Raw genomic sequence first — 57671 nt, forward strand, 5'->3', positions numbered from 1 at the left:
CTTGTGATGCTGATAATCTTGTTGACTATCAGTCTGACTCCACAAGCACCCACACGAATTGCTTGATTCAGTTGTTAAAGAGCGGTTGGTTAAGATCTTTCGTCTCAACCGAGGCGCGCATTCTACAGCAGCCTCTGTTGCTGTCAAGCAGTAAATTTCAAATTTTCTTCATGAAATTCAACTACTTGCCGCCAACTCAGTTTCAAACTCCTCGTTAGCGGGAGGCGAATAATACAGTGTTTTATTTGGTGGTCAACCACCTGTTGTAATTATTTTTACCTAATCCATGCGGCTTAGGCGCAGTACCGACTTCTGCCTCATGAGCAGTCCAGGCTTTGCTTGCATTACCCGTCGACAAACCCGCCCTCTTTACCAGCTGCGCTATGATCGCGCCCCTCTGCGCCAGGATTCTTGAACGGGATGTCCATGTCTTTGCCACTAGCTGACGCTCATCAATCATTACCACCCGTACTCGTCGGCCCGTTATTGCGGCGCCTGGAACCTGCGCGGCTGGTGCTCTGGCTGGTCGGGTCGCGTGCGCTGGCGCTGACGCTGCGCCTGCAAGGCATCGATATCCGCCTCAATGCGGATCAATGCACGATCATTCCCGTCGGCACTCATGCCTTTATTCATCTAATCGATGTACCGCTGAACACCGCCCTGCCCTGCGACACGCTAATCGAGTACGACCTGCTGATCACCGAGGCGGATGGCGCTCCGTCGGGCATCGCCGAATGGGCACCTCACCTACTATATGGCGAAGCGCGCTGCCCGAACTTTGTGTTGCGCTCACAGATCGATCAGTTGCTGCATGGCTCCTGCCGTAAACCTCACCATCCGGCGGCCGATGGCTTGCTGTGTGTCGACCGGTTGCTCGCGTCAGAGCCGGACGCAAGCAAGCGTCCGGCTCTATTAATGATGAGCGGCGATCAGGTGTATGCAGATGATGTCGCGGGGCCAATGCTGCGTGCAATTCATGCCTTGATCGAACGCCTGGGGTTGTTCGACGAACACCTCGACGGCGCAGTGGTCAGCGTCAGCACCAAACTCTACGAACATCCGGCCAGTTACTACCATCGTGCGGATTTGTTACCGGCACTTGAGAGCAACGAAACCCTGCGCGAGCGATTTTTCGGTGGGGTGAGTAAGCCGATTTTCACCAGCAGCAGCGCCGACAATCATTTGGTGACCTTCGCCGAAGTCATGGCCATGTACCTGCTGGTGTGGTCGCCAACGCCCTGGACGTTGATCGCGCCGCAACCACCGACACTGACGCCCGAACGACGCAAGCGTTATGCCCTGGAGCAGACGCGCATCGATGGGTTCAAGGCGGGGCTGGGTGGCGTCGCGCGAGCGATGGCGCATTTGCCATGCCTGATGATTTTCGATGACCACGATATTACCGATGACTGGAATCTTTCTGCGCAATGGGAGGAAACGGCCTACAACCATCCGTTCTCCAAGCGCATCATCGGCAACGCGCTGCTTGCTTATATGTTGTGTCAGGGTTGGGGCAACAACCCGGATGCGTTTGGCAACGTACTGGAAAAAACCCGCTTATTGAGCGTCACGGGGCAAGACCATCACCTCGACAGCGAGATCCAGGACGAATTGATCGATGAACTGCTGAGTTTTCAGCAGTGGCATTACGTGCTGCCCACCCGCCCGGCGCTGGTGGTGCTCGACACCCGCACCCGGCGCTGGCGTAGCGAGATGAATCTCAAGCAGCCGTCGGGCCTGCTGGACTGGGAAGCGCTCAGTGAGCTGCAACAGGAATTGCTCGATCATTCTTCGGCGATCATCGTCTCACCGGCGCCGATCTTCGGCGTCAAATTGATCGAAACCGTACAGCGCGTGTTCAGTTGGTGCGGTTACCCACTGCTGGTGGACGCCGAAAACTGGATGGCTCATCGCGGCGCGGCTCAGGTGATCCTGAACATTTTCCGACACTCCCGCACACCCGGTAACTACGTGGTGCTGTCCGGTGATGTGCATTATTCCTTCGTCTATGAAGTATTGATCCGACACCGCAAGGCCGGCCCGCGTATCTGGCAGATCACCAGCAGCGGCATCAAAAACGAATTCCCACCCGCCCTGCTCGAATGGTTCGACCGCCTCAACCGTTGGCTCTACTCGCCCCGCTCGCCCCTTAACTGGCTGACCAAACGCCGACGCATGCGCATTGTTCCGCACATCCCCGAACACGCCGAAGCAGGGGAACGGTTGTGGAACTCGGCAGGAATTGGCCAAGTGTTCTTCAATGAAAAGGGCCAGCCACAGGATATTTATCAATTCAATGCGGATGGATCGCCGAAGACGCGAATGATCGCGCCAGAAATGTCCGAAACAGCCGACTGCCTTCGCACGAATGACCATGAGTAATCATTACCCGGCCCCCCTAAACCTCACTCGAACCCTGATCATCGGCAATTCCGGCTCGGGCAAGAGCTGGCTGGCCAAACGACTGGCCGAGCATCTGCAAGTGCCTTGTACCGATCTCGACCTGATTCACTGGATATCCGATGAACACAGCATCGCCCGTCCCCGCAACGAAGCACTGGGAATGGCGCGGGTGGCGGCGAGTGAAGAGCGTTGGGTTATCGAGGGTGTTTACGGCTGGATGGTCAGCGAACTTGTGGAGCAGGCCACTGCGCTGATCTGGCTGTGTCTGGAGGACGAAGATTGCGTGAACAACATTCGCCAGCGAGAAGCGAGGCGGGACGAGAAGGAAGAGTTGCTGATTGCGTTACTCGATTGGGCCGGCAGCTACCGTACTCGCCAAGGGTCCAGTGGATTTGCCACCCATCAGCGTTTGTTTGACCGGTTTAGCGGCTCAAAACTTCAACTGATGAACCGGGCTGAAGTCTGCGCTTTCGTCAGTACGGTGCAACAAACCAATTGATAGCCCCGCAAGATAGCCCCCGCAATTTTCTTTGAGGGCTATTTCACTCAGGGAGACACCGATTTTGTCGGAGCTGCCGAAGGCTGCTCCTACAAAGGGAAGCGGTGTATACACAGAAGGTGTCAGGCCGCTTTCACCGCCCGCCCCACCCCTCTGACAATCATTTCCACTTCCCGCTCATCGATCGTCAGCGGTGGCAGCAGGCGAATGGTCTTGCCCCGTGTCACGTTGATCAGCAAACCGTGATCCCGCGCGGCAATCAAGGTCAGGTCGCGGATTGGTTGGGCGAGTTCGATACCGATCATCAAGCCCTGGCCACGGATTACCAGGACGTTCGGGTCGTCGGCCAGTTCGACGCGCAATCTGGCAAGCAGGCGTTCGCCCTGAAGTCTGGCGTTTTCCAGCAGGCCTTGTTCCTCGATGATCTCCAGCACGGTGCAACCCACCCGACACGCCAGCGGATTGCCGCCGAATGTACTGCCGTGGCTGCCAGGTGTGAATAAATCCGCAGCCCTGCCCCTAGCCAGGCAGGCACCGATGGGCACTCCGTTACCCAGGCCTTTGGCCAAGGTCATGACGTCCGGGATGATGCCTTCGTGCTGAAACGCAAACCACTGGCCGGTACGGCCGATGCCGGTCTGGATTTCGTCGAGCATCATTAACCAGGCGCGCCGGTCACAGAGCTCGCGCACCGCTTTGAGATAACCAGGCGGCGCCACTTGCACACCACTTTCGCCCTGAATCGGCTCCATCAGAATCGCCACAATGCGTGGGCCGTGGGCTTTCTGCGCCTTCTCCAGGGCAGCGAGGTCGCCGAATGGCACTTTAATGAAGTCCCCCGGCAACTTGTTATACCCCAGGCGCACCGCCGGGCCGTCACTGGCCGACAAGGTGCCGAGGGTCCGTCCGTGGAAAGCGTTCTCCATGACCACTACCAGCGGCTGCTCGATGCCTTTGTGCCAGCCGTAAAGCCGCGCAAGTTTCAGCGCGGTTTCGTTGGCTTCGGCACCGGAGTTATTGAAGAACGCCCGCTCCATGCCCGACAGCCGAACCAGTTTCTGCGCCAGCCGCTGTTGCCAGTCGATGCTGTACAGGTTGGATGTGTGCAACAGCAACCCGGCCTGTTCGCTGATGGCCGACACGATTCGCGGATGGGAATGGCCGACGTTGGTCACCGCCACGCCCGCCACCGCGTCCAGGTATTCACGACCGGCCTGATCCCACAGGCGCGTGCCCAGGCCTTTACTGAAACTCAGGGCCAAAGGTTGGTAAGTGCTCATCAGGCAGGTGGCAGTCATGACATCAAGCTCCATCAATAGTCGGTGTTTTTGCAGTATGGTTAGCCACCTGAGCTGGATAAATACCGCAACACTTCAATCATTTTAAAGCTGAGCTTGATAATGGATTTATTCCAGGCAATGACCGTTTACGTAAGAGTGGTGGAAGCCGGCAGCATGACCGCCGCCGCTTTGCAGTGCGAAATGTCCACGACCATGGTCGGTAATCATCTGCGGGCTCTGGAGCAACGCCTGGGTGTGCGCTTGCTCAACCGTACGACACGGCGTCAGCGTTTGACGGAATTCGGCACGGCGTACTATCAGCGGTGTCTCGAAGTGCTGGGGCTGGTGGCTGACTCCGAACGCCTGGCCGAACAAACCCTCGACGAGCCGAGCGGCACTCTGCGCATCACCGCACCGCTGACCTTCGGCACCGAACGGCTCGCACCGGCCCTGAGCGAATTCACCCTGCGCTGCCCGCAAGTCAAACTCGATGTCGTTTTGACCAACCAGCGCCTGGACTTGCTCGACAACGGTTTCGACGTGGCGATTCGTCTGGGCACGACCGAACTGTCCAACATGATTTCTCGCCCGCTCATCGACTACACGATGACCCTGTGCGCATCGAAGGATTATCTGGAGCGTCGAGGCACACCGCAGAAACCCGCCGACCTGCAACACCATGACTGTTTGGCCTTCGCCTACCCGGCCGGAGATGACTGGCACTCGGTAGCCAAACAATGGCGCCTGAAGGGGCCCGAAGGTGAAGTCATGGTGGCGGTCAGCGGGCCGATGTTGATCAACAGCTCGGCGGGGCTGCATCAAGCGGCGCGAACCGGCATGGGCATCGTGATGGTGCCCGATGCGCTGGTGGAGCAAGACCTTCGGGACGGAAAACTGGTGGCCTTGATGCAGGACTACCAACTGCCAAGTCGGCCGATGAACCTGGTGTATGCCCAGGACCGCTACCGTTTGCCGAAATTGCGCAGCTTCGTTGACTTTGCACTGCAGTGGTGGGGCAAGCACTAGCCGGGGCAATACGCCATGAACTAATCTCCTCGACTGACGAGTCACGTTGATATCAGGACGACAGGGAGACCGATGATGGGTGAGGCATCGAAAATCGAGCCGTTGAAGTTCGATCTGTCAGATTTTAACGAAGACATGCTGCACACCATTCTGGAACTGGTCAGCGATGGTATCTGGGACTGGAACGCCAACACCGGGTTCGTCTATCGCAACCCCGGGTGGTACGAGATGCTCGGCTATACGCCTCATTCCCTGGACAACAATGTGTTGACCTGGGAAAACGTGATCCACCCCGACGATTATTCGCGGGTCATGGCGTTGTTTGATGACTACCTGGATCAGCGCGCTCCCGGTTATCAGGCCGAGTATCGCTGCCGCATGCGCGATGGCACTTACACCTGGATCGAGGATCGCGGCTACGTGCTGGCACGTAATGCCGACGGCTCGGTGGCGCGAATGATCGGCGCGCACCGCAGCATCGAAGACAAGAAACGCCTGATCGAAGAAATGGAGCGGCGTAATCAATCCCTGGAAGCCATCGTCAAGGAACGCACTCGGGAGTTGTCCCGGGTCAATCAGCAGTTACAGATTCAACTCGAAGAAAATCGCAAATTGGCAGAAACCGATGTGCTGACCGGCATCGCCAATCGCTATCGACTGGAGAAAACCCTGCCCAAGGAATGCGACCGCGCCCAACGCTTCCGCGAACCCCTGTCGCTGATCGCCATGGACCTCGATGACTTCAAAAACATCAACGATCACTACGGTCACGCCTTGGGAGATGCAGCGTTGGTGCAAGTGATCGAGAGTGTGAAGCACTGCGTGCGCAAAGGCGATCTGTTGGCGCGCTGGGGCGGTGACGAATTCATCCTGATTTTGCCCAATACCTTGTTGGCCGACGCCAGGTCACTCGCTGAAAGAATCCGTCATGGCCTGGCGAGCCTGCTACCGGTCGGGGACTATCAAGTGACCATGAGTTTTGGCGTGGTGCAGCGCTTTGAAGAAGAACAACAGACCGGGTTGCTGGCCAGGGCCGATCAGGCGTTGTATCGGTCGAAAATCGCGGGCAAGAACCTGATTTCTGGGTGAGGCGACTCCGTCCTGTCAGCCGCCCTGCATGCCCGCTTTCACCAATACTGGTTTTTCCTGATACCGATCCGGATACAGTTGCTTCAACTGCGCCACTTTCGACAGGTCATTGATCACGATGTAGGGGTATGTCGGATGCTCGGTCAGGAAGTCCTGATGCTCCTCTTCCGCCGGGTAGAAACCGTTGTAGCTTTCCAGCTTGGTGACAATCGGTTTATTGAACGAATGGGCAGCGTCGAGCTGGGTGATGTAAGCCTGGGCGACGCGTTGCTGTTCGGTGCTTTTCGGGAATAGCGCCGACCGATACTGAGTGCCTCGGTCCGGGCCCTGGCGGTTGAGTTCGGTGGGGTTGTGGGCCACCGAGAAATAGATCTGCAGCAGGCTTCCGTAACTGACCTGAGCGGGATCGAAGGTCACTTCGACGGCCTCCGCATGGCCGGTGTCACCCTCGCTGACCCGCTCGTATTGAGCGGTATTGGCTGCGCCACCGGCATAACCGGAAACCGCATTTTTCACCCCTTTGACATGCTGGAACACGCCTTGGACGCCCCAGAAGCAACCGCCGGCAAAAACCGCCGTTTCGCTGTGCGCCTGGGTGGTTTCGTCAAGCGTCGGCGCCGGGATGATGACCGCCTCTTCGGCGCCTGCGAACGAGAATGCAGAGCACTGACCAATTACGCTGGCGGCGGCCAAACCCAGAAATGTGCGACGCCAGTTGAATGGGGTTTTCATGGGCTGTCTCCTGAATGAATGGGGGCTATCAACCAAAGGTAAACGCATACGCCGACACACCCGGATCGAGAAACTCGATGCTGAAAGTCCGGTCCTTTACGCCTGTGGTCTGGCGTACCAGTTGATACAACCGCTGCTCGGTGACGCTGCCGCGGCCATCAGGCGCGACGTCGATACCGTGGGCATCACCTGGGGGCTTGCCGTCGATCAACACTTTGAAACGCACCGGTTTACCGTCAGCACCGGGGCCCAACACCAAGTGCAAGTCGCGAGCGTGAAAGCGATAGACGATACGACTGGCCGCAGCATTTGAAACGGCCCGCTCCGGACCGACAGCCCATTGACCGTCCAGGCTCCAGTCATTGAGGGCCAGTTGTGACGGTGGCTTATAGGCAGTCGCCTTGTCCGGCACCAGACTGGTTTCAGAGGCGAAATGCTCCATCCGCCGGTAGCCGACATAGGTTTCGGGCGATTGCACTTCATTCATGTCCGGGGCGAGTTGAACACCCTGGGCGTTGGCATTGATCAGCCCCTGCGCGACTTTCGCCGCTCCCGCCTCACGCAACAGTTGCTGAATCACTTGCTCGGACTCGGCGTACTTGCCTTCACCAAAATGGTGATAACGAATGCGTCCCTGAGCATCGGCAAAGTAATGGGCCGGCCAGTATTCGTTGTTGAAAGCACGCCAGATCTTGTAGTCATTATCGATGGCCACCGGGTAGGTGATGCCCAGGTCCTTCATGGCTTTGGTGACATTGCCCACATCCCGTTCGAAGGCAAACTCGGGCGCATGGACACCGATCACCACCAAACCCTGATCGCGATACTTCTCAGCCCAGGCCTTCACATACGGCAGGGTGCGCAGGCAGTTGATGCAGGAGTAAGTCCAGAAATCCACCAGCACGACCTTGCCCTTCAACGCCTGAGCGGTGAGTGGGGGCGAGTTGAGCCATTGCACGGCGCCGTCCAGGGATGGAAGGCTGCCCTCAATCGGCAGCGCGTTCGCGGTCACTTTCATCGCATCTCCAGCGGCCATCATGCCGCCGGCGGGTTGATCGCCGGCCCGTGGAATCTGCGCCATCATCGCCCCGCTGTTGGCCGGAGTCTTACTGGCCAACCGGTTGACCAGCGCCTGTTCGAGACCGCCGGTGGACGCCGTTGAAACCCGCGCCAGAATCCCGGTGTCCAGTCCCAGGGCTATCGCCACCACACCAACCAACATCGCAGCGCCCAGGCCTCGACGCAGCCACTCGCCCGCGCCTATCGAGCGCTTCATTGCGGCGAAGACCTTACCGCCCAGCAGTAGTGCCGCGGCGAGAGAAGTGGCGGCACCGGCCGCGTAAGCCAGCAGCAACAGAGTGGTTGCGATGCTTGCCCCTTGCAGCGCCGCGCCGGTCAGCAGCAAACCCAGAATCGGCCCGGCGCAGGGTGCCCAGAGCAGGCCCGTGGCGACGCCGATCAGGAATGAAGCGCCGGGACGCGGCCGGGCATCGGCGCCCGCGGCTTGCGACAGCCGACCGCCGGCTGCCACCAGTGGACGCGTCAGGCGTTCGGCCAACCGCGGCAGCAACAGCGTCAACCCGAACAGTGCAACGAACAGCAACGCGAGCCAGCGACCGTATTGGTTGACTTGCACCACCCAACCGCCGCCCACCGCCGCCAACGAGGCGACGAGCGCGAAGGTCAGCGCCATCCCCGCCAGCAGCGGCAAGCCACTTTTCATAAATGGCTGCCCGGTGCGAGCGAAGACAAAGGGCAATACCGGCAGAATGCACGGGCTGACAATCGTCAGCACACCACCGAGATAAGCGAGGACCAGAAGCCACATAACGTCGACCTACATGAAGTGAGTGAAAGGAAGTGCCCATGGATCACGCCTGTGGCTTGAAGGTCAGCGCCAGGCCGTTCATGCAGTAGCGCAGACCGGTGGGCTTTGGCCCATCCTCGAAGACATGCCCCAGATGACCGCCGCAACGACGACAGTGCACCTCTTCGCGTAATACACCGAAGGAGCGGTCCTGTCGGGTGGCCACCGCGTTGTCCAGGGGGGCCCAGAAACTCGGCCAGCCAGTACGACTGTCGAACTTGGTGTCGGAAGAAAACAACGGCAGATCACAACCGGCGCAGGCAAAAACGCCTTTGCGGTGCTCGTTGTTCAGCGGGCTGCTGTAGGCCCGTTCGGTGCCCTCTTCGCGCAGTATTTCGTACTGCTCGGCGCTGAGCCGGGCATGCCATTCGCTGTCGCTGTGGGTCACCTCGAAAACCTCCTGCGCGCGGGCTTCATCGACCAGCGCAACGCTTGTGGAAAATTTTGGCAATACACCGATCACCAGGGCTGCAGCCCCCAGCCCGCCGCTCGCTACAAGAAACTGTCGCCGTGAAAACATGGCCTTCTCCAAAATTCCAGGTGCCTTGCATGGAACACAGCCTAGGCTTGAGTTGATCGCCAAATCCTCACGAGGAGTTAAATAATTCGTGATAACTCAACCTCAGGAAAACCCGCACAATGTGTTCATTGCGTCACAAAGGATTGAGCTCCATGGAACAGACCAAACGCGTCCTGGTGGTCGAGGACGACCTGCACATCGCCGACCTTATCTGCCTGCATCTGCGCGATGAGCAGTTCGAGGTGGTGCACTGCGCCGACGGCGACGAGGGCATGCGTCTGTTGCAGCAAGGAAGCTGGGACGCACTGATCCTCGACCTGATGCTGCCCGGCGTCGATGGCCTGGAAATCTGCCGCCGCGCACGGGCCATGGCCCGTTACACACCGATCATCATCACCAGTGCGCGCTCCAGCGAAGTGCATCGGATTCTGGGACTGGAGCTGGGCGCCGACGATTACCTGGCCAAACCCTTTTCCATGCTCGAGCTGGTGGCACGGGTCAAGGCACTGCTGCGACGGGTCGACGCCATGGCCCGCAATCTGAAAATGGATGCTGGCAGTCTGATCAGCGATGGCCTGTCCATCGACCCGATCACCCGTGAAGTCTCCCTCGACGGCCGGCGTCTTGACCTCACGCCACGGGAATTCGACCTGCTGTACTTCTTTGTCCGTCAGCCTGGCAAAGTCTTCTCGCGCATGGACCTGCTCAATGCGGTGTGGGGCTACAGCCACGAAGGCTATGAACACACGGTCAACACTCATATCAACCGCCTGCGGGCAAAGATCGAGGCCGATCCGGCGCAACCGGCGCGCATCCTCACGGTGTGGGGCCGTGGCTACAAATTCGCAGCAAGCGGAGAGCAGCCATGAGGCTGACCCTGACTCAACGCCTGTCCCTGGTGTTCGCCGTGCTGTTGCTGGTGTGCAGCGGCACCTCGGTATGGATGCAGGTGCGCTCCAACCAGATGCATGAGCTGGAAGTGGTGCAAGGCTTGTCGCGGGATCTGGCGCAACACATCGCCCACGACACCGTGCTGATGGACCGCAATGGCCCGATGCCCAATGCCGTGCATGAACTGTTCAGCCAGCTGATGCTGGTCAATCCCAGTGTCGAGGTCTATCTGTTGGACACCGGTGGCCGGATTGTCGGCAGCGCCGCGCCCGAAGGCCGAATACACAGGGAGCAGGTCGATCTGCTGCCAATCCAGCGCTTGCTCAAGGGCGAGGCATTGCCGATTCTCGGCGACGATCCGCGCAGCGTCGATGGCCGCAAGGTGTTCAGCGCCGCGCCTTTACGGGTCAACGGTCAGCCGGCCGGTTATTTGTATGTGGTGTTGCTCAGCGAAGCGCATGACCGCTTCGCCGAGCGCGGAGCCACCAGCGCCGCACTCAATACCGCGTTGTTGTCCATCGGACTGGTGGCGTTGCTGTGCCTGATTGCCGGCCTCACGGCATTCGCCCTGATCACCCGGCCATTGCGTCGCTTGACCGAGAAAGTCAGTCAGTTCGATATCAACGGCGTTCCGACCGCTTCGCCCGAACCTGAGCCGGAGCCCATGGAAAAGGCCGCCAGCCACGATGAAATAGCCGTACTCGACGCAGCCTTCCGACAGATGCAAGCGCGCCTCGGTGAACAATGGCGCTCGCTGACCCGTCAGGATCAGGAGCGTCGCGAACTGGTGGCCAACATCTCCCACGACCTGCGCACACCGCTGGCCTCGCTGCACGGTTACCTGGAAACCCTTTCGCTCAAGGACGCCACCTTGTCCCCCGCCGATCGCCGTCGCTATCTGGGAATCGCCCTGGATCAAAGCCGCAAGGTCGGCGGCCTGGCGCAATCGTTGCTGGAACTGGTGCGGCTGGAACACGGTTTCGTGCAACCGGTGCTGGAGCGTTTCTCCCTGACTGATCTGCTGCAGGACATTTTTCAGAAGTTCGAACTCAGCGCCGAAGCGCGCCAGATTGAACTCAAGGCCACCTTCGCCCCCAACGTCGCCGTGGCCTGCGCCGACCTGGGGCTGATCGAGCGGGTGCTGACCAATTTGTTCGATAACGCCCTGCGCCACACGCCCCAAGGGGGAGAAATCGAACTCAGCCTCCGCCCCCAAGGGGCTTTTATCGAAGTGACCGTCAGCGACACCGGTCCTGGCATCGCCCCCCAACTGCGTGAAGGTCTGTTCCTGCGGCCATTCAACATTGGCGGCGCACGGCGCGATGGCGGGCTGGGGCTGCGGATCGTGCACCGGATCCTGCAATTGCACGGTCGCGAGATCGAGCTGATTGATGTGCCGGGACGCGGCGCGACTTTTCGCTTCTCCTTGCCGGTGGATGAGCAAACGGCGGAGCAATGGATGACTCGTTCGATGAATATGAATTCGACGGGGAAATAGTCGATAGCCTCGGCCATGGCAGCAGCTATTATCCGGACTCTTCATTCCCGGCACGGATGCTACGTAATGCTCAATACCCTGCAAAACACCCCGCTATGGGTTTATGCGATCTTTCTGCTGCTCTGTTACTACGGCGTCAAAGCCTTATCCCCAACCCATGAAAGCAAAACGTCGTTGCTTGTCACTCCACCGCTTTTGCTCGGCTGGTCGTTGTACTCGCTGAACCTGACGCTGAACCCTCAACTATCGATTGGCTGCTGGTTGGCCGCCGTCATTCTGGGCAGCCTCACGGCACTGGTTGTATTTGCGCACAAGGGTATTGAGCTGGATGATCCGGAAACCGGGCTGATCGTGCCGGGCACGGTTAAAACACCGGTGCTCTACCTGCTGTTTTTTGCCGTGAACTATTACTTTGGCTATCAGGATGAGGTGCATCCGGAGTTCGCCGTCACGGTTGAGATGTTGCTGCTCAAGGCCACGGCGTCAGGTTTTGTCTGCGGATTGATCAGCGGGCGGGCGCTGAAACTTTATCGGGTGCTGCTGACACTCCAGGCAAAACGCCCGCAGATGTCAGTCAGCTAAAAGCGCTCTCACCAAAAATGCAGACCAGCCACCGGTTCATCCGTGACAACGCAGCGCTGGTCCAATAGATTAGGCGGCCTGAAAAAGCCCCGTGCTTTCTCGCCTCTATCCAAGTTAAAGAAGTAGTGAAATTTCAATGTCCGATTCCAATACCGCTGAATCCGTAGTCACCTTGTCGTCCAAAGCGGAATACGAAAACTCCATCAATCTTTCACAACACGTGCCTCAGGCCAAGACCATCAGCGAGATGGTTCTGGACGCTTTTCAATCCACCCGGGAAAGCGACCAGATCCGCGAACTGCGCGCCGCGATTCGCCAGGCTCACGACAGCTTCGATGACGATAAAGCCTACGAATTGATGGGCGAACTCAAGCAATTGAAAGACGCCGAAGCGGCCGACATTGCGGCCCTGGAAGACCTGAGCAGCAAATTCCCGATCAGCCGTATTCTGTCCAGCTTCAAGGACGACCCGGCGTTCCAGGAAATCGTTTATGGCCTGGCGCTGAAAGTGCTGAACCAGACTCACCAAGCCATCAGCAACCCGAGCAGCGGCAAGAGCAAAGCGGCTCGCGCCAAAAAAGAAGTCGAAGTGTTCACCATCAGCAAGGACGGCATCAGCGTCACCCTGCCCCTGCGCACCCCGCGCTCGCGCCTGAACGTTGACCGTGAAGCGCTGGAATTCCTGGGCTTCACTTTCGTCGGCGAAGGTGAAGAAGCGGAGCTGGAAAGCGAGACGTTCCTGGACAATGCCGGGGCCGAACAACCGGTCAACCGAAAAAACATCATCACCGCGCTGCAGCAGCAGACCGCGTTCGACGGTTACAGCATCGCCGCGCAGTAACGCTAAACGCTGCACACAAAAATCCCCGCCATCGAGCGGGGATTTTTATTGCCTGTACACCAATCGTGATTAAACGAAAAAGCCCCGCCCTTCTCTCGAAGGGCGGGGCTTTTCTTTACAACATCCGACGCTTAAGGCGCGTACGTCAGCAACAACTCGCTCGGCACTTTGAAGTCCAAAGACATCATCACGCTCAACGCGGTAATGGTGAAGATCGAGAACACGAACAGCTTGCGTGCCCAGACCGTGTCATCCACTGCCTTGTAGCCGGTCCAGGCCATGTACAGCCAGTACATGCCCATGGCCGCGGCGACGGCGAGGTAGCTCATGCCGGCGTAGCCGCTGAAGGTCAGCATCAAGGTCGCCACGAGGAAGGCCAGGATGTAGAGCAGGATGTGTTTCTTGGCCACTTCAATGCCGCGCTTCACTGGCAGCACCGGAATCGATGCGGCCAGGTAATCGTTGAAGCGGAAGATTGCGATGGCGTAGGAATGCGGCATCTGCCACAGGCTGAACATCACCAGCAACGTCAGTGCGGCCATGTCGAAGTTATTGCTGACTGCGACGTAACCGATCACCGGTGGCATCGCCCCCGACAGACTGCCCACCAGCGTGCCGTGAACCGACTTGCGCTTGAGGTACAGGCTGTAGAAGCCGACGTAGATGACAAAACCGATCACCGCGAACAACGCGGCCAACGGGTTGGCCACCTTGTACAACAACGCAACGCCGGCGACACCCAGGACGGTCGCATAAGCCAGGGCCAGTTTCAGGGAGATCAAGCCCTGGACCAGCACCCGGTTCTTGGTGCGTTCCATCTTCAGGTCGATGTCGCGGTCGATGCAGTTGTTGAACACGCAACCGGAAGCCACGACCAGGGACGTGCCGATCATCGCGGCCAGGAAAATGGCCAGATCGACATGCCCTTTGGAGGCCAGGAAAAATCCGCCTGCCACAGAAAGCACGTTACCGAAAATGATCCCCGGTTTGGTGATTTGGATAAAGTGCTTAAAGGACATCCGGACTTACCTCACTTCGCCATCATGTTGGTGTGGATGCTGAACATGATCCACAGCGACAGGCCAACCAGCAGGACAATCACGATCGCGGCGAAAACAAACGCAATCACGTTGTTACGCTGCGCGGCGGAACGGTCCAGGTGGAGGAAGTACACCAGGTGCACCAGCACCTGGATAACGGCGAAAGCCAGTACGATCCACAGAGTCAGTGACTTCGGCAGCGACGGGTACATCACCAGACCGAACGGGATCAGGGTCAGGATCACCGACAGGACGAAGCCAATGACGTAGGACTTGACGCTGCCGTGACCGGCGTCGTCATGAGAGTGCGCGTTAGCCATTTACATAGTCCCCATCAGATAAACAACGGTGAATACGCAGATCCACACCACGTCCAGGAAGTGCCAGAACAGGCTCAGGCAGCTCAGACGGGTCTTGTTGGTCGCCGTCAGGCCGTTTTTCTGCACCTGGTACATCATGATCGCCATCCAGATCAGACCGCTGGTCACGTGCAGACCGTGGGTGCCGACCAGGGTGAAGAACCCGGACAGGAAGCCCGAACGGTTAGGGCCGTAGCCCTCGGAGATCAGCATGTGGAACTCGTTGATCTCCATGCCGATGAAGCCGGCACCGAACAGGAAGGTCAGGGCCAGCCAGCCCAGGACCTGCTTCTTGTTGCCACGGAAGAACGCCAGCATGGCGAAGCCGTAGGTGATCGAACTGAACAGCAGCAGAGCGGTTTCGCCCAGTACGTATGGCAGTTCGAAGATGTCGTGGCCCGACGGGCCACCCGCTACGTTGTTAACCAGTACCGCGTACGCTGCGAAGATCGACGCAAACAGAATGCAGTCGGTCATCAGGTAGAGCCAGAAACCGAATACGGTCATCTCGCCCGAGTCGTGGTGATGGTCATCATGCCCATGTCCATCGACATGGGTGTGTCCAGCATTGGTCACTAAGTTCGACATGGTTTAAGCCTGTTCCAACGAGGTTTCAACACGGGTGGTGGTGGCTGGGACTTTCCCGGCTGCTACCAGACGCTTGTGCTGCTCGGCTTCGATGCGCTCGATCACGTCGACCGGCACGTAGTAGCCTTGATCATCACGGGCCGCGTGGATCGCGAAGTAGATCACGGTGCCTGCCAGGCTGGCGATTGCCAACCACCAGATGTGCCAGATCATCGCGAAACCGAATACGGTCAACAGTGCGCCCATGACCACACCGGTCGCGGTGTTGTTTGGCATGTGGATCGGCTCGTACTTGGTCGGAGCCTTGTACGCGGTGCCGTTTTCCTTGGCTTCGGTGAACGGGTCGACAACGTCGGCTTTTGGCAGCACGGCGAAGTTGTAGAACGGAGGTGGCGAGGAGGTCGACCATTCCAGGGTGTGGGCATTCCATGGGTCGCCGTGCTCGCACATGTTCTGCGGCAGCTTGCGGTCACGGATACTCACGTACAGCTGGATCAGCTGGCAGGCGATACCCGCAGCGATCATCACCGCACCGAACATGGCAACGTACAGGTACGGCACCCACTCAGGGTTGGTGGTGGCGTTCAGACGACGGGTCATACCCATGAAGCCCAGTACATAGAGCGGCATGAACGCGACGAAGAAGCCGGAGATCCAGAACCAGAATGCTGCCTTGCCCCAGCCTTCGTGCAGCTTGAAGCCGAACGCTTTCGGGAAGTAGAAGGCGAAGCCTGCGATGTAACCGAATACCGCGCCGCCGATGATCACGTTGTGGAAGTGCGCGATCACGAACAGGCTGTTGTGCAGTACGAAGTCAGCACCCGGGATGGCCAGCAGTACGCCGGTCATGCCGCCGATGGCGAAGGTCACCATGAAGCCCAGGGTCCACATCACCTGGCTGGTGAAGCGCAGACGGCCCTGGTAGATGGTGAACAGCCAGTTGAACAGCTTCACACCCGTCGGGATGGAAATCAGCATCGTCGCCAGACCGAAGAAGGCGTTGACGCTGGCACCCGAACCCATGGTGAAGAAGTGGTGCAGCCAAACCATGAAGCCCAGGATCGAGATCGCGCCCGAAGCGTAGATCATCGAATGGTGGCCGAACAGCTTCTTGCCGGTGAAGGTCGAGATGACTTCGGAGAAGATACCGAACGCCGGCAGGATCAGGATGTAAACCTCAGGGTGACCCCAAGCCCAGAACAGGTTGACGTACATCATCGGATTACCACCAAGTTCATTGGTGAAAATGTGGAAATCCATGTAACGGTCAAGCGTCAGCAAAGCCAGGGTAGCGGTCAGGATCGGGAACGAAGCCACGATCAGGACGTTGGCCCAAGTGCAGGTCCAGGTGAAGATCGGCATGTCCATCAGCTTCATGCCAGGGGTACGCATTTTCAGCACGGTGGCCAGGAAGTTGACCCCCGTCAGCGTCGTACCTAGCCCGGATAGCTGCAGCGCCCAGATGTAGTAATCCATCCCCACGCCCGGGCTGTATTGCAGACCCGACAGCGGCGGATAGGCAACCCAACCAGTCTTGGCGAATTCGCCAACGCCCAGGGACAGGTTGATCAGCACCACGCCGGAAACCAGCAGCCAGAAGCTCAGGGAGTTCAGGAACGGGAAGGCAACGTCACGCGCGCCGATCTGCAACGGCACTGCAAGGTTCATCAGGCCGGTGAAGAATGGCATCGCCATGAAAATGATCATGATCACACCGTGGGCGGTGAAGATCTGGTCATAGTGTTCAGGTGGCAGGTAGCCAGGCGAACCCTCAGTGGCCATGGCCAACTGGGTACGCATCATGATGGCGTCGGCAAAGCCACGCAGCAGCATGACCATGGCAACGACGATGTACATCACGCCGATTTTCTTGTGGTCGACCGAGGTCAACCACTCGGTCCACAAATAGGTCCACTTCTTGAAGTAGGTGATTGCAGCGAACAGTGCCAGACCACCGAGCGCGATCATGGCGATGGTCACCATTACGATCGGTTCGTGGAACGGGACCGCTTCCCAACTTAATTTACCAAACATCGTTTACTCCTCTGCCCCGGCAGCTGAATGCGAACTCATGTCCATTCCTTCCATGGCGGCCACTTCGTGCTCTTTCTTCTCGTGGTGCACTGGCTTGCCCGGTTTCATGCCTTCGTACTTGTCGACGATGATCTGGAACAGGTTCGGCGTGACCGAGGAGTAAAGCTCGACTGGGTTGTTCTGGCTTTGTTTGGACAGGGCTGCGTATTCAGCTTGTTCAAGCTGTTTAGGTGCCTTTTTGACTTCGCTTACCCAGGCGTCGAAATCTTCCTGAGAAGTGGCGATAGCTTTGAATTTCATGCCGGTGAAACCCGCGCCGCTGTAGTTGGCGGAGATACCGTCCATTTCAGCGTTCTGGTTGGCGATCAGGTGCAGTTTGGTCTGCATGCCCGCCATCGCGTAGATCTGACCGCCCAGAGCAGGGATGAAGAACGAGTTCATCACGGCGTCGGAAGTGATCTTGAAGTTGATCGGGGTGTGCGCCGGGAACACGATCTTGTTGACCGTGGCGATGCCTTGTTCCGGGTAGATGAACAGCCACTTCCAGTCCAGCGCGACCACTTCAATGGTGACCGGCTTGACGTCGGATTCCAGCGGCTTGTAAGGATCCAGTGCGTGGGTCGACTTGTAGGTGACGTAACCCAGGGCAATGATGATCAGTACCGGAATAGTCCACACCGCGATTTCGATCTTGGTGGAGTGGGACCATTTTGGCGTGTAGACGGCGTCCTGGTTGGAAGCGCGGTATTTCCAGGCGAACAGGAACGTCATGACGATGACCGGCACGACGACCAACAGCATCAGCAGCGTTGCGGTGATGATCAGGTTTCGCTCATCCAGGCCGACCTGGCCCTTGGGATCGAGCAAGGTCATGTTGCAGCCTCCCAGCAACAACGTGCCGAGCAGCGGCAATAAGCCTAGTAGTCTGGGGTACCTGTTTTTACTCATCTCACGACCTCTAAAGCAGCTTGCGCAATGCAGTTGGGTTTTGATCGCCAACACTTCACCCTGCCAAGGGTTGGCATTTTTCTTGGATTGAATAAGGGCCTGCCCGTCGCGCGTCAGACGCGGCTCGACAATTGCTGGGCCTGCGGTGTGTTCTTATTCGAATTCGTGGTCAAGGGCCTTGTTACAGACCAATTCCATTTGGTGCGGATCGTCGGAAGGCACCGACAATGGGGGGTCGCATGAAGCCATCAGGCTTCTCGACGCCCTGTTCTACTCATAAGCCTGAGTCAGGATGAGCAGTGCCGGGAATTCAGTGCGGGCGATTGTAGATATGTAGCGATTCATAAACCATGTCTCATCCCGAAATAATTTTTATCCGTTCCAGCAACAATCATTCACGGTTTTTGCAAAAGTGGGCCATGGTATCGAAATTAATTCTCAACAAAAACACCAAAAAATGTAGGTGTACCGCGCGAAGTTCAGACAGCTTCCTGGGCTCTGCGCTCGCCTCAGACCCTGCTCTACCCCCTATGTGACAAGGGCTTTGGCCATTCGCCAGCCCCTGTTAAAACTGCCTGTTTCGGCTGATTGGCACTGAAAGCGGCAGTGGCTTGCAGAGCCTGTTTTGGGTACCTTGAGGTGTCCCGATTCCATGTCTTGAAATGACTTGCGACACTCGAGCTGTGACAACATGTCGCACACATGCCGCATCCATAATTGTCGCGCATCAAGGTCTTTTCATTTGAGCTTTGAACATGCAAAACGCCCCGGCCTCTCAACGAGGACCGGGGCGTTTTTTGTTTCCTGCAACGGTGTGGCGGACGGCCTCAGTGCAGCGCTTTGCGGTTACGCCAAGTGAGCAGCGGCACCAGCACCACGACCAGCACGAACGCCGTCAGCGCCCACTGTGCCAGGGACAAACCAAGGATCGGCGGGTACGGCGTGGAGCAGAAACCGTCGACCTGGAAGCCCAGCGGGAAGATCTTCGCCAGCGGCAGGCCGTCGACGATCGGTTGCAGCACATCGATGCCACAGCTGACTTCCGGGTACAGCTGGGTATAGACGTGATGCCCGGCCACCCCAACGCCTGCGATGGCGCTGATCACCACCAACGCCTCGAACAGCGTGATGCTGCGGCGGGTGCGCATCGCTGCGCCGATAAACGCGAAGAGCGCGATCAGCAACAATGCGTAGCGCTGCAAGATGCACAGCGGGCACGGCGCCTCGCCCAGCACCACTTGCATGTACAGCGCGCCACCGATCAGCGCCAGGCAGATGATGCCCAGCAACACCAGATAGCGCCGTTCACGTCCCAACCGCATTGTTTCCTCGCTCATCGCGTTTCCCTTCTGTGTCCGTGGATCAGCTCGCCGGCGGCTGCGCTTGCAGCTGCTGCATCAGGCTGATGTTGTCTTCGATATGCCAATTGGCCGCGATGCGACCGTTGTCGATCTGATAGATATCGGTTGCCCGGAAGTCTACACGCTGGCCCTGACCTTTGAGAGCCTTGAACGGGCCGGTGAAGTGCCCGCGAAAGTGCAAATGCACCACCACCCGATCACCGGCAATGATCATTTGTTCGATCTCGCAGCTCAGGTCCGGCACCGCCGTGCGAAAGAACTTCGACGCCAGCAGTGGCCCGGTCGGCCCCTGAACCCGGCCTTCTGGCGGGGTCTTGTCGACGAACTGCTCTGACAACGCAGCCTTGGCCAACCCCTCCTCCCCGGTGTTCCAGAAGCTGCCATAACGCCGGGCGGCCAATTCCATGGAATCGCGCTGCGCCTTGGACAGGCTCTGATCGACAATCAGGCTCTTGGGCTGGAGCAAGGTCGGTTCGGCAGAGGCAAACGGACTCGCCAGCAGCGCAGCGGTCAGGCTGAAGCCGGCCAGGGTTAAACGGCGGGAGATAGTGATGTGAGTCATGGGGCGATCCTGATCATGTAAACGAACGAGCGCCTATCATCAGCATCGGGGAATAAACGATAAACCGGTTAAGAACGGATTAACCTTTAAGCGTTTTTTACGAATCGGGACCGAGGTGAAGCTTGCCCGCGAAGAAAGCGACTCGGTCCCCCGACCGAGTCGCCGCACTGCTTACTCCAACGCCGCAGCCGGCCCGAAGAACTCGTAACGGCTTTGCTTCTCCGGCACACCCAAGGCCTTGAGGTGACGCTTGATCGCCGCCATGAAGCCTTTAGGCCCCAGGAAGTAAGCATCCACATCGCGTTGCTGCGGCAACCACTCGCCGAGTTGCTCCTGGCTCAGCAGGCCAACCTTGTCCGCCGCCGGGCTGACGCCATCGTCTTCGGCGTAGCAATAGAAACGCTTGAGCTGCGGATGACGCTCGGCCAGCCCGTCGATCCAGTCGCGGAAGGCATGCACGCTGCCGTTGCGCGCACAGTGAATAAAATGCACCGGCCGCTCGGTCGCCAGCGCCGCTTCGAGCATTGCCAGCGTCGGGGTGATGCCGACACCGCCACTGATCAGCACCAACGGTTTGTCGCTGGCGGTCAGGGTGAAGTCGCCCGCTGGCGGGAACAGCATGATGCTCGCGCCGACGTGCAGTTGATCGTGCAAATGGTTGGAGGCGCGGCCACCGGTTTCGCGCTTGACGCTGATGCGGTACTGGCCCTTGTTGGCCAGCGCCGACAGCGAATAATTACGCCGGATTTCTTCGCCGTCGAGGATCAGTTTCATGCCGATGTACTGGCCGGGCTCGGCCGCGAGAATCGGCCCTTTATCCGCCGGTTCGAAGTAGAACGAAGTGATTTCCGAGCTTTCCTCGACCTTGGCCGCCACGATGAATTCCCGCGCGCCGCGCCAGCCGCCCGGTGCCTGGGCTTTCTGGTCGTAGATACTGGCTTCGGCACCGATCAGGATTTCGGCCAGTTGGTTGTAGGCCGCGCCCCAGGCGCTCATCACTTCAGGCGTGGCAATTTCGTCGCCCAGTACTTCAGAGATGGCTCGCAACAGGCAGCTGCCCACGATCGGGTAATGTTCCGGGAGGATTTGCAGGGCCACGTGCTTGTTGATGATCTTGGCCACCAGGTCGCCCAACTGATCGAGCTGGTCGATGTGCCGCGCGTACATCAATACACCGTTGGCCAAGGCGCGAGGCTGATCGCCGCTGGCCTGGTGGGCCTGGTTGAACAGCGGGCGGACTTCCGGGTATTCGGAGAGCATCATGCGGTAGAAGTGAGTGATCAATGCCTCGCCACCGCTTTCCAGCAGCGGTACGGTGGACTTGACGATGGCACGGTCTTGAACGCTAAGCATAAGAGCAACTCCTGGGCTTTATATGAATACCCTTTGCTTATCAGTTTCCATGCCAACAATTAAAACCTTATAAATCAAACAATTAAAAACAATGTAGTCATATCGACACTCATCGTTTTATAGTCATAGCGACTACACGGAGTCATTATGACTGCAAAATTACTGCTCACGACCCTGCTGCCCCTGGTCTCCGACCTGTCCCGCGAGCTGCCCGAAGGTGAGCGCTATCGGCGCCTGCTCGAAGCCATGCGCGCCCTGCTCCCTTGCGATGCCGCCGCCCTGCTGCGACTCGACGGCGAATGGCTGGTGCCGCTGGCTGTGGACGGGTTGAGCACCGACACCCTCGGCCGCCGCTTCAAGGTCAGCGAACACCCGCGCTTCGAAGCGCTGCTCAGCAGCCCCGGCCCGACCCGCTTCGCCGCCGACAGCGACTTGCCCGATCCTTATGACGGCCTGGTCGATGGCCTGCACGAGCATTTGGAAGTCCACGACTGCATAGGCTGCCCGCTGTTTATCGACGAGCGCCCGTGGGGCCTGCTGACCCTCGACGCCCTCGACCCTGAGCGCTTCGAGCCGATCGAACTGGACGCCCTGCAAGCCTTCGCCAGCCTCGCCGCCGCTACCGTAAACGCCGCCGAGCGCATCGAACGGCTGGCCAATCGCGCCGAAGACGAACATCAACGCGCCGAGGTTTACCGCCAGGCCAGCGGCCAGCAGAACCGTGAAATGATCGGCCAGAGCAAGACTTACAAGCGACTGGTGGAAGAGATCAATCTGGTGGGCGGCAGCGATCTCACTGTGTTGATCACCGGGGAAACCGGGGTCGGTAAAGAGCTGGTGGCCCAAGCCATCCACGCCGCGTCGCCCCGGGCCGACAAACCTATCATCAGCCTCAACTGCGCCGCCCTGCCGGACACCCTGGTGGAGAGCGAACTGTTCGGCCACGTGCGCGGTGCTTTCACCGGGGCGACGAACGATCGTCGCGGCAAGTTCGAACTGGCCAACGGCGGCACGTTGTTCCTCGATGAAGTGGGCGAACTGTCGCTGGCGGTGCAGGCCAAATTACTGAGGGTGCTGCAGAGCGGGCAATTGCAGCGGCTGGGGTCGGACAAGGAACATCAGGTCGACGTGCGGCTGATCGCGGCGACCAACCGCGACCTGGCCGAGGAAGTACGCAGCGGCCGCTACCGCGCCGACTTCTATCATCGCCTGAGTGTTTACCCGCTGCTGGTGCCCGCATTGCGGGATCGCGGTCGGGATGTGCTGTTGCTCAGCGGCTACTTCCTGGAGCAAAACCGCTCACGCATGGGCCTCAACAGCCTGCGCCTGACCAGCGATGCCCAAGCGGCGTTGTTGGGGTATGGTTGGCCGGGGAACGTGCGGGAACTGGAGCACTTGATTGGCCGCAGCGCGTTGAAGGCGCTGGGTAATTGCACGCAACGGCCGAAGATTCTCAGCTTGAGCGCGGCGGATCTGGATTTGCCCAATAGCGGCGTAGAACAGGCAGCGGAACCCGTGGTCGCTGCGCCGGTAGCTGAGTTGATTCCAGGGGATTTGCGTGAAGCCACCGAGCACTATCAGCGCCAACTGATCAGCGCTTGCCTGGAACGACACCACCACAACTGGGCCAGCGCGGCGCGGGAGTTGGGCCTGGATCGGGCGAACCTGGGGCGAATGGCCAAGCGGTTGGGCATGAAATAACGCGGTTATTACGTTGGGCGGAATCTTTGTGGCGAGGGGGCTTGCCCCCGTTGGAGTGCGAAGCGCTCCCCGCTTTTTCCAGCTAGAGCTTCATCGCTGGTTTCACGACCGCTTCGCGGTCGAACGGGGGCAAGCCCCCTCGCCACAGGTAAGCTCCCTCCCACAGGGGTCACCGTTTGGCTGGCAATAGGCATTTCCCCTAAAGCCAGCCCCCAACAAGTCGATAACCCGGCATCGATAGCTGTTGGCGATGCTCATAATCGCCTCACCTTTTCCACAGAAGGTTTTTATGTCTTCCAACAAAGCCCGCGCAGATTCACTTTCGCTTCTGCTGTTTACCTTGCGCAGCGGCAAGCTGATGGCGATCAACCTGCTGAAAGTCAGCGAAATCATCCCCTGCCCGCCGCTGACCAAGCTGCCGGAGTCGCATCCCCACGTCAAAGGCATCGCCACCCTGCGCGGCGCGTCGTTGTCGGTGATCGACTTGAGCCGCGCCATCGGCGAACGACCGCTGGAAGACCCGAACGGTGGCTGTCTGATCGTCACCGACGTCAGCCGCTCCAAGCAGGGCCTGCACGTTCAGGCGGTGAGCAAGATCGTCCACTGCCTGACCACCGACATCCGTCCACCCCCCTTCGGCTCTGGCGGCGTGCGCTCGTACATCACCGGCGTGACGTCGGTCGACGGTACGCTGGTGCAGGTGCTGGACATCGAAAAGGTCATCCACGGCATTGCGCCGGCGCAGATCGAAATGGCCCCGACCGAACTGAGCATGGAAGAGGCTGAAGTACTGGGCAATGCGCGAATTCTGGTGGTCGATGACAGCCAGGTCGCACTGCAACAATCGGTGCACACCCTGCGCAACCTCGGCCTGCAATGCCACACCGCCCGCAGCGCCAAGGAAGCCATCGACTGCCTGCTGGACCTGCAAGGCACCGCCCAGCAGATCAACCTGATCGTCTCGGACATCGAAATGTCGGAGATGGACGGCTATGCCTTCACCCGCACCTTGCGCGAAACCCCGGACTTCTCGCACCTCTACGTGTTGCTGCACACCTCGCTGGACAGCGCGATGAACAGCGAGAAGGCTCGACTGGCCGGGGCCAACGGGGTGCTGACCAAGTTCTCCTCGCCAGAACTGACCAAGTGCCTGATCGAGGCGGCCAGGGTCGTCGCCGAACAAGGTCACTGAGTGTGGCCGAGGACTTTTGTTTTCTGATGCGGCGCAACCTCGCCGAGGGTGTGCCGCCTTTCACTTGGCCAAACGACATTGAGTTGACCGAGTACCGTCCCGAACTCGCCGAAGCCGTTCATCACTTGATGGAACTGGGTTATCGGGAGGGCGGCGGTCGCGTGCCGGCGCTGGAAGTCTGGCAACAGCGTTTCGAAACCGATCCTGAATACGATCCTACCCTGTGCTTCATCGCTCTGGATGCCGAAGGCATCGTCGGCGTCGCCCAGTGCTGGACCAGTGCCTACATCAAGGACTTGGTGGTGCACCCGCGTGCTCGAGGCCTCGGACTTGGCCGTGCGCTGCTGCTCCATGCTTTCAAGGTGTTTGCGCAGCGCCGCGAAGGTTTTGTGGATTTGAAGGTGCGGGAAGACAACCTTCGGGCGCGGGGTTTGTATGAATGTGCCGGGATGTATGTGGTCCGCCGGGAGCCTGTGCCTGTCTGACAGACCGCTTTCGCGAGCAAGCCATCAGGCATACTCCGACCTTGACCACTACACGCCAAGGATGCCTGATCATGAAAGCCACCACCCTGACCTTCCTCTGCCTCACCACCCTCGCCGCCCAGGCCCACGCCTCCAGCCCCGATGCCTGGGCCGCCTTCGACAGAGCCGTGCTCGCCAGTTGCACCAAGGCCAGCGGCCTGAAAAAACCCCAACCCGTCGGCAACGCCGCGCAGTTCGATGACCGGGTCGGTTATACCGCGCTCCTGCTGCAAGGCCAGTACCCGCAAAAACACATGAAAGGCCAGCAAGGCACCGAGCTGTGCCTCTACAACAAGAAAAGCAAAACCGCCTACGTCACCGAATGGGACTCCATCCGTCCAACGGCAAAAGCGCAGTGACTGGCGCATAACTTGCTTCGGCACTGGCCTTTGCGGTGGCTTTCTGTCGCCGTTTCATGCCCTCACAGGTCACTGGCCGTTCAATGAATACACCGTTTTCCTGCGTCGGTTGTGGCAAATGCTGCACCGACCACCATGTTCCCCTGACACTGGCCGAAGCCCGCATGTGGGCGGCCGATGGCGGCCAGGTGATCGTGCTGGTGGAAGCCTTTCTCGCCAACGGCCTGGGCCTGCCAACACAACAACGCGAACACGCCGAACGCCGTTCGGCGCTGGTTCGCAGTGGCACTTGCGAAGCGCATGTGGCGATCACCTTTGCCGCCTACAACGTCGGCCCCTGCCGGAATCTTGACGAAGACAACCTCTGCCGCATCTACGAACGCCGCCCGCTGGTGTGCCGCATCTATCCGATGGAAATCAACCCACACATCCCGCTCAACCCGGCAGCAAAGGATTGCCCGCCCGAGTCATGGGAAAAAGGCCCGGATCTGATTGTTGGCGGTGAACTGGTCGATCAGGAACTGGCGGGATTGATCCAGCGCTCCCGCCAAGCGGATCGCGATGAGATTCAGGCCAAGGATGCGATTTGCGCGCTATTGGGGATTCGAACGACAGCGCTGAAGGGCGATGGGTTTACCGCTTATCTGCCGGACATGACCGCGTTTGCCATGGTGATCGATCAGCTGGCGCAGCAATCGCAGGCCGGGTCGGGCGGTGAATGGCTGTTTCATGTGTCTGGCGATGATATCGCCGGGCAAGTGCTGGCGGCCGGGGCGCAGGTGGTGACTGAAGCGCCGCTGAACTATGCGTTTATTTCGTTGCGGGCAGCGTAAACGCCAAACCGCTGCGCAGCATCCGTGCGCAGCGGTTCTTTTACTTTAGCGAGCAGCAACCGCCAGGCATTCGACTTCCACGCGCGCATCCAGCACCAGCTTTTTGCCAGCGAATGTCGTGCGAGCAGGCAAACGGTCCGCCGGAAAATAGCGGCTATACACCGTATTCATGGCAGCGAAATCATTGATGTCTGCAAGGATGACCGTGCATTTGACCAGCTGAGACAACGTCGAACCACTGCGGTGTAATGCGGCTTGCAGATTCTCCATGGTCTGGGTCATCTGCGGGACAATCCCGCCCTTGACCAACTCGCCATCGGAGCCCGTCCCGAGCACGCCGGACAGATAGAGGGTGGTGCCGGCTTGCACCGCTTCGGAGAATGGCAAGCCTCCTTCAGCAGGGAAATAGCGTGGCGAATCTGGCACGGTAGGCGGTAGGTACCGCCCGGTAATCGCCTGGTACTGGCCATTCTGCTTGAGACGCTCAAGGGCCGCATTCAGCTCATCGCGCAAGGCGGTGTCGGATTTTCGCACAGCCATCGCCACGCCACTGCCCAGCATGGGGTCCTTGAGCGCAGGCCCGGCAAAATCAAACCCTTGCCCCTGAGGCTGACTTAAAAACGCCTGGGTGATTTCAATCGAGTCTTGCAGGGTCGCGTCGATCTCACCCGCCAGCAGGCTGGCTATCAGTTGACTGTTGAAATGAAAACTGCGCACCGTCACTCCCGCCGGAGCCCAACGGGACTTGGCGAACGCCTCACGGCTGGTACCTGTCAGAACGCCGACACGCTTGCCTTTGAGCGATTGCGCATCCGGCTGCAGATTCGCCCCTGTACGCGCCACCAGACGGCTGTTCAAGGGATAAAGATTATCGGTGAAGTCGAGCCGTTCTCGACGCGCCGGCGTTGCCGTCATGGGCATGATCACATCGAAACGGTTGGCCTCCAGGGCCTGGATGTTGGTGGCGTAATCCTGATCAACCCAGACACAGCGTTTTTTGAGTTCGGCACATAGCGCATTACCCAGTTCGATGTTCAATCCGACCAGCTCACCTTTGTCGTTGCGACTCTCGAAGGGGGGAACCAGGGCCTCGACCCCGAAACGGATCTGTGGATTAGCCGCAGACGAAACACAGCCGGCGGTCAGGACCACCAGCGACAACAGGGAGAAGATTTTTACCAAAGGCATTTCGGTGACCGTCATCAAGCATTCAGGGACATGAATCTTTGATGAGTGGTCACCGACTTCCCAGAGGACAAATCGCTCATCCTTGTGGGAATTGTCTCAATGACAGAAGGAACTGCTACCGACAAAAAACGCCTGGCGGTCAGCGTTTGCCCATCGAACGACGAGTGCCAGGAGGCGCTGCGCCCGGGGTCTTGGTGTGGCCGTTCTTGGCGCCATTCTTGTACCAAGGCTGGCTGGCGCTCTTCGCGGCGGCCAGTTCGCCCGGCTTGAACGGAAACTTGAACGCCGGGATCGCCGCTTTGGTTTCGCTGTCGGCGCTGGAGTCGACGCTGTCGGGCAGGTCTGCCTGGTCGTCGCGCAAAGCGTCGGCAACCGGCGGTTGTGTCGGGGAAGTCATGAAAGCTCCGGGTGATGCTAAAGAGTCGGGCCCGGTAGGCGAGCCGCGAAAGGCGGCAGTATACCTGTGTCGGAGGCTGCAGGCTGCAGCTGGTCAGTCGGGTTTTGTGCCGACTGACCAACCGCCATCGCAAGCCTGCTCGCGATGAACGATAACGCGGTCTACGCCGGATCGACGTTATCCAGCGCCCGGTTCACCGCCAGCTCCGCCAGCATGATGCTCTGTTGAATCGCCAGCGCCATGTAGCGCTGCGGGCCGGTCAGGTCGTTGGCGAAATCGCTGGCCAGGACACTCGCCGTGGCTAACGATTCGTAGGCGTGGGCCAAGAGGCTTTCGGTATCCATATTCGGGGCGACGATGAACATGGTGCTGGGGCGGCGTTTTTTTTCGGTGTAGGGCGTTGGGGGATCGAGGTAGTAGTCGAGCGCGCGTTTTATGGCTTCGCGGTCTTTGAGTAATTCTTCGGCGCGCGAGGCTTCGGCGTTGGGGGTGGTGGTGTTGAAGGGTGGATCGGGAATTAACTTGTTGCTCATTGAAACATCCTCTAATCAATTGGAGCCATCACTCATCGTTTCTCACGCGACGGAGTGGTGGCAGCTATGTGCGGAGTGAGAAACCGGTAGAGGATCAAACCCGGCCGGACCGAAGTCCGCCCGCACACAGCCGCCATAGAGCATTGCAGGCAGCGGATAAGCTGGCGGCGATTATGGTGGTACTGGCGATGGATTAAAACCTCTTCCGGGCTCTCACACCCGATCGCTGAATTGTCAGCGACAGCCAAAGACTAGAGAGCCCGCTTCCGACGAACAACCTGAAAGATACGTGGGAAAGGTCTGCGTTCAGGTACATCGATTAAACATTCAAAAGCGGAACGCGGAGCGTCCCTGGCGGCGTTCCCACGCGGGAGCGTGGGAACGATCATTCGGGTACAGACGAAAGAAATTGGTCGGCTGTCAGGCCGCCTTCACGAACAAGCCCCCCCCACCATTGAACGGTGCACACCCGCCCCTCACCACTCAACAGGCCGAGCGTTAGCTCGCCTGCCGCTTTTGATCTTGATTCACCCGCCCCTTCGGGAGGCTGAGTGGAGGTGTTCATCTGGGGATTGGCGCGCAGCGCCGTTCGACGCAGTCGAACACATCGCATGTAGGTTGAAGCGAAGCCAACCGTAGGGCGATGCCCCCAGATGGATACCGGAGCGAAGGAACCCCGAGCCTCAGCGAGGGGCCGTACGTTCGGGGCGAGACCTTTTGGTTCCTTTTGGGGCGTTTGCCAAAAGGGACTCGCCGTAAGGGCGAAACCATAAGCCGCCGTTACCGCAGCAACGGATATGTACACCACCCACAAGAACATGGTCGGCCCAAAGGCCGCCAAGACCAAAGGAATCAGCAACAACCAAAGGAGGTCCAAACTGACAGCGCCGTCAGTTACCAGTCACGCTCCTGACCGGCGAACAGGTTTATAAAGGAAGGTATAAACCTGACAAAACCAGACCACTCAGCCCGGCGCCCCACTCGCATGCGAATTCAGAAAAAAACCGCCCTGCTCGCCGCCCTTCTGATCGCCCTGGCAGCGACGGGCGTTTGGTACGCCACCAAACCCGCCGCCACCAAACTGGCCGCCCCCACCGCCATTCCCGTGCGGGTGGTCAGCGTCGTCGAAAAAGATGTGCCCCGCTACGTCAGCGGCATCGGCTCGGTGTTGTCCTTGCACAGCGTGGTCGTGCGCCCGCAAATCGACGGCATCCTCACCAAACTGCTGGTCAAGGAAGGCCAACTGGTGAACCAGGGCGACCTGCTGGCCACCCTCGATGACCGCTCGATCCGCGCCAGCCTCGACCAGGCCCGGGCGCAACTGGGCGAAAGCCAGGCGCAACTGCAAGTGGCCCAGGTCAACCTCAAGCGCTACAAATTGCTCAGTGTCGACGACGGCGTGTCCAAGCAGACCTACGACCAGCAACAAGCCCTGGTCAACCAACTCAAAGCCACCGCCCAAGGCAATCAGGCATCCATCGACGCCGCTCTGGTGCAGCTTTCCTACACACAGATTCGCTCGCCAGTCACCGGTCGCGTTGGTATTCGCACAGTCGATGAAGGCAACTTCCTGCGCATGACCGACACCCAAGGTCTGTTCACGGTGACCCAGATCGACCCGATCGCCGTGGAGTTTTCCCTGCCGCAGCAAATGCTGCCGACCCTGCAAGGCCTGATCAACGATCCACAGCAAGCACCGGTCAAGGCTTACATCGGCGCTGACACTGACGGTGAAACCGGCAACCTGCTGGGCGAAGGTCACCTGACCCTGATCGACAATCAGATCAACGCCAACACCGGCACCATCCGCGCCAAAGCCGAATTCGCCAACCCCGCACAGAAGCTCTGGCCGGGCCTGCTGGTGACGGTAAAGATTCAGACAGCGCTGGATAAAAATGCGCTGGTGGTGCCGCCCACGGTCGTACAACGCGGGCTCGATCAACATTTCGTGTACAGGGTCAACGGCGACAAGGTCGAAGCCGTGCAGGTGCAAATGGTCTATCAAGGCAGCGGCCAGGACATTATCAAAGGCGTTAAACCGGGCGACGTGCTGGTCAGCGACGGCCAATCGAGGCTCAAACCCGGCTCGACGGTTCAGGTACTGAGCGAGCCACCGCAAGTGGTCCAGTCGGAGCCAAAACCATGAAGGGCCACGGTTCCATTTCCGCGTGGTGCATCGATCATCCGGTGGCGACGGTCCTGCTGACCTTTGCCCTTATATTGCTCGGCGTCATCGCCTTCCCGCGACTGTCGATTGCGCCACTGCCGGAAGCGGAATTCCCGACCATTCAGGTGGCCGCGCAGCTGCCCGGTGCCAACCCGGAGACCATGGCCTCATCGGTGGCCACGCCGCTTGAAGTGCAATTCAGCGCCATCCCCGGCGTGACCCAGATGACCTCGAGCAGCGCCCTGGGCTCGACCATCCTGACCCTGCAATTCACCCTCGACAAAAGCATCGACACCGCCGCCCAGGAGGTCCAGGCCGCGATCAACACCGCCGCCGGCAAACTGCCCAAAGATATGCCCAACCTGCCAACCTGGCGCAAGGTCAACCCGGCTGACAGTCCGGTGCTGATTCTCAGCATCAATTCACCGCAAATGCCCGGCACCGAACTCAGCGATCTGGTAGAAACCCTACTCGCCCGTCAGATCAGTCAGATCGACGGTGTAGGCCAAGTGAACATCACCGGTCAGCAACGTCCGGCGATTCGCGTGCAGGCCTCGGCGGACAAACTCGCCGCCATTGGCCTGACCCTGGCGGACATTCGCCTGGCGATCCAGAAAACCAGCCTCAACCAGGCCAAAGGTGCGTTATATGGCGAGTCGAGTATTTCGACCCTGTCCACCAACGACCAGTTGTTCCACCCCGAGGATTACAGCCAACTCATCGTTTCCTACAAGAACGGTGCGCCAGTTCATCTCAAGGATGTGGCCAAAGTGGTCAACGGTTCAGAAGATGCCTACATCCAGGCCTGGGCTGACGGCCAGCCGGGGGTGAACCTGGTGATTTTCCGGCAACCGAGCGCCAACATCGTCGAGACCGTTGATCGTATTCAAGCGGCCCTGCCGACGCTGAATGCCATGTTGCCGGCCTCGGTGCAGGTCAAGGTGTTGATCGACCGCACCCAGACCATCCGCGCCTCGCTGCATGAAGTGGAAGTCACCCTGCTGATCGCGATCCTGCTGGTGGTGGCGGTGATGGCGCTGTTCCTGCGGCAACTGTCGGCGACCCTGATCGTGACAGCGGTGCTCGGTGTGTCGCTGACTGCCAGTTTCGCCCTGATGTACATCATGGGCTTCAGCCTGAATAACCTGACGCTGGTGGCGATCGTGGTGTCCGTCGGGTTTGTGGTCGACGATGCGATTGTGGTGGTGGAAAACATTCACCGGCACCTGGAGGCCGGCGACGGCATGCGCGAGGCGGCGATCAAAGGCGCCGGCGAGATCGGTTTTACCGTGGTCTCGATCAGTTTCTCGCTGGTGGCGGCGTTCATTCCGCTGCTGTTCATGGGCGGCGTGGTCGGGCGGCTGTTCAAGGAGTTCGCCTTGACCGCGACCTCGACCATCCTGATTTCGGTGGTGGTGTCCCTGACCCTGGCACCGACGCTGGCCGCGCTGTTCATGCGCGCACCGGCGCATCATGCCCACAGCAAGCCAGGTTTCGGCGAGCGCTTGCTGGCGCTGTACGACAAAGGCCTGCGCCGCGCCCTCGCCCATCAGACATTGATGATCGGTGTGTTCGGCCTGTCGCTGGGGCTGGCCATTGCCGGTTACATTTTCATCCCCAAAGGCTTCTTCCCGGTACAGGACACCGGATTCGTCCTCGGCACCACCGAAGCAGCTGCAGATATTTCCTACGGCGACATGGTGAAAAAACACTTGGCGATGGCCGAAATCGTCGCCGCCGACCCCGCCGTCGAGACGTTCTCGCACTCGGTCGGCGTTTCAGGCAGCAACCAGACCATCGCCAACGGCCGCTTCTGGATTTCGCTGAAAAAACGTGGCGACCGCGATGTGTCTGCCAGCCAGTTCATCGACCGGATTCGCCCGCAACTGATGAAAGTCCCGGGCATCGTGCTGTACCTGCGCGCCGGGCAAGACATCAACCTCAGTTCCGGCCCGAGCCGCGCCCAGTACCAATACGTGCTCAAGAGCAACGACGGTGCCCTCCTGAGTACCTGGACCCAGCGCCTGACGGAAAAACTGCGCAGCAACCCGGCGTTCCGCGACATTTCCAACGACTTGCAACTGGGCGGCAGCATCACCCACATCAGCATCGACCGCACCGCGGCGGCGCGTTTCGGCCTGACCGCCAGCGATGTCGACGAAGCGCTGTACGACGCCTTCGGCCAGCGGCAGATCAATGAATTCCAGACCCAGACCAACCAGTACAATGTGATTCTGGAACTGGACACCAAACAGCGCGGCAAGGCCGAAAGCCTCAACTATTTCTACCTGCGCTCACCGCTGAGTGGGGAAATGGTGCCGCTGTCGGCCCTGGCGAAATTTGATGCACCGACCATCGGCCCGTTGTCCATCGCTCACGACGGAATGTTCCCGGCGGCCAACCTGTCATTCAACCTGGCATCCGGCGTGGCGTTGGGTGATGCGGTGATCATGCTCAACCAGGCCAAGGCTGACATCGGTATGCCGGCCGCCATCAGCGGTAATTTCCAGGGCGCGGCCCAGGCGTTCCAGAGTTCGCTGGCCAGCCAGCCGTGGTTGATTCTGGCGGCGTTGGTGGCGGTGTACATCATTCTCGGCGTGCTGTACGAAAGCTTCGTGCATCCGCTGACAATCATCTCGACCCTACCCTCGGCGGGGCTCGGGGCAGTGATCATGCTGTGGATCTGCGGCCAGGACTTTTCGATCATGGCGCTGATCGGGCTGGTGCTGCTGATCGGTATCGTCAAGAAGAACGGTATTCTGATGATCGACTTCGCGCTGGATGCCCAGCGCAACCGTGGCCTGCCACCGCTGGAGGCGATCCATGAGGCCTGCCTTACACGATTCCGGCCGATCATCATGACCACGCTTGCCGCCCTGCTCGGCGCCTTGCCGTTGATGATCGGCTACGGCACCGGCGCCGAACTGCGCCAGCCATTGGGCATCGCGGTGGTCGGCGGTTTGCTGGTGAGCCAGGCGCTGACGCTGTTCACCACGCCGCTCATATACTTGTGGCTTGAGCGGATATTCCATAGACCCACACCAGCACAGCAGCCGGTGCTGGCGACCACAGACTGAGGCGGGGTCATGCGCGTTCTGATTATCGAAGACGAGGAAAAAACCGCGGATTATCTGCACCGCGGTCTGACGGAACAGGGTTACACCGTGGACGTGGCCCGCGATGGCGTCGAAGGCCTGCACCTGGCGCTGGAAAATGACTACGCGGTGATTGTCCTCGACGTCATGCTGCCGGGCCTCGACGGTTTCGGCGTGCTGCGCGCATTGCGTGCGCGCAAGCAAACCCCGGTGATCATGCTCACCGCCCGCGAGCGGGTGGAAGACCGCATCAAAGGCCTGCGCGATGGCGCCGACGATTACCTCGGCAAACCGTTTTCCTTCCTCGAACTGGTGGCGCGCCTGCAAGCGCTGACCCGTCGCAGCGGTGGCCACGAGCCGGTGCAGGTGAGCATCGCCGACCTGTGGATAGATTTGATCAGCCGCAAAGCCACCCGCGCCGGCACCCGCCTGGACCTGACCGCCAAGGAGTTCTCACTGTTGAGTGTGTTGGCGCGCAGACAGGGTGAAATCCTCTCGAAAACCGCCATCGCCGAGATGGTCTGGGACATCAATTTCGACAGCGACGCCAACGTGGTCGAAGTCGCGATCAAACGCCTGCGGGCCAAGCTCGACGGGCCGTTCGACGAAAAATTGCTGCACACCATTCGTGGCATGGGTTATGTGCTGGAGAGCCGTGGTGTCCAGTAACTCCATCGCGCTGCGCCTGAGCGGGATGTTTACGCTGGTGGCGCTGCTGGTGTTTCTGTTGATCGGCGGTGCGCTGTATCAACAGGTCGACAAGGGCTTGGGCCTGCTGCCCGAAGCCGAGCTCGATGCCCGCTACAGCGTGCTCGAATCGGCGCTCAACCGTTACGGCACGCCCGAGCATTGGGTGAAGATCAACGCCAAGCTCAAGCTGCTGAGCGAAGAAGACAAGCGCATTCGCTTTTGGGTGGTCAGCGGTAATCCCGGTTATGAATACGGCCAACCCGACGCGTCGATCCGCGCGTTCGCCCAAGGCCCATTGGGCATGCGCGACATGGAATTACCCGACCATCCGTACCCGCTGAAAGTGCTGCTAACCGAGTTGCCAGCCAAGGACCAGCGCCCACCGCTGCGCTTCATGATCGGCATCGACACCGAAACCTTTTACGAGACGCAGCACCACTTGCTGATCGCCCTGATCAGCCTGGCGATCATTGGGGTATTGCTGGCCTCGCTACTCGGTTACTGGGTGGCGCGGATCGGCCTCAAACCACTGATCAAGTTGTCGCAGGAAGCCCAGCGTCTGGCACCACCGAGGCTGTCCGGGCGCCTGCAATTATCGCCATTGCCCCCGGAGCTCGATCAGTTCGTCAGTTCGTTCAACGCCACCCTGGAACGGGTGGAACAGGCCTACTCGCGGCTGGAATCGTTCAATGCCGACGTGGCCCATGAACTGCGCTCGCCGCTGACCAACCTGATCGGTCAGACCCAGGTTGCACTGACACGCGGGCGCTCCGCCGAACACTATTTCGAAGTGCTGCAATCGAACCTCGAAGAGCTGGAGCGGCTACGCTCGATCATCAACGACATGCTGTTCCTCGCCAGCGCCGACCAAGGCAGCAAGGCCACCCAACTGACGTCCACCTCACTGGCTGATGAAGTGGCGACGACGCTGGAATATCTGGATTTCATTCTTGAGGATGCGCAGGTTCAGGTCGAGGTCAGTGGCGATGCGCAGGTGCGAATCGAGATCGCACATCTGCGCCGGGCGTTGATCAACTTGCTGAGCAACGCGGTGCAGCACACCGCGCCTGGGCAAGTGATTCAGGTGCGGATCGAAGTCGAGGAGCACCAAGTGAGCATCGGCGTCGCCAACCCGGGGTCGCCGCTTGCCAGTGACCATCTGCCGCGCCTGTTCGAACGCTTCTACCGGGTCGATGCGTCACGCAGTAACAGTGGCAACAACCATGGCCTGGGGTTGGCGATCGTCAAGGCGATTGCGCTGATGCATGGCGGGGATGTGTTTGTGCGCAGTGATCATGGGATGAATACCTTCGGCATTCACCTTCCAGTCTGATAGGACGGAACCCTGTGGCAAGGGGGCTTGTCGGAGCGCCGCATCGCCCCGTTGGACTGCGAAGCGGCCCCTGAAACATCCAACCGCATTTCGTCATACACACCACACAAACCGGTTTTACGACTGCTTCGCAGCCGAACGGGGGCAAGCCCCCTCGCCACAGGATGTCCTTCAGCGCTCAAGGACTGTTACTTTTAGCGCAACAGTCCTTTATGCAATCCACTCTTTTTCCCCTCGCCCAAGCCCCTTATCGTTGCCCCATCAAACAGCACTTGCCAAGCAAGAAGGTTTAAAAGATGTCCAACAGTATGGGTATTGCCAGCGCTTTCGTTTTGTCGTCCCTGTTCCTGTCTCCGTTCGCCATGGCTGAAGAGTCGCAGACATTCGTCGCACAAAATGCCGAACGCGCCAAGGCCTACGAACAGTATCAAAACGAACTGACAGCCAAGGCCCAAGAGGCTGCGCAAACCCCTCAAGCGTCGAGTACTCAAGCCCAGCCACGGGTTGAGAAAGACAGCTGATCCATACGTATCGCTCTGTTTCCCTCGACACTTTTCATCGGCTCTTCCCTTTGAAAAGTTGTCTTCAAAGCCGCTGCTATCAGCGGCTTTTTTTCGTGGTGGTTTTCAACCCCTTCAGTTCATCTTCCCTGACAACAAACATCCGCACTTCAAAACAATGAAGTACTTAGTTGACCCAAGGAGCTTTACCGCACGTGCGTTTCCCTCTCAGATTCAGTCCGCTGTTCATTGCAATCACTGCAACGATGGCCAACAACGCGCAGGCCGACGACGAATCCAGCCGCGAAGGCTTTGTCGATGGGGCGAGCCTCAACCTCAATGCCCGCAACTACTACATGAACCGCAATCGCCTGCAAAAGGCTGATGACAACATCGAGTGGGGTCAGGGCTTTCTTGGCCGCTTCGAATCGGGATTCAGCCAGGGCACCATCGGTTTCGGCGTTGATGCCCATGCGATGCTCGGGCTCAAGCTCGACGGCGGTGGTGGCACCGACGGGTCGAGCATCCTGCCGATCAGCGATGGCAACGGCAAGGCACCGGGCTCGTTTTCCACCGCTGGCGGCACCCTGAAAATGCGTGCCTTCGATACCGAATTGAAGGCCGGCGACCTGTTCCTTGCCAACCCGGTGATCGCCGGTGGCGAAACCCGCATGCTGCCGCAGACCTTTCGCGGCGTCAGCCTGACCAACCACAGTGTCGACGGGTTGATGATCGAGGGCGGTCAGGCCAGCTTCACCAAACTCTACAACCAGAGCGGCCACACCCGCATCGGCACGTCCTATGGCAGCCTGGCCGATGGCGATGAAAGCCGGCATTTGAATTGGGCCGGCGTGGCCTGGAGCGGCCTGCCGGGCCTGACCAGCAGCCTGTATGCGGCCGAACTCAAGGACATCTGGAACCAGTACTACTACGACCTGGACTACACCTATGCGCTGAATGACTTGGTCAGCCTCAACCCGGGCCTGCACTTCTATCACACGCAAGACACCGGCGATGCACTGCTGGGCAACATCGACAACAACACCTACAGCCTGCATTTCACCGTCGACGTGGGCCATCACAGCGTCACCGCCGCCTACCAGCGGGTCAACGGCAACACGCCGTTCGATTACATCAGCCAGGGCGACAGCATTTATCTCGACAACTCCCAGCAGTATTCGGACTTCAACGGTCCGAATGAGCGCTCGTGGAAACTCAAGTACGCCTACGACTTAGCTGGCCTCGACATGCCCGGCCTGACCTCGGCGGTGTCCTACTCACGGGGTGAACTGGACCTGACCAAGGTCGATCCGGACAGCCGCGGTTACGCCTCGTGGTACAGCGCCGACGGCAGAAACGCCAGGCATCGGGAACGAGACATCGAGCTCAAGTACGTGGTCCAGGGTGGCAAGGCCAAAGACCTGGCGATGCGTCTGCAATGGGCGTCTAACCGTGGCGGCAACGGTTACGGTGCGCTGGATCAGGACACGGATGAATACCGGGTAATTGTCGACTACCCGCTGAATGTCTTCTAAGCTTCAATTAGCAAAAGGCCAGCATGTTTTGCTGGCCTTTTTATTATCCGGGATTTATATAGGCGCGCAGGACGCGACCGGTTTCTGGGACTCTGCCCGATTGTTGTAAAAGCACTTTCATAACGCCTTATTTGCAGAAGTCAGAACCATGAGTGTGAACAGTGCGAAATCCCGTGATCCGATCCGTTCGACACGCTCGGAGCGGCTTCTGGTTCTCAGTAGTGTGTTGTTGGTGATTGCAATACTGAGCATCGTCGCGTTCCTGCTGATCCGCGAACACGCCAATGCCAAATTGTCCGCCGCTCGCGCCGCCAACAATATCGTGCAATTGATCGACGCCGACGTGCTGCGCAATGTCGAACTCTATGACGTGTCCCTGCTGGGTTTGATCGCTGCCTCCCAGCGGGAAGACCTCAAGAGCGTTTCCCCAGCCATTCGTCACCTGGCCTATTTCGACCGCGCCACTGCCGCGCCGTACAAGGGCAACATCTTGTTGCTCGACAACAAGGGCTATGTGATCGCCGACTCGGCCTCGGTGGAGCCCAGAAAGGGCAACTTTGCCGATCGCGAATACTTCCAGGCCCACATCAACAATCCGGACCCGGGCATGTTCATCAGTCGCCCTTTCAAGGCCCGGCCGCCGGAACAGGATTGGCGGATCAGTTTCAGCCGCCGGGTGAACGGCACCCAGGGTGAGTTCCTCGGCGTGGCCGAGGCCGCCATGCATTTGAGCTACTTCGATCAGTTGTTCAACAGCTTGAGCATCGGCCGCGACAGTACGGTCAGCCTGATCAGCAAGGACGGGATTCTCCTGGCCCACCAACCCCACCTGGCCGAAGAGCTGATCGGCAAGGATTTCAGCAACCGCCCCAATTTCCAGCGCATCGTCAAAGAAGGCAACGGCAGCTTCACCGGCATGTCCAGTCGATACAACGATGAGCGCTTGTACACCTTCTCCAAGGTCGGGAATTTGCCGTTGATCGTCATCGTTGCGCTGTCCAGCGATGAAGTCTTTGCGGCCTGGAAGCGCACCGCGGTGGTAGTCACTTCTGCGACCGTTGCCCTGTGCGTGAGCCTGCTGTGGCTGACCTGGTTGCTCTGCCGGGAGCTGCGTCGACGCCAAAGCGCCGAGCAGGAACTGGCACAACTGGCCGCCACCGACCCCTTGACCGGTCTGGCCAATCGCCGAAGCCTGGATCAGGCTCTGCACCATGAATGGTTTCGTGCCCAGCGTTCCGGTCAGCCGTTGTCGCTGTTGATGATCGATATCGATCACTTCAAGGCGTTCAATGATCGCCACGGCCACCGAGGGGGCGACGATGCCTTGCGCTCGGTGGCCAAGGTGATCGACACCCATGTTCGACGGCCGGCGGACCTGGTCGCCCGGTATGGTGGCGAGGAGTTTTCAGTGATCCTGGCTGAAACCGACAGCGCCGGAGCCCGACAGATTGCCGAAAAAATCCGTATGGCGGTGGAGCAATTGCCGTTGGTGGGAGGTGATGTGTCACCGATTACTGTCAGTATTGGTATCAGTACCTGGACGACAGCAACCGACATCAGCCTGGAACAGTTGCTGTTTGCAGCGGACAAGGCGCTGTATCAGGCCAAGGAAAACGGGCGGAACCGGGTGGTCGCTGCGGATTGATCGTTCCCGCTGGCATAAAAAAAGGCCACCCGAAGGTAGCCTTTAAAAAACTAGAGAGGTTTTTTGCTTACACGGCCGCAACAGGACGCATGTAAGAGATCGGTGCGGTGCTGGCGTCTTCGAACGTCACGACTTCCCAAGCATCTGTCTGCTCAATCAACTTGCGCAGCAGCTGGTTGTTCAATGCGTGTCCGGACTTGAAGCCCTTGAACTCACCAATCAGGCTATTGCCCAGCAGGTAGAGGTCACCAATCGCATCGAGGATTTTGTGCTTCACGAATTCGTCTTCATAGCGAAGGCCGTCTTCGTTCAGTACACCATCCGCGTCGACCACAATTGCGTTTTCAACGCTGCCGCCGAGTGCGAGGTTGTGCTTGCGCAGGTACTCGATATCACTCATGAAACCAAAGGTACGCGCGCGGCTGACTTCTTTTACGAACGAAGTGCTGGAAAAATCCACGCTTGCACTTTGTGTGCGGTCACGGAAAACCGGGTGATCGAAATCGATCTCGAAGCTCACTTTGAAACCTTCGAAAGGGACGAAAGTGGCGCGCTTGTCGCCGTCTTCCACTGTCACTTCCCGCAGGATCCGGATGAACTTCTTGGCGGCGTCCTGCTCTTCCAGGCCGGCCGATTGAATCAGGAATACGAAGGGTCCAGCGCTACCATCCATGATCGGGACTTCGGACGCGGAGAGCTCGACGTAGGCGTTATCGATGCCCAGGCCAGCCATGGCCGAGAGCAGGTGCTCCACCGTGTCCACTTTGACGTCACCGTTAACAAGCGTGGTCGACATAGTGGTTTCGCCAACGTTTTCCGCGCGGGCAGGAATCTGCACCACAGGGTCGAGGTCAGCACGACAAAACACAATGCCGGTGTCGACAGGCGCTGGCTTGAGGGTCAGGTAGACCTTCTCCCCGGAGTGCAGGCCGACACCTGTGGCACGGATAATATTCTTCAGGGTGCGTTGTTTAATCATGGCATGGGCCGCTTCAGCGCAAATTGCGAACTGGTATCAACAAAGGCTGGCGATGATAGCAGACCAGACCTTTGCTGAACACCAATCACCCTAATACCCCTGATACATTTCATCAATCGGCCTGACGACGCAGGAAAGCCGGGATGTCCAGGTAGTCCAGATCATCTTGCGGGTTCATCTTCGCGGCAGTCGCAGCACCGGCCTGAGCCTGGTTGCGCATGACGGTCGGACGGTCCAGGTCACGGTAATTCACCGCTGGCTGTTCCTGACGAACAGGGGCTTGTTGTTGTGGCTGGGAGGCCATCGAGGTGTGAACGGTATTGTCGATGACCTTCACAGGCTTCTCGATTTTAGCGCCCAGACCAGTGGCAACCACGGTCACGTGCAGCTCGTCGCGCATGTCCGGATCGATAACGGTACCGACCTTGACCATTGCGTGCTCGGATGCGAAGGCTTCGATGATGCTACCCACGTCGGAGTACTCACCCAGAGACAGGTCAGGACCGGCGGTGATGTTCACCAGGATGCCGCGTGCACCTTGCAGGTTCACGTCTTCGAGCAGCGGGTTGCGAATGGCCGCTTCGGTCGCTTCACGTGCACGGTTCGGACCGCTGGCGCAGCCAGTGCCCATCATCGCCATGCCCATTTCGCTCATCACGGTACGTACGTCGGCGAAGTCGACGTTGATCATGCCCGGACGCTTGATGATGTCGGAGATACCGCGAACGGCACCGGCCAGTACATCGTCGGCCTTGGCGAAAGCCGACAAGAGGCTTGCGTCTTTACCGAGGATGGTCAGCAGCTTCTCGTTGGGAATGGTGATCAACGAGTCGACGCTTTCAGACAGCAGACGGATACCTTCGTCGGCGAGCTGCATGCGCTTGCGGCCTTCGAACGGGAACGGACGGGTCACCACCGCAACGGTGAGGATCCCCATTTCCTTGGCCACTTCAGCAATGATTGGCGCTGCACCGGTACCGGTACCGCCGCCCATGCCGGTAGTGATGAACACCATGTTGGTGCCCTGCAGGACTTCGGCAATGCGCTCACGGTCTTCGAGAGCGGCCTGACGACCTACTTCAGGGTTGGCGCCAGCGCCCAGACCTTTGGTCACGCTGGTACCCAGTTGCAGAATGGTGCGCGCGCTGATGCTTTTCAGCGCCTGGGCATCAGTGTTGGCGCAGATGAATTCAACGCCTTCAATGTTGCTCTTGACCATGTGATTGACAGCGTTGCCGCCGCCTCCGCCAACACCGATAACTTTAATTACCGGGCTTGCGGGGATGTTGTCTACGAGTTCGAACATTTTCCCTCTCCTTACATTCTCTAGTTTTTTCGCCTACTGCTTTTGAAGCGGTGTTGCGGTAAAGCTTTAGAAATTGCCTTGTACCCAGCTCTTGATGCGATCGAGCAGAGCGGCTTTCGGTTCGTCATTGCTGTAGCTGTCGCGGCTGCCGATGCCCGAGAACGAAATCCCGTCGGACTGCTTCTGCAGGCCGTACATCAACAGGCCAACGCCGGTGGAATAGATCGGGTTGCGGACCACGTCGTCCAGACCCTTGACGCCATGGGGCACGCCCAGGCGAACCGGCATGTGGAAGATCTCTTCGGCCAGTTCGACCGCGCCTTCCATCTTCGACGTACCGCCGGTCAGCACGATGCCGGCCGGGATCAGGTCTTCATAGCCGCTGCGACGCAGTTCGGCCTGGATCAGGGTGAACAGCTCGTCGTAACGCGGCTCGACCACTTCGGCCAGGGCCTGGCGGGACAGTTCGCGCGGTGGACGGTCGCCGACACTCGGTACCTTGATGGTTTCGCCGGCACCGGCCAGTTTGGCCAGGGCGCAGGCATAGCGAATCTTGATTTCTTCGGCGTACTGGGTCGGGGTGCGCAACGCCATCGCGATGTCGTTGGTCACCTGGTCGCCCGCAATAGGGATCACTGCGGTGTGGCGGATCGCGCCTTCGGTGAAGATCGCGATGTCGGTGGTACCGCCGCCGATGTCCACCAGGCACACGCCCAGTTCTTTCTCGTCGTCGGTCAGCACCGAATACGCCGAAGCCAGTTGCTCGAGAATGATGTCGTCGATTTCCAGGCCGCAGCGACGCACGCACTTTTCAATGTTCTGTGCGGCGTTGACGGCGCAGGTGACCACGTGAACCTTGGCTTCCAGACGCACGCCGGACATGCCCAGCGGCTCGCGCACGCCTTCCTGGTTATCGATCACATAATCCTGCGGCAGGGTGTGCAGCACGCGCTGGTCAGCCGGAATTGCCACAGCCTGGGCGGCGTCGAGGACGCGTTCAAGGTCGGCGGAGCTGACTTCGCGATCACGAATCGCCACGATACCGTGGGAGTTCAGGCTGCGGATGTGATTGCCGGCCACGCCGACGAACGCCGAGTGGATCCGGCAACCGGCCATCAGCTGCGCTTCTTCGATAGCGCGCTGGATCGACTGGACGGTGGACTCGATGTTCACCACTACGCCTTTTTTCAGGCCGCGGGACGGATGAGTACCGATCCCGACGATTTCGAGCGTGCCGTCGTCCGCAACCTCGCCGACCAGCGCCACCACCTTGGAGGTGCCGATATCGAGACCGACGATCATTTTGCCGCTTTGCACGTTTGCCATGGGTCCTGCCTCTTCTTAATTCTTTGCGACAGCGGGTTGGGCTGTCGTCGGCGCTACAGGTTCCCGCCAGCCAACGGCAAGGCCGTTGGCGTAGCGCAGATCGATGCGCGCAATGTTCGTAATCTGCTCTTTGAGCGTCTTGTCGTAGATGGCAATGAAGCGGCGCATCTTTTCCACCAGGTTGCCGCGTCCCAGCAGCAGTTCGATTCCGGGACCCGCGCTGCCTGCGCCGGTGGTCAGGAACCAGCTGCCTCGTTCACGCAACTCCAGGCGTGCAATCGAGAAGCCCAATGGCCTGAGCATCTGGCTCAGCACCTGGTATTGCTGCATCACTTGTTGCTGGGCCCGCTGCGGGCCGAACAGCTGTGGCAAGTGTTCGTAGTTCGCCAGCTCGCGCGGGGTGAACGCCTGTCCCTGGTTGTTCAACAGCGACTCATCGCCCCAACGGGCCACCGGCAGTTGTTCTTCCAGGCGAATCACTACCTGATCCGGCCACACCCGACGCACTTCGGCGTGGGCAATCCATGGCATCTGTTCAAGCTCGGTGCGCATACTCGCCAGGTCGATGGTGAAGAAGCTCGACGCCACGTACGGGGCGATCCGCTGCTGCACCGCTTGCTGGCTGATGTAACTCAAGTCGCCCTGCACGGCGATTTTGGTGATCGGCCGGTCGGCGTACGGCAGCAAACGCTGTGCGCCTTCGTAAGTACCGAACCCCAACGCCACCAGCAACACGGGCCAGAACAGGCTTTTCAGAAAACCGAAGTTGGCTTTCGGCAGGCGCACGGACATCGGCTCTTTGGCCACCATTCGGCTGGCACCCCGCGGCACCGGCTTGCGGCCGGGTGGTGCGGAGGGCTGATGTCTCAGCTGTGCGCCTTGCATGGTCTTACCCTCGTGGCTCAATGCTTGCGGCCAGAATCGCCAGAACCAGTTGCTGGAAATCCAGGCCAGCGGCACGGGCCGCCATTGGCACCAGACTGTGATCGGTCATGCCCGGTGCGGTGTTGACTTCCAGGAACCAGAACTGCCCGTCGGCGTCCTGCATCACGTCCGCCCTGCCCCAACCGGCGATACCCAGCGCCTCACAGGCTTTGGCCGTGAGGTCCATGAGTTCCTTTTCTTTGTCGCTGTCCAGGCCGCACGGAATGCGGTACTGGGTATCGTTGGCGATGTACTTGGCGTCGTAGTCGTAGAAACTGTGTGTCGTGCCCAAGGCAATCGGTGGCAACACCTGGTCACGCAGGGTGGCGATGGTGAACTCCGGACCATGAATCCATTGCTCGACCAACACTTGCGAATCGTAGGTACTGGCCGCTTTCCACGCCTCGATCAACTCGGGCGCGGTCGTCACTTTGGCCATCCCGATACTGGAACCTTCATGGGCCGGTTTGACGATCAACGGGAAGCCCAGTTCCTTGGCCGCCGAAATACAATCGGCCTCGCAGCGCAGTACCGCGTGGCGTGGCGTCGGAATGCCGAGGCTGTGCCAGACCTGCTTGGTGCGCAGTTTGTCCATGGCCAGGGCCGAGGCCAGAATGCCGCTGCCGGTGTACGGAATCCCTGCGCATTCGAGCAGGCCCTGCATGCTGCCGTCTTCACCGCCACGACCGTGGAGGATGATGAAGGCGCGGTCGATTTTTTCGTTCAGCAAGCGTTGCAGCAGGTCATCGCCCACATCAATACCGAACGCGTCCACGCCGGCGCTTTGCAGTGCTTCAAGCACCGCGTTACCCGACTTCAGGGACACTTCACGCTCGGCACTCTTGCCGCCGAACAGCACGGCAACGCGACCGAAATCCTTCGGAGCGACAGTGGAGACGAGGTTGGCGTAAGCAGCAGTCATTTCAACTTCCCCTCTACCGGTGCGGCAACGGCCCCGGCGAACAACGGACTGTTCAACAGTTTGGGTGCGAGACCGCCGATATCACCGGCGCCCTGGCACAGCAGAATGTCGCCGGCACGCAGCAGCGGCTTGACGATCGGCGCGAGGTCGATGCCGCGCTCGATGTAGATCGGGTCGAGCTGACCGCGCTGACGGATGCTGTTGCACAGTTTGCGGCTGTCGGCGCCCGGAATCGGCTCTTCGCCGGCCGGATAGACTTCCATCAGCAGCAGCACGTTGGCGTCGGCCAGCACATTGACGAAGTCGTCGTACAGGTCGCGGGTGCGGCTGTAACGGTGCGGCTGGTAGACCATCACCAGACGGCGCTCCGGCCAGCCACCGCGCACGGCCTTGATCACGGCCGCGACTTCGGTCGGGTGGTGACCGTAGTCGTCCACCAGCATCACGTTGCCGCCTTCGACCGGCAGTTCGCCGTACACCTGGAAGCGACGGCCAACACCCTGGAAGCCGGACAGGCCCTGGACGATGGCTTCATCGCTGACGCCTTCGTCGGTGGCGATGCAAATAGTCGCCAGCGCGTTCAACACGTTGTGGTTGCCCGGCATGTTCACCGAGACATCCAGCGGCTCGCGATCAGGGCGCAGCACGGTGAAGAAAGTCTGCATGCCTTGTTGGCGTACGTTGATGGCGCGTACGTCGGCGTCATCGCCGAAGCCGTAAGTGACCGTCGGACGCTTCACCAGCGGGAGGATTTCACGCACCACCGGATCGTCCAGGCACACCACCGCCAAACCGTAGAACGGCAGGTTGTGCAGGAACTCGACGAAGGTTTTCTTCAGCTTGTTGAAGTCGCCGTCGTAGGTCGCCATGTGATCGGCGTCGATGTTGGTGACCACGGCCACCAGCGGCTGCAAGTGCAGGAAGCTGGCATCGCTTTCGTCGGCTTCGGCGATCAGGTAGCGGCTGGTGCCGAGCTGGGCATTGGTGCCCGCGGCATTCAGGCGGCCACCGATGACGAACGTCGGGTCCAGGCCACCGGCGGCGAACACCGAAGCGATCAGGCTGGTGGTGGTGGTTTTGCCGTGGGTACCGGCGACGGCGATGCCGTGGCGGTAGCGCATCAGCTCGGCGAGCATCTCGGCACGCGGCACCACCGGAATCCGGCGTTCCAGCGCGGTCGCGACTTCCGGGTTGGACGTGTTGACGGCGCTCGACACCACCAGCACGTCGGCGGCTGCGGCGTTCTCGGCACGGTGGCCGATGAAAATATGCGCACCAAAAGATTCCAGGCGCTCGGTCACCGGCGAAGCTTTCAGGTCGGAACCGGACACTTGATAGCCCAGGTTCAGCAACACTTCGGCGATACCGCACATACCCACGCCGCCAATTCCGACGAAGTGGATACGACGGATACGGCGCATTTCCGGTTGTGGCATGGCTTTCTTGTTCTCAACCATGGGCCACCTCAAGGCAAGTATCGACCACGTTACGAGTGGCATCGGGTTTGGCCAGGCGGCGTGCCGCGCTGGCCATGTCGTTGAGTCGTTGCGGTTGCATCAAGACCTCTGTCAGGCGAGCGGCAAGGTCCGCTGCGCCAGTCGTTCTTTGCGGCATCAGGAAGGCAGCGCCTTCACGGGCCAAATAATCGGCGTTGCGGGTCTGGTGATCGTCGATCGCGTGGGGCAAAGGCACCAGCATCGAGGGCAGACCGGCGGCCGCCAGTTCACTGATGGTCAGCGCTCCTGCGCGGCACACCACCAGGTCGGCCCAGCCATAGGCTTGGGCCATGTCTTTGATGAATGGCTGCACTTGCGCCTCGACGCCAGCCGCGCGATAGCGCTCTGCAGTCACTTCATCGTGGTTTTTGCCGGCCTGATGGAACACGTCCGGGCGCAGGTCGGGGGCGACTTGCGACAGGGCTTCAGGCAGCAACTTGTTCAACGGCTCTGCGCCCAGGCTTCCACCCAGGATCAGCAAACGCGCCTTGCGACCGGCCAGGGCAGGTCGCGGTGTTTCGAGGAACAGCTCGGCGCGCACCGGGTTACCGGTGGTCCGACGGCTGTCCGACAGGGTAAAGGTGTCGGGGAACGCTTCACAGACTCGGGCGGCCAACGGCACCAGCAACCGATTGGCGGTACCGGCCACGGCGTTCTGCTCGTGAACGATGACCGGCACGCCGGCCAGTTTGGCAGCAACGCCGCCAGGACCAGTCACAAAACCACCAAAGCCGACCACACAGACTGGCCGCAGCTGACGAATGATCGCCCGCGCCTGCCAGATCGACTTGAGCAACATGACCGGCGCCTTGAGCAGGGACAATTTGCCCTTGCCGCGCAAACCGCTGGCGTGGATCCGATGCAATTCAATACCGGCCGCCGGCACCAGATCGTTTTCGATCCCGCGGGGCGTGCCGAGCCAGTGCACGGTGTAGCCGCGGGCCTGGAACTCACGCGCACAGGAAAGTGCCGGGAACACATGGCCCCCGGTGCCGCCAGCCATGATCAGTACGTTAGCGCCCATGGTTCGGCTCCTCGGCGAAGTCGCTCTCATGGAATTCCATTTCTTCGCTGCCCAAATGGGTTCGACTCTCCCACTCGATGCGCAGCAACAAGCCAAGACAGGCACAGCAGATCACCAACGAACTGCCGCCATAACTGAGGAATGGCAGGGTCAGACCTTTGGTCGGCAACAGGCCGACGTTCACGCCGATGTTGATCAGGAACTGGCCGATCCACAGGAACGACAAGCCGTAAGCAACGTAGGCGGCAAAAAACTGTTTGGCTTTCTCGGCCCACAGGCCGATGTACATGCCACGAATACACACGAAGACGAACAGCGCCACCGTGCACAAGGAACCCACGGCCCCCAGCTCTTCAGCCAGCACCGAAAACACGAAGTCGGTATGGGCTTCCGGCAGGTAGAACTGTTTCTGCACGCTGTTGCCCAGGCCGACGCCCAGCCATTCGCCGCGACCGAAAGCGATCAAGGCCTGGGAGAGCTGATAGCCGGCACCGAACTGGTCGGCCCACGGATCGGCAAAGTTGGTCAGACGCGCCATTCGATACGGCTGCATCTGAATCAACAACACCACCGCCGCGACGGCCAGGACCACCATCAGGGAAAACCGGAACAGCCCGACCCCGCCGAGGAACAGCATCGCCGCAGCTGCCCCCATCATCACGACGGTGGCACCAAAGTCCGGCTCCATCAGCAACAGACCCGCCATTGGCAACAGCACGATGAACGGCTTGAAGAAGCCCATCCAGCTTTCACGCACTTCTTTCTGGCGACGCACCAGATAACCGGCGAGGTAGATCACCACGAACACCTTGGCGATCTCGGAAGGCTGAACGTTGAAGAAACTGAAGCCGATCCAGCGCATCGAACCGTTCACTTCCCGGCCGATCCCCGGGATGATCACCATCACCAGCAAGCCGAATGCACCAATCAGCATCAGCCAGCCCAAGCGTTGCCAGGTGGCAATCGGAATCATCATGGTGACGACGCAGGCACCCAGTCCCAGCACAACGTAAACAAGGTGGCGAATCATGTAGTACAGGGCGCTGCCCGACTGCACCGCCCCCACCTCGGTCGATGCCGAGGCAATCATGATCAGCCCCAGGCCGAGCAGTGCCAGGCAACCGGCGAGCATCGGGAAATCGAGGTCGATACCGCGCCCGGTGATCAGCGGCGATGGATACGGCTTGATGATGTTTCTCAAGCTCATGCCAGATCCTCCACGGCGCGGACGAACTGGTGACCACGGTCTTCATAGTTCTTGAACATGTCGAAGCTGGCGCAGGCCGGCGACAGCAGCACCGCGTCGCCCTTTTCGGCGATGGCGCGGCATTGCTCGACCGCTTCGATCAGCGAGCCGACGCGAATCAGTGGCACGGCATCGCCGATGGCCTCACCGATCTTGTCGGAATCACGGCCCATCAAAATGACGGCGCGGCAGTTGGCCGCCACCGGATCACGCAAATCCTTGAATTCGGCGCCCTTGCCATCGCCACCGGCGATCAGCACAAGCTTGCCGTCGATGTCCGCCCCCAGGCCTTCGATGGCCGCCAATGCGGCGCCGACGTTGGTGGCTTTGGAATCGTTGTAGTAGCTCACGCCATCAAGGTCGCGGACCCACTGGCAGCGATGCTCGAGCCCGGCGAAATTGCGCAGGGCTGAAAGCATGGCGTCGAACGGCAGGCCGACGGCGTGGCCGAGCGCCAATGCCGCGAGGGCGTTGGACTGGTTATGCGCACCACGAACTTTCAGCTCGCGTACCGGCATCAGGTTCTGGAACTCGAAGGCCAGGTATTTCTCGCCGTTCTCTTCTCGAATGCCGAAGGCCTTGAAGTCGGGTTTGTTCAAACCGAAGGTCCAGCACGGCTGACCTTCACCCATCAGCGGACGGCTCAGGGCGTCCTGACGGTTGACCACAAACTGCCTGGCGCCCCGGAAGATCCGGTGCTTGGCCAAGTGATAGGCCGGCAGACCGCTGTAGCGGTCCATGTGGTCTTCACTGATGTTGAGCACGGTCGCCACTTCGGCGTTGAGCTGATCGGTGGTTTCGAGCTGGAAGCTCGACAGCTCCATCACGTACAGCTCGATGTCATCGCTGAGCAAATCCAGCGCCGGCGTGCCGAGGTTGCCACCAACGGCAACACGCTTACCGGCCGCAGCCGCCATCTCGCCGACCAGGGTGGTGACGGTGCTTTTGGCGTTGGAACCGGTAATGGCGACAATCGGCGCTTTCGCGTTACGCGTGAACAGCTCGATGTCGCCGGACATTTTCACGCCACGGGCGGCGGCAGCCTGCAGGGCCGGGGTCGCCAGCGCCAGGCCGGGGCTCACGTAGAGCTCATCGGCACGGCACAGGAATTCGACGTCCAGCTCGCCACAACGCACTTCCACGTGCGGATAGTCACGCTTGAGCGTGGCCAGTTCCGGTGGATTTTCCCGCGTATCGGCGACAGCAAACGACACGCCCCGGTTCGCCAGGAAGCGAACCAGGGACATGCCGCTCTTGCCGAGGCCGACAACGATGCGGAAGTGGTCAGAAGCGATCAGAGACACTCGTTCTACCTCAGCTTCAGGGTGGCAAGGCCGATCAACACGAGAATCACGGTGATGATCCAGAAACGGACGATCACGCGCGGCTCGGGCCAGCCCTTGAGTTCAAAGTGGTGGTGAATCGGTGCCATGCGGAACACACGGCGACCGGTCAGCTTAAAGGAGGCAACCTGAATGACGACTGATAGGGTCTCCATCACGAACACACCGCCCATGATGAACAGGACGATTTCCTGACGGACGATCACTGCGATGGTGCCCAGGGCCGCACCCAGCGCCAGCGCGCCAACGTCGCCCATGAAGACTTGTGCCGGATAGGTGTTGAACCAGAGGAAGCCCAGGCCCGCACCGATCAAGGCGCCGCAGAACACAATCAGCTCGCCCGCGCCCGGTACGTAAGGAATCAGCAGGTATTCGGCGAACTTCACGTTACCCGACAGGTAGCAGAAGATCCCCAGGCCGCCGCCGACCATCACGGTGGGCATGATCGCCAGACCGTCGAGGCCGTCGGTCAGGTTGACCGCGTTGCTCGAGCCGACAATCACGAAATAGGTCAGGACGATGAAACCCGCGCCCAGCGGAATGCTGTAGTCCTTGAGCATCGGCAGGATCAGGGTGGTTTCCACCGGCGTCGCGGCAGTCATATAAAGGAAGATCGCCGCGCCCAGGCCGAACACCGACTGCCAGAAATACTTCCAGCGGCTCGGAAGGCCGCGGGAGTTTTTCTCGATGACTTTGCGATAGTCGTCAACCCAGCCGATGGCGCCGAACAGCAGGGTCACCAACAACACGACCCAAACGTAACGGTTGGTCAGGTCAGCCCAAAGCAAGGTGCTGACGCCGATGGAGGAAAGAATCAGCGCGCCGCCCATGGTCGGGGTGCCCGACTTCGACAGGTGCGATTGCGGGCCGTCGTTGCGAACGGATTGACCGATCTGACGGTTCTGCAGAGTGCGGATCATCCACGGGCCATAGCACAGCGACAAGACCAGCGCGGTCAGTACACCGAGAATCCCGCGCAGGGTCAGGTACTGAAAGACCGCGAAGCCTTTGTAGAACTGTTGCAGATACTCCGCTAGCAGCAGCAGCATTAATGTTTCTCCAGACTGGTCCCGCACAAAGCGGCAACGATGTTTTCCATCGCAGCGCTGCGCGAGCCCTTGATCAAAAAGGTAGTGTTTGTGTCCTGCTCGGCTTCCAGGGCCTTGATCAGTTCAGCCTGTGTGCTGAAGTGAAAGGCCTGCTCGCCGAAAGCGTTCACGGCGTGAGCCATCATTGGCCCGACGGCGTAAAGCGCGGAAACCTTGCCGCGGGCGTAATCGCCCACATCGCGGTGCCCCTGCTCTGCCCACGCGCCCAACTCGCCGATATCCCCGAGCACCAAAACGGTGCGACCGGAAAAGCCGGCGAGTATATCAACGGCGGCGCACATAGAGGTGGGGTTCGCGTTGTATGTGTCATCGATTACGCGCATGCCGTTAGGCGCCAGTTGCGCGACGGTGCGGCCCTTGACCGGTTGCACCGCGCCAAGGCCGGTGGCGATGCCGAACAGCGACACACCCAAGGCATGCGCGGCAGCGGCAGCGGCCATGGCATTGGCGACGTTGTGGGTGCCGAGCAGATTCAGCTGAACCCGCTCCACACCTTCAGGGCTGTGCAGGTTGAACGCCGGGCAACCGCGGGCATCGCGGTCCAGATCGCTGGCATGGAAATCAGCGTTGACGTTGCTCAGGGCAAAAGTCAGCACTTTTCGACCGGCGGCACGGGTCTTCCAGATGTCGAAGGCCTTGTCGTCGAGATTCAGCACGGCAATGCCATCGGCATCCAGCCCTTCGAGAATCTCGCCCTTGGCTTCGACGATTTTTTCCGGCCCGCCGAACTCACCAACGTGGGCAGTCCCGGCGTTGTTGATGATGGCCACGTGGGGTTTGGTCATGGCGACGGTGTAGGCAATCTCGCCAATGCGCGAAGCGCCGAGTTCGATCACGGCGGCGGTGTGTTCCGGCGCCAGTTCGAGCAGGGTCAGCGGAGCGCCGAGGTCATTGTTCAGGTTGCCACGGGTCGCCAGCACCGGACCGCGCGTGCGCAGGATGCTTGCCAGCATTTCCTTGACCGTGGTCTTGCCGCTGGAGCCGGTAACGGCCGCGACCGGCTGAGTGAACGCGGCACGGTTGATCGCGCCCAACTGGCCGAGGGCCTGGCGGGTGTCCTTGACCAGCAGTTGCGGCAGCGAGCTGTCGGCCACTTCGCGCTCGACCAGTGCACCCACGGCGCCTTTGGCGGCGACGTCATTCAGGTAGTCATGGCCATCGAAACGTGGACCGGCCAGAGCAATAAACAGCTGGCCGGGCTTGATCGCGCGGCTGTCGATGCTGACACCATCGAAGCTGGCATCGACGGAGATCAGACGGGCATTCAGTGCGCCGGTCAGTTCGCTCAGTTTCAAGGCTTTAAGCATGGGCCACCTCCCACGCGGTCAGGGCATGATCGGCCTCGACCAGATCGGAGAAAGCGAGACGCTCACCGTTGATTTCCTGATAGTCCTCATGACCTTTACCGGCCAGGACAATCACGTCATCCGCCGAAGCGCTGGCGATCAACTGGGCAATCGCCTGGCCACGACCGGCGACGAAGGTGACTTTATCCACAGCGGTGAAACCGGCGCGGATGTCGTCGAAAATAGCGGCGGGGTCTTCGGTGCGCGGGTTGTCGTCGGTGACCAGCACACCATCGGCCAGACGCTCGACCACTTCAGCCATCAGCGGACGCTTGCCGCGATCGCGATCACCGCCGCAACCGAACAGGCACAGCAACCGGCCTTTGGCGTGAGGACGCAGGGCCATCAAGACTTTTTCCAGCGCATCCGGTGTGTGGGCGTAATCGACCACCACCAACGGCTGAGTGCCGCCGCCCAGACGCTGCATGCGACCGGCCGGGCCTTCGAGTTTCGGCAGCACGTTGAGGATTTCGTCCAGCGCATAGTCCAGACCGAGCAAGGCACCGACCGCGGCCAACACGTTGCTCAGGTTGAAACGGCCGAGCAAGGTGCTGCGCAAATGGTGTTCGCCCTGCGGCGTAACAAGCGTGGCGCGCACGCCTTCGTCACTGAACTGCGCTTCGCGGCAATACAGGTAAGCGCGGGAGTCTTCCAGGCTGTAAGTGATCAACCGCGACTCACCCTCATCAGCCGCCAGTTGCCGGCCAAAATCGTCGTCGAGGTTGACCACCCGGCACTTCAGATCATTCCAGGCAAACAACTTGGCCTTGGTTTCGCCATAGGCCTGCATGGTGCCGTGGTAATCCAGATGATCGCGCGACAGGTTGGTCATCACCGCCACATCGAAGGCCAGCGCGGTTACGCGGCCCTGATCCAGCCCATGGGAAGAGACTTCCATGGCCACGGCTTTGGCACCGGCCTTTTTCAGGTCGGCGAGGGTTGCTTGCAGCGCAATCGGGTTCGGCGTGGTGTGCAAGCCGCTTTCCAGCGCGCCATGGAAACCGGAGCCCAAAGTGCCAACGATACCGCAGTGTTGACCGAGCAAATCCAAGGCTTGCGCGACCAACTGGGTCACGCTGGTTTTACCGTTGGTGCCGGTCACGCCGATCAGGTTCATGTGACGGCTCGGGTCGCCGTAAAAGCGCCCGGCGATATCCGACAGCTGCGCCGCCAGGCCTTTGACCGGAATCAGCGGCACGTCGGTAATCGGCAGCACGGTCGCGCCTTCGACTTCATAAGCCACGGCGGCAGCACCGCGCTGCAAGGCGTCGGCGATGTGCGCACGACCGTCGAACTTGCCACCAGGGACCGCAAGGAACAAATCACCTGCCCGTACGTTACGGCTGTCCAGCGCCAATTCGCGGATCAATAGATCATGGCCGGCGTGGGCGAAAATCTTGTTCAGGCTCAGCGACATCAGCCGCGCCCTCCATTAGCTTTCAGCGGAACGACCGGTGCGGCGTTCGCTTGTTGAGTGGCTGGCAGGTTGTCCGGGGTGATGTTCATCAGGCGCAAGGTCCCGGACATCACTTTGCTGAACACCGGCGCCGATACCAGACCACCGAAGTAACCGGCCTTGGTCGGTTCGTCGATCACCACCACGATCGCGTAACGCGGGTCGCTCATCGGGCCGAAACCGGCGAACAGCGAGCGGTAGGAGTTCTCGGCGTAGCCTTTGGTTCCGACCGACGTCTTACGCGCAGTACCCGACTTGCCGCCCACGTGATACGCCGGCACCTGCGCACGGAATACGCCGCGCGGGGCTTCGATCACTTGTTGCAGCATGCCTTGCATGGTTTTCGCGACGGCTTCCGGCAGCACCTGAGTGGTTTGCGGCGCCTTGTCGGTTTTGATCAGGGTCAACGGCGCGAGGCGACCATTGTTAGCCAGGGCCGAGAAGGCGTGGACCAACTGGATCGCGGTCACGGAAATACCGTAGCCGTAGGACAGCGTGGCGGTTTCAGCCTTGCGCCATTCGCGGTAGTTCGGCAGGTTGCCGACGCGCTCACCCGGGAAACCCAAGCCGGTGTCCTGGCCGAGGCCAACTTTCTGTGCCAGACGGAAAATCGTTTCGCCGCCGATATCGAACGCGACCTTACTCATGCCGACGTTACTGGAATTGATCAGGATACCGGTCAGGTCGAGCACCGGACCTTCGGTCTTGGATACGTCCTTGATGGTGTATTTACCAATCTGCAAACTGCCCGGGTACACCTCAACGGTGTCGCTCGGTTTCCAGCGCCCGGTTTCAATCGCGGCGCTCATGGAGATCGCTTTCATGGTCGAACCCGGCTCGAACACGTCGATCATCGCGCGGTTGCGCATCATCGCCGGTTGCAGGTTGCGACGGTTGTTCGGGTTGTAGGTCGGCTGGTTGACCATGGCGAGAATCTCGCCGGTCTTCACGTCCATGATCACCAGGCTACCGGCCTTGGCGCCGTTCTCGATGATCGCGTTGCGCAGTTCGCGGTTGGCCAGGTATTGCAGGCGCAGGTCAATGGACAACGCCAAGGGCTTGCCGGCCTTGGCGTTTTTGGTGACCTGGACATCTTTGATCAGCCGGCCGCGCCGGTCCTTGATGACCTGTCGCTTGCCGGGCACCCCGGCCAGCCATTCGTCGTAGGCCAGCTCGACGCCTTCGCGTCCGTGATCGTCGATGTCAGTAAAGCCGACCATGTGGGCGGTGACTTCACCCGCCGGGTAGAAACGCCGGAATTCTTCGATGCCATAAACGCCCGGCACTTTCAGATCGAGCACAGCCTGGCCCTGCTCAGGGGTCAGCCCGCGCACCAGGTAGATGAATTCTTTGTTGGCCTGGGCTTCGAGACGTTCGGCCAGGGCTTTGGGATCCTGCCCCAAGGCAGCCGCCAGTGCCGGCCATTTCTCTTTGGCCAGCTGCATTTCCTTGGCGTTGGCCCACAGGGTGGTGACCGGGGTACTCACGGCCAACGGCTCGCCGTTACGGTCGGTGATCAGACCACGGTGAGCCGGGATTGGAATATGACGAACACTGCGCGCGTCGCCCTGACCTTTAAGGAAGTCACGGTCGACCACTTGCAGATCAATGATGCGCCAGGAAATCGCCACCACCATGATGCCGAGCAAGCCCAGCACCAGACGGAATCGCCACGGGAAGAGTGCGCCTTCGAGTTTCATCATGGCGCCACCATCTGCACTTCAGCAGCGCCAGGAATGCGCATCTTCAGTTGTTCGGTCGCCAACACTTCGATACGGCTGTGGGCGGTCCAGGTGCTTTGTTCGAGAATCAACCGGCCCCACTCCGCCTGCGCCTTGTCGCGCACGCTCAATTCGTTGTACAGCGAATTCAACAGCTGACGGTTCCAGTGGGCGCTATAGGACACGCCGATGGCCGACACGAGCACACCGATAAACAGCAGCAGCATGAAAAAGCTTCCGCCGGGAAGTGGTTTGGCGAAAAGCTTGCTCACCGCAGTTTCTCCGCGACACGCATGATGGCGCTACGGGAACGTGGGTTGGCTTTGAGTTCGGCCTCGGAGGCGGACTGCGCTTTGCCATGGACTTTGATTTTCGGTTCGAAGGCGACGTGACGGACCGGCAAGTTGCGCGGCAGGTTGTCGGCTTCGCCTTTCACCAGTTTACGCATGAACAGTTTGACGATGCGGTCTTCCAGCGAGTGGAAGCTGATCACCACCAGGCGACCGCCGACTTCCAGGCACTCCAGAGCGGCTTCGAGACCGGCTTCCAGATCGCCCAGCTCGTTGTTGACGTGAATACGCAGCCCCTGGAATGCACGGGTGGCCGGGTTCTTGCCCTTTTCCCATGCAGGGTTGGCGACTTTCAGCACTTCTGCCAGATCGGCAGTGCGCTCGAACGGCTTGATGTCGCGACGTTCGGCCACGGCACGCGCCATGCGGCCGGAGAAACGTTCTTCGCCGTATTCCTTGAACACCCGGGCGATTTCCTCCACCGGCGCGGTATTGACGAACTCGGCGGCGCTGATCCCGCGGGACGGGTCCATTCGCATGTCCAACGGGCCGTCGTTGAGAAAACTGAAGCCGCGCTCAGGGTCGTCGAGCTGAGGCGAAGACACGCCCAGGTCAAGCAGAACACCGCTGACCTTGCCGGTCAGACCGCGTTCGGCGACTTCCGAACCGAGCTCGGCAAAGCTGCGCTGTACAACGACAAAGCGGCCGTCTTCGGCCGCTAGCGTTTGCCCGGTGGCAATCGCTTGAGGATCTTTGTCGAACCCGAGCAACCGACCATCGGGCCCGAGCTTGCTGAGAATCAACCGGCTATGTCCGCCGCGTCCGAACGTGCCGTCCAGATAGCAGCCATCAGGACGTACGGCGAGAGCCTCGACGGCTTCGTCAAGCAGTACGGTGATGTGGTTAAAGCCGCTATCAATAGTCACAGGATCAAATCACGCAGTTCATCAGGCATGGCGCCCGGTTGTTGAATAGCAGCCAGGTCAGCGGCAGAAACCGCATTCCAGGCATCCTCGTCCCACAATTGGAACTTGTTCAGTTGGCCTACCAACATTGCGCGCTTATCCAACTTGGCATATTCGCGAAGACGCGGCGGGACCAGAAAACGACCACTGCCATCGAGCTCGAGGTCGACGGCATTACCAATCAGTAAACGTTGCAGGCGGCGGTTTTCTTCGCGAAGCGAAGGCAGTGCACGCAGTTTGGTTTCGATAATTTCCCACTCATCGAGGGGATAAACACACAAACACGGATCAACGGCATCGATGGTGACGATTAATTGACCGGAACTACGCGAAACGAGCTCGTCACGGTACCGGCTCGGCATGGCGAGACGGCCCTTTGCATCGAGACTGATAGCGTTAGCTCCGCGAAACACGTCAGCGTTTCTCCAAATATTAGCGTTTTGCGCTCAAAAAACCCACTTCATGCCACTTTCCGCCACTTGCGCACACTATAGGAATGCGCCCACCACACCGTCAAGGCGCGGATAGAAGGAAAAGCCTTACAGAACGGAGATTTAGGAGTGTAAAAGGAGGGGAAACGAGAATCTGGCGGATGAATTCGTTCAATAACTTGAATCAGCACAGAAGGCTGCGTTCAGAAGTTAAAGTAGTTTGTTAAGAGTAAGATTTTTTCGGTATTACAAAAGCGCTTCTGCTATTGATTCAGCAGGGAGGGAAACTGCCATTACGCATATCGCTGCCAATGATTGAAGCAGAGAGAAAAAAAGGTGGAGAGTCGATCTGTAAGCCGGGTTCTGTCTTGAACAGTCATTCGTCTACGATGGCCATCACTGGACATCTTTAGCAACCTACCCGGTCCCAGCGCGGGCCACGCCTTGGGACCCTATTTGGTCTTGCTCCAAGTGGGGTTTACCTAGCCACGAACTGTTGCCAGACGTGCGGTGCGCTCTTACCGCACCTTTTCACCCTTACCGGCGCCGAAGCGCTTAGGCGGTTATTTTCTGTGGCACTTTCCGTAGGCTCACGCCTCCCAGGCATTACCTGGCACTTCGC

Annotated in this window: 51 protein-coding genes and 1 other RNA gene (1 of these 52 running past the window's edge); 20 read left to right on the forward strand and 32 right to left on the reverse strand. The window is 59.7% G+C overall.

Features of this window, described 5'->3' with window-relative positions; genetic code table 11:
• Positions 1–420: 420 nt before the first annotated feature.
• Positions 421–2382 (forward strand): alkaline phosphatase D family protein, encoded by a 1962-nt coding sequence (locus AC1DQM_RS28990; protein WP_477747206.1) that lies wholly within the window; start codon positions 421–423, stop codon positions 2380–2382.
• Positions 2375–2902, forward strand: coding sequence for a P-loop NTPase family protein (locus AC1DQM_RS28995; RefSeq protein WP_477747207.1), 528 nt, complete (start codon positions 2375–2377; stop codon positions 2900–2902). The genes AC1DQM_RS28990 and AC1DQM_RS28995 overlap by 8 nt, the downstream gene beginning before the upstream one ends.
• A gap of 122 nt (positions 2903–3024) precedes the next feature.
• Here AC1DQM_RS28995 and AC1DQM_RS29000 read toward each other — a convergent pair whose 3' ends face one another.
• Complete coding sequence (locus AC1DQM_RS29000) at positions 3025–4200, reverse strand: aspartate aminotransferase family protein (RefSeq protein WP_018930169.1); 1176 nt, start codon at positions 4198–4200, stop codon at positions 3025–3027.
• A 102-nt stretch (positions 4201–4302) separates the two neighbouring features.
• Here AC1DQM_RS29000 and AC1DQM_RS29005 point away from each other — a divergent pair, with 102 nt between their 5' ends.
• Together AC1DQM_RS29005 and AC1DQM_RS29010 are read left to right on the forward strand one after the other, a co-directional pair.
• A complete protein-coding gene (locus tag AC1DQM_RS29005; RefSeq protein WP_026286730.1) occupies positions 4303–5208 on the forward strand; it encodes a LysR family transcriptional regulator in 906 nt (301 codons plus the stop codon).
• Positions 5209–5283: 75 nt separating this feature from the next.
• Positions 5284–6297, forward strand: coding sequence for a sensor domain-containing diguanylate cyclase (locus AC1DQM_RS29010; RefSeq protein ID WP_064616222.1), 1014 nt, complete (start codon positions 5284–5286; stop codon positions 6295–6297).
• 15 nt (positions 6298–6312) lie between these two features.
• Here AC1DQM_RS29010 and msrA read toward each other — a convergent pair whose 3' ends face one another.
• From msrA to msrB, 3 genes are read right to left on the reverse strand one after another with little or no spacing between them, the layout of a single operon-like run.
• Positions 6313–7029: a peptide-methionine (S)-S-oxide reductase MsrA gene (gene msrA, locus AC1DQM_RS29015; RefSeq protein WP_477747208.1), complete on the reverse strand. Its 717-nt coding sequence runs from the start codon at positions 7027–7029 to the stop codon at positions 6313–6315.
• Between the two features lie 28 nt (positions 7030–7057).
• Complete coding sequence (locus tag AC1DQM_RS29020) at positions 7058–8857, reverse strand: cytochrome c biogenesis protein DipZ (protein ID WP_477747209.1); 1800 nt, start codon at positions 8855–8857, stop codon at positions 7058–7060.
• Between the two features lie 43 nt (positions 8858–8900).
• Entirely contained in the window at positions 8901–9416 is a 516-nt protein-coding gene (msrB, locus tag AC1DQM_RS29025; protein ID WP_018930164.1) for a peptide-methionine (R)-S-oxide reductase MsrB, read from the reverse strand.
• A 152-nt stretch (positions 9417–9568) separates the two neighbouring features.
• Here msrB and AC1DQM_RS29030 point away from each other — a divergent pair, with 152 nt between their 5' ends.
• The 4 genes from AC1DQM_RS29030 to AC1DQM_RS29045 all read left to right on the forward strand — a co-directional run bounded on the left by AC1DQM_RS29030 (position 9569) and on the right by AC1DQM_RS29045 (position 13228).
• Positions 9569–10285: a response regulator transcription factor gene (locus tag AC1DQM_RS29030; protein WP_018930163.1), complete on the forward strand. Its 717-nt coding sequence runs from the start codon at positions 9569–9571 to the stop codon at positions 10283–10285.
• The gene (locus AC1DQM_RS29035) at positions 10282–11805 is read left to right on the forward strand and encodes a sensor histidine kinase (protein ID WP_477747210.1); all 1524 of its coding nucleotides are present in this window, start codon (positions 10282–10284) and stop codon (positions 11803–11805) included. Before AC1DQM_RS29030 ends, AC1DQM_RS29035 begins: the two co-directional genes overlap by 4 nt.
• Positions 11806–11871: 66 nt before the next feature.
• Positions 11872–12387: a hypothetical protein gene (locus AC1DQM_RS29040; protein ID WP_018930161.1), complete on the forward strand. Its 516-nt coding sequence runs from the start codon at positions 11872–11874 to the stop codon at positions 12385–12387.
• Positions 12388–12523: 136 nt separating this feature from the next.
• Positions 12524–13228, forward strand: a complete 705-nt coding sequence (locus AC1DQM_RS29045; protein ID WP_018930160.1) for a hypothetical protein — start codon at positions 12524–12526, stop codon at positions 13226–13228.
• A 131-nt stretch (positions 13229–13359) separates the two neighbouring features.
• Here AC1DQM_RS29045 and cyoE read toward each other — a convergent pair whose 3' ends face one another.
• From cyoE to hmpA, 8 genes are all read right to left on the reverse strand, one after another.
• Complete coding sequence (gene cyoE, locus AC1DQM_RS29050) at positions 13360–14247, reverse strand: heme o synthase (protein ID WP_007941628.1); 888 nt, start codon at positions 14245–14247, stop codon at positions 13360–13362.
• A gap of 11 nt (positions 14248–14258) precedes the next feature.
• On the reverse strand, positions 14259–14588 hold the full coding sequence (gene cyoD / locus AC1DQM_RS29055) for a cytochrome o ubiquinol oxidase subunit IV (protein ID WP_007941629.1): 330 nt from the start codon (positions 14586–14588) through the stop codon (positions 14259–14261).
• Positions 14589–15215 carry a cytochrome o ubiquinol oxidase subunit III gene (locus tag AC1DQM_RS29060; protein WP_026286729.1) on the reverse strand — a complete coding sequence of 209 codons (627 nt, stop codon included), beginning with the start codon at positions 15213–15215 and terminating at the stop codon, positions 14589–14591. It lies immediately after the preceding gene.
• A 3-nt stretch (positions 15216–15218) separates the two neighbouring features.
• Positions 15219–17249, reverse strand: a complete 2031-nt coding sequence (gene cyoB / locus AC1DQM_RS29065; RefSeq protein WP_018930157.1) for a cytochrome o ubiquinol oxidase subunit I — start codon at positions 17247–17249, stop codon at positions 15219–15221.
• Between the two features lie 3 nt (positions 17250–17252).
• Positions 17253–18197, reverse strand: a complete 945-nt coding sequence (cyoA, locus tag AC1DQM_RS29070; RefSeq protein ID WP_026286728.1) for a ubiquinol oxidase subunit II — start codon at positions 18195–18197, stop codon at positions 17253–17255.
• Positions 18198–19024: 827 nt separating this feature from the next.
• On the reverse strand, positions 19025–19534 hold the full coding sequence (locus AC1DQM_RS29075; RefSeq protein WP_111455310.1) for a disulfide bond formation protein B: 510 nt from the start codon (positions 19532–19534) through the stop codon (positions 19025–19027).
• A 25-nt stretch (positions 19535–19559) separates the two neighbouring features.
• Positions 19560–20120 carry an ester cyclase gene (locus tag AC1DQM_RS29080; RefSeq protein WP_111455309.1) on the reverse strand — a complete coding sequence of 187 codons (561 nt, stop codon included), beginning with the start codon at positions 20118–20120 and terminating at the stop codon, positions 19560–19562.
• A gap of 171 nt (positions 20121–20291) precedes the next feature.
• Positions 20292–21473: an NO-inducible flavohemoprotein gene (hmpA, locus tag AC1DQM_RS29085; RefSeq protein WP_018930152.1), complete on the reverse strand. Its 1182-nt coding sequence runs from the start codon at positions 21471–21473 to the stop codon at positions 20292–20294.
• Between the two features lie 147 nt (positions 21474–21620).
• On the opposite strand from hmpA, the gene norR reads away from it, so the two are divergent.
• The 5 genes from norR (at position 21621) to AC1DQM_RS29110 (ending at position 26082) form a co-directional block, all read left to right on the forward strand.
• The gene (gene norR / locus AC1DQM_RS29090) at positions 21621–23174 is read left to right on the forward strand and encodes a nitric oxide reductase transcriptional regulator NorR (protein ID WP_477747211.1); all 1554 of its coding nucleotides are present in this window, start codon (positions 21621–21623) and stop codon (positions 23172–23174) included.
• 289 nt (positions 23175–23463) lie between these two features.
• A complete protein-coding gene (locus tag AC1DQM_RS29095) occupies positions 23464–24366 on the forward strand; it encodes a chemotaxis protein CheV (protein ID WP_018930150.1) in 903 nt (300 codons plus the stop codon).
• 26 nt (positions 24367–24392) lie between these two features.
• A complete protein-coding gene (locus AC1DQM_RS29100) occupies positions 24393–24851 on the forward strand; it encodes a GNAT family N-acetyltransferase (RefSeq protein ID WP_477747212.1) in 459 nt (152 codons plus the stop codon).
• Positions 24852–24922: 71 nt separating this feature from the next.
• Positions 24923–25249: a hypothetical protein gene (locus AC1DQM_RS29105; RefSeq protein WP_477747213.1), complete on the forward strand. Its 327-nt coding sequence runs from the start codon at positions 24923–24925 to the stop codon at positions 25247–25249.
• An 83-nt stretch (positions 25250–25332) separates the two neighbouring features.
• Complete coding sequence (locus AC1DQM_RS29110) at positions 25333–26082, forward strand: YkgJ family cysteine cluster protein (protein ID WP_138866841.1); 750 nt, start codon at positions 25333–25335, stop codon at positions 26080–26082.
• 45 nt (positions 26083–26127) lie between these two features.
• Here AC1DQM_RS29110 and AC1DQM_RS29115 read toward each other — a convergent pair whose 3' ends face one another.
• The 3 genes from AC1DQM_RS29115 to AC1DQM_RS29125 form a co-directional block, all read right to left on the reverse strand.
• Positions 26128–27270 (reverse strand): transporter substrate-binding domain-containing protein, encoded by a 1143-nt coding sequence (locus tag AC1DQM_RS29115; protein ID WP_477747222.1) that lies wholly within the window; start codon positions 27268–27270, stop codon positions 26128–26130.
• 139 nt (positions 27271–27409) lie between these two features.
• Complete coding sequence (locus AC1DQM_RS29120) at positions 27410–27667, reverse strand: hypothetical protein (RefSeq protein ID WP_018930146.1); 258 nt, start codon at positions 27665–27667, stop codon at positions 27410–27412.
• 161 nt (positions 27668–27828) lie between these two features.
• Entirely contained in the window at positions 27829–28200 is a 372-nt protein-coding gene (locus AC1DQM_RS29125) for a DUF6124 family protein (RefSeq protein WP_477747214.1), read from the reverse strand.
• Between the two features lie 985 nt (positions 28201–29185).
• Between AC1DQM_RS29125 and AC1DQM_RS29130 the strand changes: the two genes are divergently transcribed.
• From AC1DQM_RS29130 to AC1DQM_RS29160, 7 genes are all read left to right on the forward strand, one after another.
• Positions 29186–30346 carry an efflux RND transporter periplasmic adaptor subunit gene (locus tag AC1DQM_RS29130; protein WP_138866839.1) on the forward strand — a complete coding sequence of 387 codons (1161 nt, stop codon included), beginning with the start codon at positions 29186–29188 and terminating at the stop codon, positions 30344–30346.
• Positions 30343–33444 carry a multidrug efflux RND transporter permease subunit gene (locus tag AC1DQM_RS29135; protein ID WP_477747215.1) on the forward strand — a complete coding sequence of 1034 codons (3102 nt, stop codon included), beginning with the start codon at positions 30343–30345 and terminating at the stop codon, positions 33442–33444. Before AC1DQM_RS29130 ends, AC1DQM_RS29135 begins: the two co-directional genes overlap by 4 nt.
• Before the next feature lie 9 nt (positions 33445–33453).
• Complete coding sequence (locus AC1DQM_RS29140) at positions 33454–34131, forward strand: heavy metal response regulator transcription factor (protein ID WP_018930141.1); 678 nt, start codon at positions 33454–33456, stop codon at positions 34129–34131.
• Positions 34121–35485: a heavy metal sensor histidine kinase gene (locus AC1DQM_RS29145; RefSeq protein ID WP_477747216.1), complete on the forward strand. Its 1365-nt coding sequence runs from the start codon at positions 34121–34123 to the stop codon at positions 35483–35485. The genes AC1DQM_RS29140 and AC1DQM_RS29145 overlap by 11 nt, the downstream gene beginning before the upstream one ends.
• A 296-nt stretch (positions 35486–35781) precedes the next feature.
• Positions 35782–36006 carry a hypothetical protein gene (locus AC1DQM_RS29150; RefSeq protein ID WP_064616208.1) on the forward strand — a complete coding sequence of 75 codons (225 nt, stop codon included), beginning with the start codon at positions 35782–35784 and terminating at the stop codon, positions 36004–36006.
• Positions 36007–36200: 194 nt separating this feature from the next.
• Positions 36201–37520, forward strand: a complete 1320-nt coding sequence (locus tag AC1DQM_RS29155) for an OprD family porin (RefSeq protein WP_477747217.1) — start codon at positions 36201–36203, stop codon at positions 37518–37520.
• A gap of 148 nt (positions 37521–37668) precedes the next feature.
• Entirely contained in the window at positions 37669–39165 is a 1497-nt protein-coding gene (locus AC1DQM_RS29160) for a sensor domain-containing diguanylate cyclase (protein WP_111455300.1), read from the forward strand.
• 67 nt (positions 39166–39232) lie between these two features.
• Here AC1DQM_RS29160 and lpxC read toward each other — a convergent pair whose 3' ends face one another.
• From lpxC to rnpB, 17 genes are all read right to left on the reverse strand, one after another.
• On the reverse strand, positions 39233–40144 hold the full coding sequence (lpxC, locus tag AC1DQM_RS29165) for a UDP-3-O-acyl-N-acetylglucosamine deacetylase (RefSeq protein ID WP_007939852.1): 912 nt from the start codon (positions 40142–40144) through the stop codon (positions 39233–39235).
• 112 nt (positions 40145–40256) lie between these two features.
• Positions 40257–41450 carry a cell division protein FtsZ gene (ftsZ, locus tag AC1DQM_RS29170; protein WP_007939850.1) on the reverse strand — a complete coding sequence of 398 codons (1194 nt, stop codon included), beginning with the start codon at positions 41448–41450 and terminating at the stop codon, positions 40257–40259.
• Positions 41451–41516: 66 nt separating this feature from the next.
• On the reverse strand, positions 41517–42776 hold the full coding sequence (gene ftsA / locus AC1DQM_RS29175; protein ID WP_007939849.1) for a cell division protein FtsA: 1260 nt from the start codon (positions 42774–42776) through the stop codon (positions 41517–41519).
• A 15-nt stretch (positions 42777–42791) separates the two neighbouring features.
• Complete coding sequence (locus tag AC1DQM_RS29180) at positions 42792–43661, reverse strand: cell division protein FtsQ/DivIB (protein WP_007939848.1); 870 nt, start codon at positions 43659–43661, stop codon at positions 42792–42794.
• Between the two features lie 4 nt (positions 43662–43665).
• The gene (locus AC1DQM_RS29185) at positions 43666–44622 is read right to left on the reverse strand and encodes a D-alanine--D-alanine ligase (protein WP_018930136.1); all 957 of its coding nucleotides are present in this window, start codon (positions 44620–44622) and stop codon (positions 43666–43668) included.
• Positions 44619–46079, reverse strand: a complete 1461-nt coding sequence (gene murC, locus AC1DQM_RS29190; protein ID WP_018930135.1) for a UDP-N-acetylmuramate--L-alanine ligase — start codon at positions 46077–46079, stop codon at positions 44619–44621. The genes AC1DQM_RS29185 and murC overlap by 4 nt, the downstream gene beginning before the upstream one ends.
• The gene (murG, locus tag AC1DQM_RS29195; protein WP_477747218.1) at positions 46072–47142 is read right to left on the reverse strand and encodes an undecaprenyldiphospho-muramoylpentapeptide beta-N-acetylglucosaminyltransferase; all 1071 of its coding nucleotides are present in this window, start codon (positions 47140–47142) and stop codon (positions 46072–46074) included. The genes murC and murG overlap by 8 nt, the downstream gene beginning before the upstream one ends.
• Entirely contained in the window at positions 47132–48349 is a 1218-nt protein-coding gene (ftsW, locus tag AC1DQM_RS29200) for a putative lipid II flippase FtsW (RefSeq protein WP_064616204.1), read from the reverse strand. The genes murG and ftsW overlap by 11 nt, the downstream gene beginning before the upstream one ends.
• Complete coding sequence (gene murD / locus AC1DQM_RS29205; protein WP_477747219.1) at positions 48346–49692, reverse strand: UDP-N-acetylmuramoyl-L-alanine--D-glutamate ligase; 1347 nt, start codon at positions 49690–49692, stop codon at positions 48346–48348. Before murD ends, ftsW begins: the two co-directional genes overlap by 4 nt.
• A gap of 5 nt (positions 49693–49697) precedes the next feature.
• Entirely contained in the window at positions 49698–50780 is a 1083-nt protein-coding gene (mraY, locus tag AC1DQM_RS29210; RefSeq protein ID WP_008016698.1) for a phospho-N-acetylmuramoyl-pentapeptide-transferase, read from the reverse strand.
• The gene (locus tag AC1DQM_RS29215) at positions 50780–52147 is read right to left on the reverse strand and encodes a UDP-N-acetylmuramoyl-tripeptide--D-alanyl-D-alanine ligase (protein WP_028939846.1); all 1368 of its coding nucleotides are present in this window, start codon (positions 52145–52147) and stop codon (positions 50780–50782) included. Before AC1DQM_RS29215 ends, mraY begins: the two co-directional genes overlap by 1 nt.
• Complete coding sequence (locus AC1DQM_RS29220; RefSeq protein WP_018930130.1) at positions 52140–53603, reverse strand: UDP-N-acetylmuramoyl-L-alanyl-D-glutamate--2,6-diaminopimelate ligase; 1464 nt, start codon at positions 53601–53603, stop codon at positions 52140–52142. Before AC1DQM_RS29220 ends, AC1DQM_RS29215 begins: the two co-directional genes overlap by 8 nt.
• Complete coding sequence (locus AC1DQM_RS29225; RefSeq protein ID WP_018930129.1) at positions 53603–55342, reverse strand: peptidoglycan D,D-transpeptidase FtsI family protein; 1740 nt, start codon at positions 55340–55342, stop codon at positions 53603–53605. The genes AC1DQM_RS29220 and AC1DQM_RS29225 overlap by 1 nt, the downstream gene beginning before the upstream one ends.
• On the reverse strand, positions 55342–55635 hold the full coding sequence (gene ftsL, locus AC1DQM_RS29230; protein ID WP_003205353.1) for a cell division protein FtsL: 294 nt from the start codon (positions 55633–55635) through the stop codon (positions 55342–55344). Before ftsL ends, AC1DQM_RS29225 begins: the two co-directional genes overlap by 1 nt.
• Positions 55632–56579: a 16S rRNA (cytosine(1402)-N(4))-methyltransferase RsmH gene (gene rsmH / locus AC1DQM_RS29235; protein ID WP_370741162.1), complete on the reverse strand. Its 948-nt coding sequence runs from the start codon at positions 56577–56579 to the stop codon at positions 55632–55634. Before rsmH ends, ftsL begins: the two co-directional genes overlap by 4 nt.
• On the reverse strand, positions 56576–57031 hold the full coding sequence (mraZ, locus tag AC1DQM_RS29240) for a division/cell wall cluster transcriptional repressor MraZ (protein WP_003205355.1): 456 nt from the start codon (positions 57029–57031) through the stop codon (positions 56576–56578). Before mraZ ends, rsmH begins: the two co-directional genes overlap by 4 nt.
• 354 nt (positions 57032–57385) lie before the next feature.
• Positions 57386–57671: RNase P RNA component class A (rnpB, locus tag AC1DQM_RS29245), an RNA gene on the reverse strand; it runs 68 nt beyond the window's last position.

The sequence above is a fragment of the Pseudomonas sp. 01L34 genome, assembly GCF_056400265.1.

Bases quoted from the DNA above. Each gene is read 5' to 3' on its own strand.
- AC1DQM_RS28990 (WP_477747206.1), top strand. From the start codon at position 421: ATGTCCATGTCTTTGCCACTAGCTGACGCTCATCAATCATTACCACCC.
- AC1DQM_RS28995 (WP_477747207.1), top strand. From the start codon at position 2,375: ATGAGTAATCATTACCCGGCCCCCCTAAACCTCACTCGAACCCTGATC.
- AC1DQM_RS29000 (WP_018930169.1), bottom strand. From the start codon at position 4,200: ATGACTGCCACCTGCCTGATGAGCACTTACCAACCTTTGGCCCTGAGT.
- AC1DQM_RS29005 (WP_026286730.1), top strand. From the start codon at position 4,303: ATGGATTTATTCCAGGCAATGACCGTTTACGTAAGAGTGGTGGAAGCC.
- AC1DQM_RS29010 (WP_064616222.1), top strand. From the start codon at position 5,284: ATGGGTGAGGCATCGAAAATCGAGCCGTTGAAGTTCGATCTGTCAGAT.
- msrA (WP_477747208.1), bottom strand. From the start codon at position 7,029: ATGAAAACCCCATTCAACTGGCGTCGCACATTTCTGGGTTTGGCCGCC.
- AC1DQM_RS29020 (WP_477747209.1), bottom strand. From the start codon at position 8,857: ATGTGGCTTCTGGTCCTCGCTTATCTCGGTGGTGTGCTGACGATTGTC.
- msrB (WP_018930164.1), bottom strand. From the start codon at position 9,416: ATGTTTTCACGGCGACAGTTTCTTGTAGCGAGCGGCGGGCTGGGGGCT.
- AC1DQM_RS29030 (WP_018930163.1), top strand. From the start codon at position 9,569: ATGGAACAGACCAAACGCGTCCTGGTGGTCGAGGACGACCTGCACATC.
- AC1DQM_RS29035 (WP_477747210.1), top strand. From the start codon at position 10,282: ATGAGGCTGACCCTGACTCAACGCCTGTCCCTGGTGTTCGCCGTGCTG.
- AC1DQM_RS29040 (WP_018930161.1), top strand. From the start codon at position 11,872: ATGCTCAATACCCTGCAAAACACCCCGCTATGGGTTTATGCGATCTTT.
- AC1DQM_RS29045 (WP_018930160.1), top strand. From the start codon at position 12,524: ATGTCCGATTCCAATACCGCTGAATCCGTAGTCACCTTGTCGTCCAAA.
- cyoE (WP_007941628.1), bottom strand. From the start codon at position 14,247: ATGTCCTTTAAGCACTTTATCCAAATCACCAAACCGGGGATCATTTTC.
- cyoD (WP_007941629.1), bottom strand. From the start codon at position 14,588: ATGGCTAACGCGCACTCTCATGACGACGCCGGTCACGGCAGCGTCAAG.
- AC1DQM_RS29060 (WP_026286729.1), bottom strand. From the start codon at position 15,215: ATGTCGAACTTAGTGACCAATGCTGGACACACCCATGTCGATGGACAT.
- cyoB (WP_018930157.1), bottom strand. From the start codon at position 17,249: ATGTTTGGTAAATTAAGTTGGGAAGCGGTCCCGTTCCACGAACCGATC.
- cyoA (WP_026286728.1), bottom strand. From the start codon at position 18,197: ATGAGTAAAAACAGGTACCCCAGACTACTAGGCTTATTGCCGCTGCTC.
- AC1DQM_RS29075 (WP_111455310.1), bottom strand. From the start codon at position 19,534: ATGAGCGAGGAAACAATGCGGTTGGGACGTGAACGGCGCTATCTGGTG.
- AC1DQM_RS29080 (WP_111455309.1), bottom strand. From the start codon at position 20,120: ATGACTCACATCACTATCTCCCGCCGTTTAACCCTGGCCGGCTTCAGC.
- hmpA (WP_018930152.1), bottom strand. From the start codon at position 21,473: ATGCTTAGCGTTCAAGACCGTGCCATCGTCAAGTCCACCGTACCGCTG.
- norR (WP_477747211.1), top strand. From the start codon at position 21,621: ATGACTGCAAAATTACTGCTCACGACCCTGCTGCCCCTGGTCTCCGAC.
- AC1DQM_RS29095 (WP_018930150.1), top strand. From the start codon at position 23,464: ATGTCTTCCAACAAAGCCCGCGCAGATTCACTTTCGCTTCTGCTGTTT.
- AC1DQM_RS29100 (WP_477747212.1), top strand. From the start codon at position 24,393: ATGCGGCGCAACCTCGCCGAGGGTGTGCCGCCTTTCACTTGGCCAAAC.
- AC1DQM_RS29105 (WP_477747213.1), top strand. From the start codon at position 24,923: ATGAAAGCCACCACCCTGACCTTCCTCTGCCTCACCACCCTCGCCGCC.
- AC1DQM_RS29110 (WP_138866841.1), top strand. From the start codon at position 25,333: ATGAATACACCGTTTTCCTGCGTCGGTTGTGGCAAATGCTGCACCGAC.
- AC1DQM_RS29115 (WP_477747222.1), bottom strand. From the start codon at position 27,270: ATGCCTTTGGTAAAAATCTTCTCCCTGTTGTCGCTGGTGGTCCTGACC.
- AC1DQM_RS29120 (WP_018930146.1), bottom strand. From the start codon at position 27,667: ATGACTTCCCCGACACAACCGCCGGTTGCCGACGCTTTGCGCGACGAC.
- AC1DQM_RS29125 (WP_477747214.1), bottom strand. From the start codon at position 28,200: ATGAGCAACAAGTTAATTCCCGATCCACCCTTCAACACCACCACCCCC.
- AC1DQM_RS29130 (WP_138866839.1), top strand. From the start codon at position 29,186: ATGCGAATTCAGAAAAAAACCGCCCTGCTCGCCGCCCTTCTGATCGCC.
- AC1DQM_RS29135 (WP_477747215.1), top strand. From the start codon at position 30,343: ATGAAGGGCCACGGTTCCATTTCCGCGTGGTGCATCGATCATCCGGTG.
- AC1DQM_RS29140 (WP_018930141.1), top strand. From the start codon at position 33,454: ATGCGCGTTCTGATTATCGAAGACGAGGAAAAAACCGCGGATTATCTG.
- AC1DQM_RS29150 (WP_064616208.1), top strand. From the start codon at position 35,782: ATGTCCAACAGTATGGGTATTGCCAGCGCTTTCGTTTTGTCGTCCCTG.
- AC1DQM_RS29160 (WP_111455300.1), top strand. From the start codon at position 37,669: ATGAGTGTGAACAGTGCGAAATCCCGTGATCCGATCCGTTCGACACGC.
- lpxC (WP_007939852.1), bottom strand. From the start codon at position 40,144: ATGATTAAACAACGCACCCTGAAGAATATTATCCGTGCCACAGGTGTC.
- ftsZ (WP_007939850.1), bottom strand. From the start codon at position 41,450: ATGTTCGAACTCGTAGACAACATCCCCGCAAGCCCGGTAATTAAAGTT.
- ftsA (WP_007939849.1), bottom strand. From the start codon at position 42,776: ATGGCAAACGTGCAAAGCGGCAAAATGATCGTCGGTCTCGATATCGGC.
- AC1DQM_RS29180 (WP_007939848.1), bottom strand. From the start codon at position 43,661: ATGCAAGGCGCACAGCTGAGACATCAGCCCTCCGCACCACCCGGCCGC.
- AC1DQM_RS29185 (WP_018930136.1), bottom strand. From the start codon at position 44,622: ATGACTGCTGCTTACGCCAACCTCGTCTCCACTGTCGCTCCGAAGGAT.
- murC (WP_018930135.1), bottom strand. From the start codon at position 46,079: ATGGTTGAGAACAAGAAAGCCATGCCACAACCGGAAATGCGCCGTATC.
- murG (WP_477747218.1), bottom strand. From the start codon at position 47,142: ATGGGCGCTAACGTACTGATCATGGCTGGCGGCACCGGGGGCCATGTG.
- ftsW (WP_064616204.1), bottom strand. From the start codon at position 48,349: ATGAGCTTGAGAAACATCATCAAGCCGTATCCATCGCCGCTGATCACC.
- mraY (WP_008016698.1), bottom strand. From the start codon at position 50,780: ATGCTGCTGCTGCTAGCGGAGTATCTGCAACAGTTCTACAAAGGCTTC.
- AC1DQM_RS29215 (WP_028939846.1), bottom strand. From the start codon at position 52,147: ATGCTTAAAGCCTTGAAACTGAGCGAACTGACCGGCGCACTGAATGCC.
- AC1DQM_RS29220 (WP_018930130.1), bottom strand. From the start codon at position 53,603: ATGTCGCTGAGCCTGAACAAGATTTTCGCCCACGCCGGCCATGATCTA.
- AC1DQM_RS29225 (WP_018930129.1), bottom strand. From the start codon at position 55,342: ATGAAACTCGAAGGCGCACTCTTCCCGTGGCGATTCCGTCTGGTGCTG.